The following is a 56,111-nucleotide window of genomic DNA, read 5'->3' as shown; positions in this document are numbered from 1 at the left end:
CCGTGGTCTCGGTGGCGATCGGACTGCTGGTGGCCTTTCCGCTGGCGCTGCTCGCGCGCCGCAGCCGCCGTTTCGCCGGACCGGTGCTCGGACTGACGACGATCCTCTACACCGTGCCTTCGCTGGCCATGTTCTCGCTGCTGCTGCCGCTGTTCGGGCTCTCCGCCGCGCTGGTGGTCACCGGCCTGGTGCTGTATTCGCTGACCATCCTCGTGCGGAACATCCTGGCCGGCCTCGAAGCCGTTCCCCAGGAGGCGAAGGAAGCCGCGAAGGGGATGGGGTACGGGCCGGTGCGGCTGCTCTGGGAAGTCGAACTCCCGCTGGCGATGCCCGCGTTGATGGCCGGGGTGCGGATCGCCACGGTGTCGACGATCGCGCTGACCACGGTCGGTTCGATCATCGGCAGGGGCGGCCTCGGCAATCTCATAGGCGACGCGCTCCCCAGCTTCTTCAAGGCCCAGGTGCTCACCGCCTCGGTCCTGTGCGTGCTGCTCGCGGTCGTCGCGGATCTGCTGCTGCTCGGTGTGCAGCGGCTGTTGACCCCGTGGACCCGAATACGCGCCGTGCGGACGAGCGCGGACACCGTGGCAAAGGCGGTCTGACCCATGGGAGTTCTCGGCGAGGCCTGGACCTGGCTCACCACCGGCGCCAACTGGTCGGGGGAGAGCGGGGCGGCCCACCGGCTGGCCGAGCACCTGTACGTCAGCGGCGTCTCGCTGGCCCTGGCCTGCGCGATCGCGCTGCCGGTCGCGCTGTACCTGGGGCACATCGGGAAAGGCGGCGCACTGGCCGTCAACCTCTCCAACGTGGGGCGGGCGGTCCCGGTCTTCGCGGTGCTGGCCCTCTTCATGGTCTCGCCGCTGCGCAACGCCGGATATGTGCCGACGGTCATCGCGCTGGTGCTGTTCGCCGTGCCACCGCTGCTCACCAACGCCTACGTCGGGATGACGGAGGTCGACCGGTCGGTGACGGAGGCGGCGCGGGGCATGGGGATGTCCGGACGGCAGCTCTTCGTACGGGTCGAGCTTCCGCTCGCCTACCCGATGATCATGACCGGGCTGCGTTCCGCCGCCGTCCAGGTGGTCGCCACGGCGACGATCGCCGCGATGGTCGGCCAGGGCGGCCTCGGCCGGATCATCACCGCCGGGTTCAACACGTACAACACACCGCAGGTGGTCGCGGGGGCGGTGCTGGTCGCCGTGCTCGCGCTGCTGGTGGAGGCGGTGCTGGTGGGCCTGGACCGGCTGCTGTCACCACCGCGCCGCCGCCGGACGGCCTGAGGGCGCATGACGGCCGAGCCGGACCTGATCCGTGATCCCCGGATCCCATCCCATCCCATTCCAGATCAGATTTCAGATCAGACGGTTGCTGTGGACGGAGAACAACAATGAGCAAGACCTCGCGCATAGCCGGCGCGGTCATCGGCATGGTCGCGCTGGCCGGCTCGCTCGCCGCCTGCGGCGGCGACAGCCTGGAGAAGGACAAGGGCAAGTCGGGCTCGGCGTCCGCCGGCGCCGCGGGCTCCGGCAAGAAGGGCTCGCTCGTCGTCGGCGCGGCCTCCTTCACCGAGTCCAAGGTGCTCGCGGAGCTGTACGCGCAGATCCTGGGCGACGCCGGATACAGCACCTCGATCACCACGGTGGCGAACCGGGAACTCTACGAGCCGTCGCTGGAGAAGGGCGAGATCGATGTCGTCCCGGAATACGCCGCGACGATCGCCGAATTCCTCAATGCCAAGGTGAACGGCGCGAAGAAGGCCGAGAAGGCGCCGGTCGCCTCCGGTGACACGGCGGCCACGGTCGCCGCGCTGGAGAAGCTCGCCGCCCCGCGCGGACTGAAGGTGCTCCCGGCCGGTGCGGCCGTCGACCAGAACGCCTTCGCGGTGACGAAGGAATTCGCCGCGAAGAACAAGCTCAAGACCCTTTCCGACCTCGGCAGGTCGAAGGTCGCGGTGAAGATCGCGGCGGGTGACGAGTGCGAGGTGCGGCCGTTCTGCGCACCGGGTCTGAAGAAGACGTACGGCATCGATGTCACCGGAATCGACCCCAAGGGAGTCGGTACGCCGCAGTCCAAGCAGGCGGTCAAGGACGGCAAGGACCAGTTGGTCCTCACCACCACCACGGACGCGGTGCTGGACAGCTACGGCCTGGTGTTCCTGGAGGACGACAAGAAGCTCCAGAACGCCGACAACGTGCTGCCGGTCCTCAATGCCGAGGACGCCGGTTCGCAGGACATCGCCGACGCGCTCGGCAAGCTCACCGAGGCGCTCACCACCGAAGACCTCGCGGAACTGAACCGCAAGGTCGACGCAGAGCGCGCAAAGCCCGCGGATGTGGCCAAGGAGTATCTGCGCTCGAAGGGCCTCGTGCAGAAGTAGGAATCGGGGGAAAGGGGCCGTCGGACGGGAGAAAGGGGGCCGTCAGGTAACCGGGAGGGAACAGATTGCCGGGCGGCCCCCCAAGTGCCCCGTACACACGGTAAATTTCAGGCCATGCCACGTGGACGCCATCGCCATTCGCCACCTCTGCACAGAATCCTTCCGTCGTCGGCAGTCGTCGGAGTCTCGGTTCTCTGTGCCGGAAGCACCTGGCTGCTCGCCGAGCCCCTGGTCCTGCGCGGTCTGGCGGCGGCCGCCGCGGCCGCCGCCGTGACCGGCGCGTATCTGATGCGCAGTTGGGACCGGGAGGCCGGCCACCGGGTCGCGGAGCTGACCCGGGCCCGGGCCGGCGACGAATGGCGGGCCGAGGAGCGGATCGCCGAGCTGGAGTCCGACCTGGAGGAGTCGCGGGAGCTGCGCACCCGGCTGGAGACGAAGCTGCGCCGCAAGCGCGTGGAGCTCGCCAACCTGCGCGGCGAGCACGCCGCCCTGCTGCGCCGGTACGCCACCGCCGAGACCGAGCGGGCCAGCGCGCTGGAGGGCCGCAGGCAGCTCGCGCTCGAAGCCGCCGCCACGCCCCGGGAACTGCCCGCCGCCCGCTCCACCCCGACGCCTGCCGCCTATCTGCGGGCCGCCCAGGCGCTGGAGGACCTCTCCCGCAACGGGGCGCTCCAGGAGGCGCGCCGCACCGCCGAGCAGGCCAGGACGCGGGATCTCGCGGAGCGTTCCCGGGCGGCGGAGGAGCAGCGGGGCAGGCACGCCGCGGCCGAGGACCGGACCGGCGCGCAGCACCTGCGCCCGCCGGCCGCCCTGCCCGCGCCCCGGCAGTCCGCCGCGCTGCCCCCGGCACGCACCGCACCGGCCTCCACCGCCGTCGCCCCGTACGCGGCGTCCCGCCGCCATCCGGTGCCGCAGGGCAGCTTCGACTTCTTCGGCACGCAGAAGGCGGCGCGGGCCGCGATCGAGTCCGTGCAGAACGAGGACCTCGCCGACGTGGTGGGCGAGGAGGCGCTCGCCGCGCACCGCACCGGCAAGCCCGAGAACCAGGTCGTCGGCGAGGTCATCGACCTGACCGTGCACGACGAGACCGAGCAGCTGGACGTGGCGGAGCTGCGCAGCGCGATCTCGTAGCCGACCCCGGAACCCGCCGTCCCGGGGCCCGTCGGCTACTTGTCGATGTCGCCGACGACGAAGAAGAGCGAGCCCAGGATCGCCACCATGTCGGCGACCAGCGTGCCCGGCAGCAGCTCGGTGAGCGCCTGGATGTTGTTGTACGAGGCGGAGCGGAGCTTCAGCCGGTACGGGGTCTTCTCGCCCTTGGACACCAGGTAGTAGCCGTTGACGCCGAGCGGGTTCTCGGTCCAGGCGTAGGTGTGGCCCTCGGGGGCCTTCAGCACCTTGGGCAGCCGCTGGTTGATCGGGCCGGGCGCCAGGCCGGCCATCCGGTCCAGGCAGGCGTCCGCGAGGTCCAGGGCGTTGTGCGTCTGCTCCAGCAGGCACTCGAAGCGGGCCAGGCAGTCGCCCTCGGTACGGGTGACCACCTTCAGGGTGTCCTGGAGCTCCGCGTACGCGAGGTACGGCTCGTCGCGCCGCAGATCGAAATCGACGCCCGAGGCGCGGGCGATCGGCCCGGACACCCCGTACGCGTGCACGGCCTCGGCGGAGAGCACGCCGACGCCGCGGGTGCGGCCCCGGAAGATCTCGTTGCCGAGCACCAGGTCGTCGTAGACGTCCATTCGGGACCGGACCGAGGCGACGGAGTCCCGGGCGCGGCCGAGCCACCCGGCCGGCAGGTCCTCCTTGAGGCCGCCGACCCGGTTGAACATGTAGTGCATCCGGCCGCCGGAGACCTCCTCCATCACGGCCTGGAGCTCCTCGCGCTCGCGGAAGGCGTAGAACACCGGGGTGATCCCGCCGAGTTCGAGCGGGTACGAACCGAGGAACATCAGATGGTTCAGGACCCGGTTCAGCTCGGCGAGCAGGGTGCGGGTCCAGACCGCGCGCTCCGGGACCTCCATGCCGAGCATGCGTTCCACGGCCATCACGACGCCCAGCTCGTTGGAGAACGCCGACAGCCAGTCGTGGCGGTTGGCGAGCATCACGATCTGCCGGTAGTCGCGGGCCTCGAACAGCTTCTCCGCGCCGCGGTGCATGTAGCCGATGACCGGCTCGGCGTGCCGGATGCGCTCGCCGTCCAGGACGATGCGCAGTCGGAGCACGCCGTGGGTGGAGGGGTGCTGGGGGCCGATGTTGAGCACCATGTCGGTGCTCTCCGCCGCTCCGCCGATGCCGACCGTCGTCTCCGTCATGCGGCCAGTATCGCGCGAACGCGCGGGGGCTCCGAGCCCAGGGCCGCGGGCCCCCGGTCTCAGCCCCTGCGCTGCATCAGCCAGCCGAAGTCGCCGAGGCCGCCCGGGGCCGTCAGCTCCGCCGCCTCGCCCGCCGAGGCGAGCGCCCGTACGTAGCCGGCCGGGTCGGCCGACGCCAGGGCCAGGGGCGGGCGTCCGCCGCTGACGCCGAGGCGGTGCAGCGCCTCGCGCTGGCTCAGCAGCTCGGGCTGCGCACCGGCGAAGGACCCCGCCGCGGCGCAGGCGTCCAGCGCCACGTGCGAAGTGAGGTCGCAGCTGCCGTCCGGCACCGGCCGCACCTCGCGGCCCGCCCGGAAGCCGGTCAGGGTGCCGAACGGGGGCCGGGCGTCGCGCACATGGGCGTAGTCCACCGCCACGGCCAGCCCCCCGGCCACCGTGGACACCGCCCGCGCCCAGGCCTCGTCGCGGGGGCGGCCGATCTCCGCGCGCCCGCCCGGACCGGCCGACGGCCACCAGCGGCGCAGCCACTCGGCGTCCGCCCCGGTCACCGGCTCGCCCAGCCGCTCCGTGCCGTCCTCCGCCCGCACCAGGACGTACCGGTCGACGCCGTCCGGATCGGTCTCGGCGACCTCGGTCGGGACGTTGTCCAGCCACTCGTTGGCGAACAGCAGCCCGCACGTGCGCGGCGGCGGTTCGGCGCACCACTCGATCCGGGGATCCAGGCCGGGCGGACGGCCGGCGAGTTCCACGGCGTACGCCCGCACGGCGAGGCCGTCGCCGCCCGCCGCCGGCAGGGCGGCCAGCACCCCCGTCAGCAGCTCGCCCCGGCCGGCGCCCACGTCCACCAGGTCGACCGATCCGGTGCCCAGCCCGTGTGCCGTTTCGACCAGCAGCCGGGCGACGGCGGAGGCGAAGAGCGGGGACGCGTGGACGGAGGTGCGGAAGTGGCCCGCCGGCCCTTCGGGGCTCCGGTAGAACCCCCCGTCCCCGTACAAAGCGGTCTCCGCCGCCACCTGCCACCCATGCCACTCATCCGTCACCTGTCCAAGTCTCCACCTTGGGGAGTACGGTCCCCGGAACCGGATCGGCCCTTCGGCTGACCCGGGCGCCCCTCGCCTGTCCCTACGCTGGGTTACGTGCAGCGCCTCTACGACTTCATCCGCAGACACCCGACGGGCGTCGACTGCTTCTGGGCCGTCGTCCTCCTCGGGCTCTCCGGCGTGTCCATGGTGGGTGGCCCGGCGAGCGGACTGGAGCGCGTCGCCGCCGTTCCGATCACCCTCGGCCTCTGTGTGGTCGTGGCGTTGCGCCGGCGGGCACCGGAGAAGATGCTGCTGCTCGCCATCGCGATGGGCGTGGTGCAGCTGGTCACCGGTTTCGGGCCCGGCGTCATGAACTTCGCGATGCTGGTGATCGTCTTCACCGTGGCCACCGTCGGGGAGCGCTGGGCGTCCCGGCTCGCGCTGGTCTGCAGCCTGTGCGCGGCGGGCCTGTCCAAGCTGCGCTGGCAGGCGGACCTGCCGGCCGCCAGCTGGCCGGAGCAGGTTTTCATCGTCGTCGTGCTGACCGTGCCGTTCGTGCTCGCCTGGGTGCTCGGCGACTCGATGCGGACCAGGCGCGCCTACTTCAGTCAGCTGGAGGAGCGCGCCGCCCGGCTGGAGCGGGAGCGCGAGGCGCAGTCGAAGGTGGCGGTGGCGGCCGAGCGGGCCCGGATCGCCCGCGAGCTCCACGACGTCGTCGCGCACAACGTGTCGGTGATGGTGGTACAGGCCGACGGTGCGGCGTACGTCATGGACGCCGCGCCCGACCAGGCCCGGCAGGCCCTGGAGACCATCTCCAGCACCGGCAGGCAGGCGCTCGCCGAGATGCGGCGACTGCTCGGGGTGTTGCGGACGGGCGATGCGCAGGAGAGCGGGGAGTACGTCCCGCAGCCGGACGTGAACCAGATCGAGGATCTGATCGAGCAGGTCAGGCAGACCGGCCTGGCCGTCGACTTCAAGGTCGAGGGCACCTCGCGCCCGCTGCCCAGCGGGGTCGAGCTGACCGCGTACCGCATCGTGCAGGAGGCCCTGACCAACACCCGCAAGCACGGCGGTCCCGATGCGGGGGCCAGTGTGCGTCTGGTCTACTTCGACGACGGGCTCGGGCTGCTGGTCGAGGACGACGGCCGGGGCGCGGCGCACGAACTGTACGAGGACGGCGGCGCCGACGGCGCGGGCCACGGAATGATCGGGATGCGCGAGCGGGTCGGCATGGTCGGCGGCACGCTGGACGCCGGACCGCGTCCCGGCGGCGGCTTCCGGATCAGCGCGCTGCTGCCGCTCAAGTCGGCCCACTAGGGCCTGGCTCCTCGGAATCGTCGCAGTACAGAACTTCAGACTTCAGACTTCGGACATCGGACTTCGGACTTGCAGGGCGGAACTCCGGCTCTGCGGGACAGACAGGAGACAGGACCCCTCATGGCCATCCGCGTGATGCTCGTCGACGACCAGGTGCTGCTGCGCACCGGCTTCCGGATGGTGCTCGCCGCCCAGCCGGACATGGAGGTCGTGGCCGAGGCGGGCGACGGCGCGGAGGCGATCGAGAACCTTCGTTCCACCGCCGTCGATGTGGTGCTGATGGACGTACGGATGCCGAGGCTGGACGGTGTCGAGGCCACCCGGCGGATGTGCGCGGAGCCGGACGCGCCCAAGGTGCTCATCCTGACCACGTTCGACCTCGACGAGTACGCTTTCTCCGGGCTGAAGGCCGGGGCCAGCGGCTTCATGCTCAAGGACGTGCCGCCCGCCGAGCTGCTCGCCGCGATCCGCTCCGTGCACAGCGGGGACGCCGTCGTCGCCCCGTCCACCACCCGCCGGTTGCTGGACCGTTTCTCCCCGATGCTGCCGAGCGGCAACAGCGAACCGCAGCACAAGGACATCGCCCGGCTCACCGAACGCGAGCGCGAGGTGATGCTGCTGGTGGCCCAGGGCCTGTCGAACGGCGAGATCGCGGCGCGCCTGGTGCTCTCCGAGGCGACCGTGAAGACGCACGTGGGCCGCATCCTCACCAAGCTGAGCCTGCGCGACCGGGTGCAGGTCGTGGTCCTCGCGTACGAGACGGGCATGGTCCGGGCCGGCGGCGGCTCCGTCTGACCGGGGCGGCCCGGCGGCGGGGTCGGCGCGATCCGGAGCGGCCCGGCGGCGGGGCGGTGCGGCCCGGGGCGGCCCGGGGCGGCCCGGCGGGGGTTCAGCGCAGGATGCCTTCCAGGAAGTCGCTGCCGAGCCGTGCCACCGAGGTCAGGTCCAGCTGGTGCAGTACGTACCGGCCGCGCCGCCGGGTGGTGACCAGGCCCGCCTTCTTCAGCACCGCGAGATGCCGGGAGACCTCGGGCGCCGTGATGCCGTGCGTGTCGGCGAGCTGACCGGTGGTGTGCGGGGAGCGGGCGAGGTGGCGGCAGAGCCGCATCCGCATCGGGTGGGCCAGCGCCTCCATGCGCAGCTGGAGCAGTTCCACGGAGGCGGGCGAGGGCAGCTCGGGCTGGTGCACCGGGTAGTGGATCACCGGGCGCCAGCCCGGCGCGTGCAGCAGGTTGAGGTGCGGCCAGCCGAAGGTGGACGGGATCAGGGTGAGCCCGGGGCCGACGGCGCTGGTCCGGCCCTCGCTCAGCTTGTCGGCGCTGATCCTGGTCCCGGCCTCGTCGACGGTCAGCGCCGTGGACACCGCGCCCATCGCCTCGCCGATCCCCTTGCGCCGCAGCAGGTCGTTCTTGTGCCGGGCGTCGGCGGCCAGCTGGACCTGTACCCGGCGCCAGGTGTCCGCGAAGAACGCCCGCTCGCAGTCCTCGAACAGGCGCCGCACCCAGCGGCGTACGGGGGCCGGATCGGTCAGCAGCTGCTGGGCGAACTCCACCTGCCGGGGGCCGCGCGCCGCCGCCATCTCCAGGGCGCGGGCGCGCATCGTCGGATCGGTGAGCGGGGAGGGCGCGCCGAGCCCGTAGAAGCTGGTGCAGGTGAATTCCAGGGCGGCGGCGACGAACCGCTCGTCGTCCAGCCGGTCGAGGATGTCGAGGTCCTCGGCGAGGTTGGCGCCCGTCCTGCCGTTGCCGCCGCGGACCCCGGCGAACGGCATGAAGACGTCCGAGAACGTGTGGCGCCACAGGAAATCGGCCTCGTGCAGCCGGTCGGCGAGGTCGGGCTCCAGCGCGCTGGAGGTCGCCGTCGCCCAGCCGTGCAGGCCCGGGTGGTGTCCCGGCTCGGAGAGGGCGTGCAGGGCCAGCCCCAGCTCGGCGAGGGGGGAGGTCTCGAAGACGATGCGGTCGGGACTCAGCCCGGAGATGTCGATGTGCACGCTCACCCCTCCATAGTGCGGGGTGCCCGCGAAAGGCCCGGCGCCATTTGACGGGGCTCGTCAATCGGCGGGCGGGGCCGGCCGGGACCGGCCCACGCTGAGGCCATGGACGCCATTCAGCAGCACATGATCGACAGCTATCGCGCGGTCCAGCGGGGCGAGCTGCCGCCGCCACTGCCGGGTCGGCACGACTGGGACGTGGTGCGCGAGGCCCGCGAACGGCGCCGCTTCGACGCGGTGATCGCGGGCCGCCCGGCGCGCGGCCGCCGGCGGGCGGCGCTCCGCTCCCTGCTCGGGAAGCTCCGGGAGTCCGGGAAGCCCGGGAAGTCCGAGAGGCTCGGGAAGCCCGGGAAGTGCCGCCCGTCCGGCGCCTGAGTACGGCACCGGTCGGGTCGGCCCGGTGGGGCTCCCGGCACGGGGCGGACTCTGTGCCCGGCCTTCCACGAACGGCTCTCAGCCCGGCCTTCCACGAACGGTCCTCAGCCCGGCCGTGCCACGAGCTTCCGTCCCGTGACAGCCCTCAGACCAGCCGCTCCATGAACTCCCGCACCGCTTCCCGTACATCGTCGGCGGTCCACTGCAGCCCCTCATGCCCCACCGTCACCTCGGTGAACGACGTCCCGGGCGGTCCGGCGGCCGCGGGGTACCACTTGCGGAAGAGGGAGACGCCCGTCTCCTCCGCCTGCCGCACCGCCGCCTCCGTGAGGACGTCCGCCCCGTACGGCAGCCACACCTGGAACTGGTGCGTGTGCGGCGGCTCGGGATGCACCCGGAACCACGGGGCGCCGGCCGCCGAGAAGCCCTCGGCCAGTGCCCCGGCCACCACCTTGGCCCGTGCCACGTACGAAGGCAGCTGCGGCAGCTCCTGATCGAGGCCGATCAGCGCCGCGAGCGCCGCCGGGAACTGCTGGAAGAGCTGCCCGCCGTACCGGTGGCGCCAGGTGCGCGCCTCCTCGATCAGCGAGGCGGGACCGGCCAGCGCGGCCCCGGAGATGCCGCCGAGGGTCTTGTAGAACGACACGTACACGCTGTCCGCGAGCGCCGCGATCTCCGGCAGCTCCCGTCCGAAGTGGGGGGCGCACTCCCACAGCCGCGCGCCGTCGATGTGCACCACCGCATCGCGTTCCCGGGCGGCCGCCACCACGTCCTGGAGCTCCTCCCACGTAGGCAGGACGAAACCGGCGTCGCGCAACGGCAGCTCCAGCATCAGCGTGCCGAACGGCTCCTCGAAGTCGCGGATCTCCTGTGCCGTGGGCAGCCGGGGAGCGGACGTCGGGTGGACGGTGCGCAGCCCGCTCACCGCCCCCAGCGCGCCGCGCTCGTGGACCTCGGGGTGGGCGAGCGGGTGCAGCGCCACCGTGGGGTTGCCGGTCCGCCCGGCCCAGCACCGCAGCGCGACCTGCTGTGCCATCGTCCCGGTCGGGAAGAACGCGGCGGCCTCCGTGCCCAGCAGGCCCGCGATCCGTTCCTCCAGCTCGGCGACGACGCCGTCGCCGTAGATGTCCGAGGGGCGGTCGAGATCGGTGACGGCCCCGGCCCCGGCCTCCAGCGCGGCCAGCCGCTCACGGAGCGAGAGGTTCATGGGCGCCCGGAACAGGACTCGTTCGGCCGCGGCCCAGGCGTTGATCCTGCGCAGCTGCTGCGCGTCCTCCTGATTCCCCTGCACCTCCTGATTCCCCTGTTCCTGATCTCCCCGCTCCTTCTGATCCCCCGGTGATGCCTGATCCCCCGGTGATGCCGGCTGCGACTGCCCGCCCGTGTCCGCTGTGTCTGTCATGGGACGATCATCACGCAGCGTGCGGCCCGGACCCGCACGATTTACGGGCGCTTCCGGCCCGGGGCCGCGCACCCCCGCCCGGACTTTTCCCACAGGCTGTGGACAGCCGGGGGCCCGGACGAAGCGCTGGCGTAGCATGCAGAGAAATCGTCCGGTACCCCCCGCGGACTGGAACGGAAGGCCACCGCCGCGTGAATGCAACAGCCCCCCATGACCCCCTCGAAGCGAGGGACCGCCCCGCCCGCCTCACGGTCGGCGTCGTGGGCGCGGGCCGTGTCGGCCCCGCTCTCGCCGCGTCGCTCCAGCTCGCCGGGCACCGGCCGGTCGCCGTCTCCGGCGTCTCCGACGCGTCCGTGCGCCGGGCCGCCGCCCTGCTGCCCGACGTACCGCTGGTGCCGCCCGCAGAGGTCCTCGCCCGCGCCGAGCTGGTGCTGCTGACCGTCCCGGACGACGCCCTGCCCGGCCTGGTGGAGGGCCTCGCCGAGACCGGCGCGGTGCGGCCGGGACAGCTGCTCGTCCACACCTCGGGGCGGTACGGGACACGGGTCCTGGACCCGGCGCTGCGGGCCGGCGCACTCCCGCTCGCGCTGCACCCCGCGATGACGTTCACCGGCACCTCCGTCGACGTCCAGCGGCTGGCCGGCTGCTCCTTCGGCGTGACCGCCCCCGAGGAGCTGCGGCTGGCGGCCGAGGCGCTGGTCATCGAGATGGGCGGCGAGCCCGAGTGGATCGCGGAGGAGTCCCGTCCGCTTTACCACGCGGCGCTCGCGCTGGGTGCGAACCACCTGGTCACGCTGGTCGCCCAGTCGATGGAGCTGCTGCGTACGGCCGGGGTCACCGCCCCCGACCGGATGCTCGGCCCCCTCCTCGGCGCCGCACTCGACAACGCCCTGCGCTCCGGCGACGCCGCGCTGACCGGCCCGGTGGCCCGCGGCGACGCGGGCACGGTCGCCGCGCACATCGGCGAGCTGCGCAGGCACGCCCCACAGACCGTGGCCGGATACGTCGCGATGGCCCGCGCCACCGCCGACCGCGCCCTCGCCCACGGCATGCTCAAGCCGGAGCTGGCCGAGGACCTGCTCGGGGTCCTGGCCGACGGCGCCGGCCCCGGCACCACGGACGGCACCGGATCACAGGAGCCCCGATGACCGACCCGACCGGCACCCCCCGCCCCGGTACGTCCGATGCCCTCCGCCCGGGCACGCCCGGCGCTTCCCGCCCCGGTACGTCCGACGGCACCGGCCCCGGCACGCCCGGCGCTTCCCGCCCAGGTGCATCCGATGCCCCCCGCCCGGGCACGCCCGGCACCCCCCGCCCCGCCGCCGCCTCGCCCGCGTTCCCCGCACCCCCCGCGGCCGCCCTGCTCCGTACCGGCGCCGAGCTCGGCGCGTCCGCCCCGCTCAAGGGGGCGCGGGCCGTCGTCATGACCATGGGGGCGCTGCACGAGGGCCACGCCGGCCTGATCCGCGCCGCCCGCGCGGCGGCCGGCCCCGACGGCCAGGTGGTCGTCACCGTCTTCGTCAACCCGCTCCAGTTCGGCGACGCCGCCGACCTGGACCGCTACCCCCGCACGCTCGACGCCGACCTCGCCGTGGCGGCCGCCGCCGGGGCGGACGCGGTCTTCGCGCCGTCCGTCGACGAGGTCTACCCCGGAGGCGAACCGCAGGTCCGGATCTCCGCCGGCCCCATGGGCGAGCGGCTCGAAGGGGCCTCGCGCCCCGGACACTTCGACGGCATGCTCACCGTCGTCGCCAAGCTCCTCCACCTCACCCGCCCCGACGTCGCGTTCTTCGGGCAGAAGGACGCCCAGCAGCTGGCGCTGATCCGCCGCATGGTGCGCGATCTGAACTTCCCGGTGGAGATCGCCGGAGTGGAGACGGTCCGCGAGCCGGACGGCCTCGCGCTCTCCAGCCGCAACCGTTTCCTGGACGCCGAGGAGCGGCACACCGCCCTCGCCCTGTCCAAGGCCCTGTTCGCCGCCCGCGACCGGCTCGCCGCCCAGCAGGCGCTGCACGCCCGCGCGCAGACCACCTCGGCCACCACCGGCCGGGCCGCCGCGCTCACCGCGCTCGGCGAGGCCCGTGCCGCCGCCGACACCCAGGCGGTGGCCCTGGCCCGCCCGGAGGACGGGCCCTCGGCGGTACGGGCCGCCGCGCTGCTGATCCTCGACGACGCGGTGGCCGCACAGCCCCCGCTCGTCCTCGACTACCTGGCGCTGGTGGACCCGGCCGACTTCACCGAGGTCCCCGACGACCGCACCACCGGCGCGGCGATCCTCGCCGTCGCCGCGAGAGTCGGCAGGACCCGGCTCATCGACAACATCCCGCTGACCTTCGGAGCCACCACGTGACCGGAATACGGCTGACCGCCCCCGCCCCCGGCTGGTCCATCGACGCCGACGTCGTGGTGGTCGGCTCCGGCGTGGCCGGTCTCACCACCGCACTGCGCTGCGCGGCCGCGGGCCTCGCCACCGTCGTCGTCACCAAGGCCCGCCTCGATGACGGCTCCACCCGCTGGGCGCAGGGCGGCATCGCGGCCGCCCTCGGCGAGGGCGACACCCCCGAGCAGCACCTGGACGACACCCTGGTCGCGGGCGCCGGCCTGTGCGACGAGGCGGCGGTCCGCACGCTGGTCACCGAGGGCCCCGACGCCGTACGCCGGCTGATCGGGACCGGTGCCCACTTCGACACCACGGACAGCGGCGACATCGCGCTGACCCGTGAGGGCGGCCACCACCGCCGCCGCATCGCCCACGCGGGCGGCGACGCCACGGGCGCCGAGATCTCCCGCGCCCTGGTCGAGGCGGTCCGCGAGGCCGCCCTGCACACCGTGGAGAACGCGCTCGTACTGGACCTCCTCACCGACGCCGAGGGCCGTACCGCGGGCGTCACGCTGCACGTCATGGGCGAGGGCCAGCACGACGGCGTCGGCGCGGTCCGCGCCCCCGCGGTGGTCCTGGCCACCGGCGGCATGGGCCAGGTCTTCTCCGCCACCACCAACCCGGCGGTCTCCACCGGCGACGGCGTGGCACTGGCGCTGCGGGCCGGAGCCGAGGTCTCCGACCTGGAGTTCGTCCAGTTCCACCCGACGGTCCTCTTCCTCGGCACCGGCTCCGAGGGCCAGCAGCCGCTGGTGTCGGAGGCGGTACGGGGCGAGGGCGCCCATCTCGTCGACGCGTCCGGGACCCGCTTCATGCTGGGGCAGCACGAGCTGGCCGAGCTGGCCCCGCGCGACATCGTCGCCAAGGCCATCACCCGGCAGATGCAACTGCGCGGCACCGATCACATGTACCTCGACGCCCGCCACTTCGGCGCCAAGATGTGGGAGCAGCGCTTCCCCACGATCCTGGCGGCCTGCCGCACCCACGGCATCGACCCGGTCACCGAACCGGTCCCGGTCGCCCCCGCCGCACACTACGCCTCCGGCGGCATCCGCACCGACCTGCGGGGACGTACCACGGTGCCCGGCCTGTACGCCTGCGGCGAGGTCGCCTGCACCGGTGTGCACGGTGCGAACCGGCTGGCGTCCAACTCCCTCCTGGAGGGCCTCGTCTTCGCCGAACGCATCGCGGCGGACATCGTCGAGGAGCGGCCCGGCGCGGGCCCCGCCGAAGCCGGCGACCACCGCGCGCCGTCCCCGCTGATCGCCCCGGAGGCCCGGTCCACGATCCAGCGGATCATGTCCAGGGGCGCCGGAGTGCTGCGCTCCGCGGAGAGCCTGGCCACCGCCGCCGACGAGCTGGAGGCCCTCCACAACAGCGCCGCGCTGGCCGTGGAGGCGGACGAGCCCAAGGTCGCGGTGCCCGGCGTCGAGGCGTGGGAGGTCACCAACCTGCTGCTCGTCTCGCGCGTCCTGGTCGCCGCCGCCCGGCAGCGCGAGGAGACCCGCGGCTGCCACTGGCGCGAGGACCGGCCCGAACGCGACGACGAGAACTGGCGCCGCCACCTCGTCGTCCGGCTCACCCCGGAGCGTCGGCCCGTCCTCCGTCGGACGGAGACCGAGGCATTCGGGCCCGTAGGCCCCGTCCAGGCACCAGACTGCGCAGCAGCACCCCCCACCCACCCCGCCGACGTCACCGAGGAGCCGTAACCGTGAGCACGCCCGAAGAGAATCCGCGCCCCACACCCGTGGACGTACCGCTGGTCCGGATCGGCGCGCCCGCACCGTCCGAGGGAGGCTGCGGGGACGGCTGCGGCTGCGGCGGGGACTACGAGCTCGACCAGCTGGAGTGCGGCCTCGACCCGGCACTCGCCCAGCTCCTCGCCGACGCGGGCCTGGACCCGGTCCAGGTCGAGGACGTCGCGCACGTCGCCATCGAGGAGGACCTGGACGGCGGGGTGGACGTCACCACCGTCGCGACCGTCGCCGAGGACGCCGTGGCCACCGGTGACTTCACCGCCCGCGAGGCGGGCGTCGTGGCCGGTCTGCGGATTGCCGAGGCAGTCCTGTCCATCGTCTGCACGGAGGAGTTCGCGGTCGAGCGGCACGTCGAGGACGGCGACCGGGTCGTCCCCGGCCAGAAGCTGCTGACCGTCACCACCCGCACCCGCGACCTGCTCACCGGCGAGCGCGGGGCGCTCAACCTGCTGTGCCGGCTCTCCGGCATCGCGACCGCCACCCGCGCCTGGGCCGATGTGCTCGAAGGCACCGGGGCCAAGGTCCGCGACACCCGCAAGACCACCCCGGGCCTGCGCGCCATGGAGAAGTACGCGGTGCGCTGCGGCGGCGGCGTCAACCACCGGATGTCGCTGTCGGACGCGGCACTGGTCAAGGACAACCACGTCATCGCCGCGGGCGGCGTCGCCGAGGCCTTCAAGCGGGTTCGGGACGAGTTCCCGGACGTACCGATCGAGGTCGAGGTCGACACCCTCCAGCAGGTCCGCGAGGTGCTCGACGCGGGCGCCGACCTGATCCTGCTGGACAACTTCACCCCGATCCAGACGGCCGAGGCGGTCGCGCTCGTCGGTGGCCGCGCGGTCCTGGAGTCTTCGGGCCGGCTGTCCCTGGACTCCGCCCGCGCCTACGCCGAGGCGGGCGTCGACTACCTGGCCGTCGGCGCGCTCACCCACTCCTCGCCGATCCTCGACATCGGCCTGGACTTCCGCGACACCGACGGGGCCGGCGCCTGATGCTGCTCACCATCGACGTCGGCAACACCCACACCGTCCTCGGCCTGTTCGACGGCGAGGAGATCGTCGAGCACTGGCGGATCTCCACCGACGCCCGCCGCACCGCCGACGAGCTGGCCGTGCTGCTCCAGGGCCTGATGGGCATGCACCCGCTGCTCGGCATGGAGCTGGGCGACGGCATCGAGGGCATCGCGATCTGCTCCACGGTCCCGGCCGTCCTGCACGAGCTGCGCGAGGTGACCCGCCGCTACTACGGCGACGTCCCCGCGGTCCTCGTCGAGCCCGGCATCAAGACCGGGGTGCCGATCCTGATGGACAACCCGAAGGAGGTCGGCACGGACCGCATCATCAACGCGGCCGCCGCCGCCGACCTGTACGGCGGTCCGGCGATCGTCGTCGACTTCGGCACGGCCACCACCTTCGACGCGGTGTCCGCCCGGGGCGAGTACACCGGCGGGGTCATCGCCCCCGGCATCGAGATCTCGGTCGAGGCGCTCGGCGTCAAGGGCGCCCAACTGCGCAAGATCGAGCTGGCCCGGCCGCGCAGCGTGATCGGCAAGAACACGGTCGAGGCGATGCAGTCGGGCATCATCTACGGCTTCGCCGGCCAGGTCGACGGCGTCGTGGCCCGGATGAAGAAGGAGCTGGCGGCCGACCCGGAGGACGTCACCGTCATCGCGACGGGCGGCCTTGCGCCGATGGTGTTGGGGGAGTCCTCCGTCATCGACGAGCACGAGCCCTGGCTCACCCTGATCGGCCTGCGCCTGGTGTACGAGCGGAACGTGTCCCGGATGTAGCGGACACGGGCCGTACCTGCGGGAACGGCTCGCGGTGGCGGTGGCCCGCCGCCGCGCCGCCGACGGCCAGTTAAGCGGATTTTGTCCATTTAGCACGTATTGTCGCGTTATGCCCACGCCATACGGATCACGCGGCGGCATGGCGTTCAGCGCGGACGAGCTGCGGGTGCTCCGACGTGCCCTCGCCATCGCCCTCCACCCCATGCCCCTGCCGGACGACGACGTCCAGGACTGCCTGCGGCTGGCCGGCGCCGTGGACGAGGCGGTCGGCGAGGCGGGACGGCTGCGCACGTTCCTCCTCGCCGACCTCGTCCGCTACCGCAACGCCCTCCCCGGGTCCGTCAGCGGCTACCTGGAACTGCTCCAGGACGCCCTGGCGGGCGGATACGACCCCGGCCCCGACGACCTCGCCGCACTGCGGGCGCTGCGCCACAGGCCGGTGGCCGCGGCGCTCCTGGAGCGCTGTCAGGTGCTCGCCGAGCGCTCGGTCCGCGCCCGCCTCGCCGGACGCGCCGTGGCGGCGAAGGCCCCCGCGCCGCGCAGCAGGCTGCTCGCCCTGCCCGGCGGCCGGGCCGCCGACGCCGAACCCGAACGGCCCAGGACCCCGGCGGAACCCGCCCGGCCCACCCGGCCGGCCGGACGCCCCGCGCCGAAGCCCTCGGAGGTCTTCCCGCCCCGCCGCCGCCCGGTCCCGCCGCCGCAGCAGCGCGCCGCCGGATAGCGGAGGGGCGACGCGGAAGCCCGTACCGGCCTCGCTACTCTGGACAACATGGACTACGTATCCGCGCTCGTTCCCCCCGTGGTGATGGCCGTCTTCTTCATCGGCGTCGTCGTGACGATCGTCAAGAGCCAGGGCGGTCCCAACAAGGCCAAGGAGGACGCGGCCGTGGATCTGGCGATCGGCCGCGCCGAGTCGGTCCAGCAGGCCCCGCGCGCCGACGGCGCCTGATCCGGCACCCCGCAGTACGCGAAGGGCGCACGGCTCCCGAGGAGCCGTGCGCCCTTTTGCCGGATCGATAAACCGGTCATTCCAGTCATGTGGCACTAAAGTGACATTGTGCCCCGCCAATTGGGAGATCTGGAAGACGCCGTGATGACACGGGTCTGGCAATGGAACCGTCCGGTCACCGTGCGGGAAGTCCTTGAGGACCTTCAGCAGGAACGCTCCATCGCCTACACCACCGTCATGACGGTAATGGACAATCTCCATCAGAAGGGCTGGGTGCGCAGGGAAGTCGACGGCCGCGCATATAGATATACGGCGGTCTCCACCCGCGCCGCCTACTCGGCCGCACTGATGAACGAAGCATGGTCGCGCAGCGACAACCCGGCGGCCGCTCTTGTCGCCTTCTTCGGCATGATGTCCGCCGAGCAGCGCGAAGCCCTCCAGGACGCCATGCGGATCGTTCAGCCCGGCCTCTCCGGGCCGCAGTCCGGCGAACCCGCCGGCGCGGCGAGTGATGAAGCAACCGGCGAAGCGGCCGAAGATCCGGCCGATGGGGCGGGCCCGGAGGCCGGGCGATAGCGTCGGGGGTATGTCCTCAGAGCTTCCGCATGCCGATTCCCGTACCGAACCGCCGGCCATAAACACAGCCATCACGGTCCGACGGGCCAGGACCAGCGATGTGGCATCGGTCCGCCGTCTCCTCGACGGGTACGTACGCGAAGGCATCCTGCTCGACAAAGCGACCGTGACGCTTTACGAGGACATCCAGGAGTTCTGGATCGCGGAACGCGACGAGGACGCCCGGGTCATCGGCTGCGGAGCACTGCACGTGATGTGGGAAGACCTCGCCGAAGTGCGTACTCTCGCCGTCGACCACAGCATCAGGGGCGCCGGAGTCGGCCATCAAGTGCTGGACAAGTTGTTGCAGACCGCCCGCTGGCTGGGCGTGCGACGGGTTTTCTGTCTCACCTTCGAAGTCGACTTCTTCGCGAAGCACGGCTTCGTGGAGATCGGAGAGACGCCGGTCGACGGAGATGTCTACAGCGAGCTGCTGCGTTCCTATGACGAGGGTGTAGCAGAGTTCCTGGGTCTCGAACGGGTGAAGCCGAACACCTTGGGCAACAGCCGGATGCTTCTGCATCTGTGACCGCGATCTGTGACCGCCACAAGAAACCGGAACCCTATGTCCGAATCGCGCATGTTTCCCGCGTTCCGGTGATCCTGAACCTCTCCCGGGGGTTTGTGTTTTCCGGGGAAAAGCGGTTTCCTTTCCGCGTACTGCATTTTCGATGAAAGGGAATCCAGTGGCACAGAAGGTTCAGGTCCTTCTTGTCGATGACCTCGACGGCGGCGAGGCGGACGAGACGGTCACGTTCGCTCTCGATGGCAAGACGTACGAGATTGACCTCACGACGAGCAACGCGGACAAGCTCCGTGGTCTTCTTGAGCCGTACACCAAGGGTGGCCGGCGCACGGGTGGCCGCGCAGCGTCCGGCCGTGGCAAGGGTCGCGCCGTTGCGGGTGGCAACAAGGACACTGCCGAGATCCGTAAGTGGGCCCGCGAGAACGGCCACAATGTGAATGACCGCGGCCGTGTACCCGCGGAGATCCGCGACCTTTACGAGAAGGCCAACGGCTGAGCTGTCGACCCAACCGTCGACGGCCCCGTTCGGGCACGCATCAACCGGGCCCGGTGGCATTCCGTAGCCACCGCGTCCACCAGCCGTACGAGATCGGGAGCACCCCCACCCCTGCTCCCGAGGCCGGCGAGGGCCGGGAATTCCGACCCTTCCTCGTGTCGAAGCCCGGGGGGCCGCAGCCATGCAGCGGTCCCCGGCCGGCCGGCCATCCGTCCGGGCGGCACCGGCGCGGTGATCCGGCCGCCCGTGCCGATGGCGGTCAGTGAGAGGGCGACGCCGCCCCACTCCAGCCAGTCGAGCAGTCCTGGGAGCTCGTCGGCGCTTCCCACCGCGACCAGCAGGCTCATCCGCGCTCCCGACAGCGCCACGGGTCCCGTGCGGTCCAGCCGCCGCAGCGCCGCGTGACCGGCGGCCGCGGGAACCTGGAGCACGTCGAACCGCAGCCCGGTCAGCAACCGCACAGGCGCGGTCCCCGCCGTCGCCCAGCCGAGCTCGCGTTCGTACCACTGCGCCCAGCGGGCACAGTCGCCGTTCTCCCGCTCGCCGGTGACCGATGGCGCGGGGTACGGGACGGTGATGGCCATGCCGGAAGAACGGCCCGGACGCCCCCAGGGTTACGCAGAGTCCGCGAGCGGGTGCGCGATGTGTCCGGGATGGGGGCGTAGGGACGTATTCGGGAGCGCCAATATGTTCGCCCGTAGCGGAGGGAACCGGCGCGCGCCGCATGGACTGTCTGTAATTGCGGGTAAGACATCCCTAGTGGGGAGGGGCGACACGCAGGTTCGGGCATCTCACGTTCGCCATCGGCGTACTGGCGAAAGGGGTATCTGCCTGGCCTGCGGGAACATCGTCTCGCACCATCGGGTTGGAGAAGTTGTCGGCGTTCGGGGCAGGAGGCCAAGGACGGTGTCGGCAGTTGGAATGAGCGGTCCCCGCTTGCGGGACTAAGCTGCGGAAGGACAGGGAGGGGACCGACCCCTTACTGCCTGACCGCTCTGAGGAGCGATTAACGATGTTCGAGAGGTTCACCGACCGCGCGCGGCGGGTTGTCGTCCTGGCTCAGGAAGAAGCCCGGATGCTCAACCACAACTACATCGGCACCGAGCACATCCTCCTGGGCCTTATCCATGAGGGTGAGGGTGTCGCCGCTAAGGCCCTGGAGAGCCTCGGGATTTCGCTCGAGGCGGTCCGCCAGCAGGTGGAGGAGATCATCGGCCAGGGCCAGCAGGCCCCGTCCGGGCACATCCCCTTCACGCCCCGGGCCAAGAAGGTCCTGGAGCTCTCGCTCCGCGAGGCCCTTCAGCTCGGCCACAACTACATCGGCACCGAGCACATCCTGCTCGGCCTGATCCGCGAGGGCGAGGGCGTCGCCGCCCAGGTCCTCGTGAAGCTGGGCGCCGACCTGAACCGGGTGCGGCAGCAGGTCATCCAGCTGCTCTCCGGGTACTCGGGCAGCAAGGAGGCGGCGACCGCGGGCGGCCCCGCGGAAGGCACGCCCTCCACGTCCCTGGTGCTCGACCAGTTCGGCCGGAATCTCACCCAGGCCGCTCGCGAATCCAAGCTCGACCCGGTCATCGGGCGCGAGAAGGAGATCGAGCGGGTCATGCAGGTGCTGTCCCGCCGCACCAAGAACAACCCGGTCCTCATCGGCGAGCCCGGCGTCGGCAAGACGGCGGTCGTCGAAGGACTGGCGCAGGCCATCGTCAAGGGCGAGGTGCCCGAGACCCTCAAGGACAAGCACCTCTACACCCTCGACCTCGGCGCGCTGGTCGCCGGCTCCCGCTACCGCGGTGACTTCGAGGAGCGCCTGAAGAAGGTCCTCAAGGAGATCCGCACCCGCGGCGACATCATCCTGTTCATCGACGAGCTCCACACCCTCGTGGGTGCGGGTGCCGCCGAGGGCGCGATCGACGCCGCCAGCATCCTCAAGCCGATGCTGGCCCGCGGTGAGCTCCAGACCATCGGTGCCACCACGCTCGACGAGTACCGCAAGCACCTGGAGAAGGACGCCGCGCTGGAGCGCCGCTTCCAGCCCATCCAGGTCGCGGAGCCGTCGCTGCCGCACACCATCGAGATCCTCAAGGGTCTGCGCGACCGCTACGAGGCCCACCACCGCGTCTCCATCACGGACGAGGCGCTGGTCCAGGCCGCGACGCTGGCCGACCGGTACATCTCGGACCGCTTCCTGCCGGACAAGGCGATCGACCTGATCGACGAGGCCGGTTCCCGGATGCGTATCCGCCGGATGACCGCGCCGCCGGACCTCCGCGAGTTCGACGAGAAGATCGCCGGCGTCCGCCGCGACAAGGAGTCCGCGATCGACTCGCAGGACTTCGAGAAGGCCGCTTCCCTGCGTGACAAGGAGAAGCAGCTCCTCGCCGCGAAGACCAAGCGCGAGAAGGAGTGGAAGGCCGGCGACATGGACGTCGTGGCCGAGGTCGACGGCGAGCTGATCGCCGAGGTCCTGGCCACCGCGACCGGCATCCCGGTCTTCAAGCTGACGGAGGAGGAGTCCTCCCGTCTGCTGCGCATGGAGGACGAGCTCCACAAGCGCGTCATCGGGCAGAAGGACGCCATCAAGGCCCTCTCGCAGGCGATCCGCCGTACGCGGGCCGGCCTGAAGGACCCGAAGCGCCCCGGTGGCTCGTTCATCTTCGCCGGTCCGTCCGGTGTCGGTAAGACGGAGCTCTCCAAGACGCTCGCCGAATTCCTCTTCGGCGACGAGGACGCGCTGATTTCCCTCGACATGTCGGAGTTCAGCGAGAAGCACACGGTTTCCCGCCTCTTCGGTTCTCCCCCCGGTTACGTGGGTTACGAAGAGGGCGGCCAGCTCACCGAGAAGGTGCGCCGCAAGCCGTTCTCCGTCGTCCTCTTCGACGAGGTCGAGAAGGCCCACCCCGATATCTTCAATTCCCTGCTCCAGATTCTGGAAGACGGTCGTCTGACCGACTCCCAGGGCCGGGTCGTGGACTTCAAGAACACGGTCATCATCATGACGACCAACCTCGGGACGCGGGACATCTCGAAGGGCTTCAACCTGGGCTTCGCCGCCCAGGGCGACGTCAAGACCGGCTACGAGCGGATGAAGAACAAGGTCAACGAGGAGCTCAAGCAGCACTTCCGGCCCGAGTTCCTCAACCGTGTCGACGACACGGTCGTCTTCCACCAGCTGACCGAGGAAGACATCATCCAGATCGTCGACCTGATGGTCGACAAGGTGGACGAGCGCCTCAAGGACCGCGACATGGGCATCGAGCTCAGTGCCGAGGCCAAGTCGCTGCTGGCGAAGAAGGGCTACGACCCCGTGATGGGCGCCCGGCCGCTGCGCCGGACGATCCAGCGCGAGATCGAGGACATCCTCTCCGAGAAGATCCTCTTCGGCGAGCTGCGCCCCGGTCACATCGTGGTCGTCGGCACCGAGGGCGAGGGTGAGGAGAAGGCCTTCACCTTCCGCGGCGAGGAGAAGTCGGCACTGCCCGACGTCCCGCCGATCGAGCAGGCGGCAGGCGGCGCCGGCCCGAACATGTCGAAGGACGTGTGAGGACGCCGCCGAGCGCCTGAGCAGTAATCGAAGGGGCTGCCCCGGACCGTGCGAAACGGTCCGGGGCAGCCCCTTTTACTGTCTTGAGGGGTCAGCGGGGCCGGTCGTCGCCCACGATCGCTGCGGGGCCGGCCACCACCTCGCAGTTGGGCATCGCCCGGATCGGGGAGATGTCGATGCGGTCGACATGCCTGGGCGAAACGAGCACCAAACGCTTCAGAGCGGGGAAGATCCGGGGGATCTGTTCTATTTCGAGCGCATCGGTGTCGAGGTAGAGGTCCAGGCTGCCGAGGGAAGGCACGGGCTGTTCTCCAGCGAACTCCGTCGCGGACGACAGGGGCAGGGTGAGGTGGATTACCTGCGGAGCCCGCCGGAGAGCGGCGAGCAGCGGTCGGACCGGGGTGGGGGTTCCCAGTCCGAGCTGGTGCAGGTTCGTCCAGCCGTCGAGCGAGTCGACCTCCAGCGAGACTGCCTGCTCGATGGTCAGTGAGCTCAGCTCAGGATGGTCGGGCAGCTGGGAGAGCCGTTCGGCCGTCAGGCGGTTGAGCCACAGGGAGTGCAGTTCTCTTGAAGCCGTGGCGGCCAATGCGGTGCCGGGGAGATGGCTCATGTCAAGCTCGACTGCCTTCAGCGCGGGGAGCCCGGTGAGCAGGCCGAGGTCCCGTATGCCAGGACAGTCGCTCAGCGACAGGGACTCAAGCTGCTCGGAGCAGTCCGTCAGGAACGAGAGGTCGGTCAGGCAGGGGTTCCGCAGGAAGGCCAGCCCGGTCCATGGGCCGTCGCGCAGGGCGGCGTGGAGTTCGGCGGCGGTGAGGGCCCCGGCGATCTCCAGGTTTGTGGCGGACGGCAGGTGGCGCAGTGCTGCCAGCTTCCCAGGGGCGTCGATCTGTAGGGCGTCGTGCGTCAGATCGCAGGTGGCAAGGACCTGTTGGGCGTATGCCCGTACCGGATACCTGTCCCAGTACGCCTCGAACAGGTGGCTGCATTCCGGGTGGGCGAGTGCCCAGCGGCGGGCGTGCGGTACGGCCTCCGCCCCGCCGATTTCGCTGATCAGGTCGATGAACAGGCCGGCCTGTTCCATGCCGGTTACGTGCTCGGGGTCGGGCAGATGCTCCAGAGCGGCCGGACCGAGGCGGGCGAGCAGCCGTACGTCGCCTTCGTCCCCCGGCGGGAACAGCGCCTCGACGCCCGTGCGGACCCGGTCCCGGGTCGTCTCGTCCAGCCAGGTCGCGTGCTGGGCGCAGAGGGCGGCCAGCACGACGATCTCGTCCCGGGTGACGGTGTCGGCGGGGCCGGGCCGCGTGTCCAGCAGACCGTTGACCAGTACGGGGTGCTCGCGGCGGCCGCAGTGGCCGGCCGACAGCAGGATGACGTCGTACCACTGCTGGGAGCCCGCCCGGCCCAGCAGCTCGTGCAGCTGGTCGCCCTCGACGAACTCCTTCGCGGCGAGGAAGTCCTGGAAGGTGCGGTGCGCGAACTGGTAGATGTCGTCGGCGCGTTCCTGGAGCACTCCGCTGCGGTTCAGCAGGTGGGTCAGGATCGCCTCGGGCGAGCCCTGGCCGCGCAGCCGCTCCATGCCGGGCAGGGCGCGTTCCAGCTGGCGCAGTGCCGCGGAGCGCCGCAGCTCCGTCTGGCCGCCGCGGACCAGCCAGATCGCGATCCGCTGGAGGAGCTGGGCCTGCTCCTCCACGTTCATCGTGATGCCCTCGGGGGCCTCGATCCGGCGCTGCTTGTCGCGGTCGCCGAGCAGCATCGTGAGGGCCGAGTCGTACAGGCTCCAGCGGGTCTCCGGGAGGAGGCCCTGGCGTCGGCGGTGCAGGGCGCAGATCACCGCGCAGAGCAGTGGCGTACGGGCCAGATCGCGCAGGGCCGAGTTCTGGGCGAACTGCTGGACCAGATCCCGTTCCAGCCTGCCGAGCGTCTCGTGGTCGTCGTCGTCCAGCCGGGCGGCCCGGTGCCAGGCGGCGACGAAGGCCTCGATGTCCCGGTCCCCCATCGGCAGCAGCCGCAGCTCCTCGAAGTCCTGGGAGTCCAGCCAGCCCGACTCGACGGCCAGCGGGCGCACCGTGGCCACACAGCGGATGTCGGGGTACCGGTCGAGGAGCCTGGACAGCCACTCGTGGGCCTGCTCGCGGTCGTCCCGCGGGACCTCGTCCAGGCCGTCGACCAGCAGCAGCGCCCGGCCGGACTCCAGCACCCGGCCGACCCAGCCCTCGGGGGCCGCGTCGATCACCAGCCGGGCCGCGTCGGGCAGCTGCGCGGGGGCGGGGAACGTGCCGCCCTGGGCGCGCAGGGCGCGCAGCGGCACGACGAACGGGACCAGGCCGTTGAGCGGGGCCAGCTGGGCGCCCAGCGTGCCGGCCGAGGCGTGCGCGGCCAGCCACCACAGCAGCGTGGTCTTGCCGGCGCCCGCCTCGCCCCGCAGCAGTACCCGGGGGCGGTCGGGGAGCAGCGCGTCGATCCGGGTGGACGGCAGCCCCGTGCGCGCGTGGTTCTTCTGGGCCTCCAGGCTCAGGTACGCGGTGTCCAGGTCCCATTCGGAGTCGCGCCGGCCCAGCTCGTCGAGGCCGAAGATCTTCGTGCGGCGGTACGCGGCCCCGAGCGCCGTCGCGTACTCCTCCTCGTACCGCGCGTCCCTGGGGAAGCGGCCGTGCACCCGCTCGTGGCGCAGTGCCGTGCCGGTCTGCCGGTAGACCAGCTCGAACGGCTGCGAGGCGACGAGCGGGGCGAGCGGTACGCACTCCACGCGCCGGCCACCGCGCTGCCGGGGGATCTGCCGGGCGATGCCGATGAGGATGTTCCCGGCGAAGACCGGGCCGCCGGACATGCCGCGCAGCGACGGGGGCTCCGAGTCGCTTCCCGGCGGTGGCGGGCCGTCCAGCTCGCAGACCAGCAGTCCGCGCAGGTGCCCGGCCATCGGCAAGGCGGTGGCCATGTACTGGTCGGCCTCCAGATGCTGCTCGGGGCCGTACCGCTGGATGTCCGGGAAGCCGGTGATCTCGCAGCCGGAGAGTGCCTGCTCGGCGTGGAGGACGCCGAGCCGTACCGGGGTGAACGGGAGCACCGGGGCGGCGGTCAGCAGGAGGGCGGCGTCGAGGGTGTGGTCGATCCAGGCGACCGTCGCCGCCCGGTGGTCCGGCAGGCGCGGGTGGGCGACGGTGGCCCGGCCGCCGCCCTTGACCACATGGGCGCAGGTCAGCACGAGCCGGTCGGTGAGCAGGGTGCCGCTGCCCTGGACCGTTCCGGCGCCGAGGACGACGACCGTGCGTGCCGCGGGTGCGGCGGGCGGCGCGGTGCTCACGGCCGGGGCGCCCCGCCGCCGAAGTGCGCGGTGCTGCCCGGGTCTCCGTGGCCGATCTGCCAGGGTCCGCCGGTCGCGGCGTCGCGCGGTTTCAGGGTGAACGCGACCTTGTGGGTGCGGCCGGTCGCGCGGGAGGCGTCGGCGCCCGCCTCGATCACCCAGGCCTTGACCTTGCCGCCGCCCTTGATCTCCTTGCGGAGTTCGAGGGCGAACTCCATCTGGATGTCACCGACCTCGAAGGCCACGGGGCGGCCGGTGGCGCGGCCCGCGGCGTCGATGAGCTGGTTGCGGATCGACTCGACGGCATCGGCGAGCTCGATGCCGTCCATGTCGCTGGTGTCTGCGCCGTCAGTGGCCATGGCCTGCCCCCCCGGAGTGGTCGTCGGATCAGCCTAGCCAGCGCCCAGGCCGAAGGTCCCGAAACGGACGGCCTTCGGGCCCACCGGCGGTGACAAGGCGCACAGCCCGTTCCGGGCCCACTAGGGGCGGTAGGAGAGGGTGTCGTGATCGTGGCGGGGACCTTCGTCCCCGTCGTCGAGGGGCTTTCGGTGCGGGAGACGGGAGTGCCCGGATCGCCGGGATCTGTCCGGTTCGAGCGGTTTGGAACTGGGGTTAAACCTGGCCGGAAGAAGAGTTTCGACGGGTTCGGAGGCGGGGCGAGGTAAACCCGTCGCGGCGAATTCCCGAGGTGTCGGCTACGGCTTTTGTTCGTAGATGGGGTGTTTGAGCAATGGCTGGGGTGCGGGTTACCAAGGGATGGCCAGCCCGGTCGAAGTGCCGGGTCCAGTCATCTCCGGAGGTTCTCCGCATATGTCGAAGCGCGTTTCGTTCCAGCACTCCCGCCGCCCGTCCCTGTCCCGTGTCCGTGGCGCCGTCGTGGCGGCCGGTCTGGGGACGTCGATGGTTCTCGGTGTGGGCGCTGCGTTCGCGGCCGGCACCGCGGGCGCCCCGGATTCGGTGAACCTGATCGACGCCGGCACGGCCGACTCGGTCGCCCGGCAGGCGGCCGTACAGGGCAAGGCCGCCGAGAAGGCCGCGGTCAAGAAGGCGGCGGCGGTCAAGAAGGCGGCCGCGGCGAAGAAGGCCGCTCTGAAGAAGGCGCACGGCTGGGAGGCCCCGGTCAACCGCTACGAGCTGAGCGCGAGCTTCGGCAACGACGGCAGCCGCTGGGCCCACAAGCACTCCGGCCAGGACTTCGCCGTGCCGATCGGCACCAAGGTCGAGGCCGCGCACGGCGGCACCGTGGTGAAGGCCGGCCCCAACGGCGGCGGCGACGGTCCCGCGTACGGCAACGCCGTGGTGATCAAGCATGCCAACGGCACGTACTCGCAGTACGCCCACCTGTCGAAGATCGAGGTGCGGATCGGCGAGGCCGTGAAGACGGGCGAGAAGATCGCGCTCTCCGGCAACACCGGCAACTCCAGCGGCCCGCACCTGCACTTCGAGATCCGGCACACCGCCGACTACGGCTCCGCGGTCAACCCGGTCGGCTTCCTGCACAAGAAGGGCGTCTCGGTCTGACCCGGCCCTGACGGCCCCGCTACCCGGCGGATTCCCCGCCGTGTGCCCGGGTGACCAGTTCGAAGGCGACTTCGAGGACGGCCTTGCGCTTCTCCTCGGGGTCGCCTTCGAGGTCCTTGATGGCGAACATGCCGGTGTGCATCGTGAAGAGCGCGGTGGAGCAGCGCACCTGATCGACCAGCGAGGCGTCGGGCTCCATGAACAGGTCGACCAGACCCAGGACGCGTTCCTTGACGGTCTTCCCGATGCTGAGGTCGCGTACCGCCGCCTGGTTCTCCTGCATGAAGCGGAACAGCGGGGCGGCGGCGACCAGGGCGTCGCCGTAGCGGTTGAGGATCTCCTTCTTCGTCTCCAGGGTGCGCGGCTGCTCCCTGCCCCAGGCGAGCAGCTCCTCGACCGGGCGGTTGAGGTCCTCGAAGATGCCGACCAGGATGTCTTCCTTGGTCTTGAAGTGGTAGTACAGCGCCGCCTTGGTGACTTCCAGCCGCTCGGCGATCTCGCGGAGCGAGGTCTTCTCGTAGCCCTGCTCGGCGAAGAGCTCCAGAGCGACGTCCTGAATGCGCTGGCGCGTATTTCCGCGGCGCTGATGCGGCGTGCTCCCCATGAAGCTCTCCTTTGCTACAAACTTACTTGACGCCCGGCTAGTTGGGGGTCTACTTTCCCCAGTGTAGTTACTAGCCGGGCGGCAAGTAAGTGTCCGGCCCGCACAGGGGATCAGGGGAGTGGGGACCAATGTCCGATCTGAAGAAGGCGGCCGGCGGGAAGACGGCCGTCGCCGACCGTCCGGTGGGGAAACCCGAGGCACCGCAGCGCAGCGTCAGGGTGGTGATGTTCGCGCTGATGATCACGATGCTGCTGGCCATGCTGGACAACCTGATCGTCGGTACGGCCATGCCGACCATCGTCGGAGACCTCGGCGGCCTGGAGCACCTGTCCTGGGTCGTCACCGCGTACACCCTGGCCACCGCGGCCTCCACCCCCATCTGGGGCAAGCTCGGCGACATGTACGGGCGCAAGGGCATCTTCCTCACGTCCATCGTGATCTTCCTGATCGGCTCGGTGCTGAGCGGAATGGCCCAGGACATGGGCCAGCTGATCGGCTTCCGGGCGGTCCAGGGACTCGGCGCGGGCGGCCTGATGGTCGGCGTCATGGCGATCATCGGCGACCTCGTACCACCCCGCGAGCGCGGTAAGTACCAGGGCATGATGGCCGGCGTCATGGCCGTCGCCATGATCGGCGGACCGCTGGTCGGCGGCACCATCACCGACCACCTCGGCTGGCGCTGGAGCTTCTACATAAACCTGCCGCTGGGCGCGGTCGCCCTCGCCATGGTCACCATCGTGCTGCACCTGCCGAAGCAGAAGGCCGCGAAGGCCAAGGTCGACTACCTCGGCGCCGGGCTGCTGACCCTCGGCATCACCGCGATCGTGCTGGTGACCACCTGGGGCGGTACGGAGTACGACTGGAACTCCGCCATGATCATGGAGCTCTCCGCGATCGGTATCGCCTCGCTCGTCGGCTTCCTCTTCGTCGAGACGAAGGCAGCAGAACCGATCATTCCGCTGCACATCTTCCGGAACCGCAACTTCACCCTGATGTCCGTCGTCGGCTTCATGTCCGGCTTCGTGATGTTCGGCGCGGTGCTCTTCCTGCCCCTGTACCAGCAGTCCGTCCAGGGCGCCTCGGCGACCAACTCGGGGCTGCTGCTCCTGCCGATGCTGCTGTCGATGATGGTTGTCTCGCTCGTCGCGGGCCGGGTCACCACCAGCACCGGCAAGTACAAGGCATTCCCCGTGGCGGGCTCCGTACTGATGGCGACCGGGCTGTTCCTGCTCTCGCAGATGGACGTGGACACCACGCGGTTCACCTCCGGCATCTACATGGCGGTGCTCGGCGCGGGCATGGGCTTCCTGATGCAGATCACGATGCTCGTCGCGCAGAACAGCGTCGAGATGAAGGACATGGGCGTCGCCTCCTCCGCGACGACCCTCTTCCGTACGCTCGGCAGTTCCTTCGGCGTCGCGATCATGGGCGCGCTGTTCACCGGGCGGGTGCAGGACGAGATGGCGGCCCGCGGCGGCGGCGCGGCCACCGAGAAGTCCGCGCAGCTGGACGCGGCGAGCCTGGCGAAGCTGCCGGACGCGGCGCGTGAGGCGTACCAGTTCGCGGTGTCGTCCGGCACGCACATCGCGTTCCTGGTGGGCGTCGTGGCCGGGCTGCTCGCCCTGTTCGCCTCGGTCTTCGTCAAGGAGGTGCCGCTGCGCGGCGCGGGCCCGGCCACCAAGCAGGCCGAGTCCGTCTGATCCACGGCGGTGTACGAAGGAGGCTCCCGGGGCGCGCCCCGGGAGCCTCCCGTCGTATCCGGCTCAGGCGCCGGTCCGCCCGTGGCCGGACTTCGCGCCCTTCGCACCCTCGTCGTCGTCCGGGCTCCGCTGCTCGGACACCTGGAGCATCGGGAAGCTGCCGGTGTTCGTCGGCGCGTGCTCGGGCAGCCACAGCACCGCGATCGCCCCGTTCGTCCCCGGCGCCGCCCCTTCCGGCGCAGCGTTGCGGAAGGTCAGCCGGGCCCCGAGGACCCGCGCCTGACCGGCGGCGATGGTCAGCCCGAGACCGTGCCCGCGCCCGGCCCGGTCACTGCTCCCAGTACGGAACCGGCTCGGCCCCTCCCGCAGCAGCGCCGCCGGGAACCCGGAGCCGTGGTCGCGGATCCGCACCACCCGGCCCTCGACCGTGACCTCGACCGGGGTGGAGCCGTGCTTGGCGGCGTTGCCCAGCAGATTGCCGAGGATGCGTTCCAGCCGGCGCGGATCGGTGTTGACCCAGGACTCGTGGACGACCCGCACCCGCACATCAGGGTCCAGCAGCGCGATCCGACGGCTGACGAACTCGCCCAGCGCGATCTCCTGGAGCTCGGCCCGCTCCGAGGCACTGTCCAGCCGGGCCACCTCCAGCACGTCCTCGACGAGCGTACGCATCGCCTGCGCCCGGTCCCGTACCAGCTCGGTGGGGCGGCCGTCCGGCAGCAGCTCGGCCGCCGTCAGCAGACCGGTCACCGGCGTACGCAGCTCGTGCGCGATGTCCGCGGTGACCCGGCGCTCCGCCTCGATCCGCGCGTTCAGCGCGTCCGTCAGCGCGTCCACCGCACCGGCCAGCTCATCGGTCTCGTCCTGGACGACACCGCCGACGGCCTCCCGGACCCGTACATCGGTGTTGCCCTGCGCGACCCGGCCCGCCGCGGCCGCCGCCTTGCGCAGCCGGCGCGACAGCTGGCCGCCGATCAGCACGCCCAGCGCACAGCCGCCGAACACCACCGAGACCGAGCCGATGATCAGCGCCCGGTCGAGATCACGCATGATCGTGGAGTTGCGGCCCGTGAAGCGGGTGTGCAGCGAGAGCACGTCGCCCTTGCCGACCGGCACGGCCGCCCACACGTCGGGCACTCCCTTGGCGGACACCTCGACATGGGTGGCGCGCCGGTTGCGGCCGGTCTCCGTGCGCAGGCTGCGCGGCATCGTCGGATCGTTGAGCTTGGCGCCGAACCGGGGGTCGGCCTTCTTCGTCTTCGTCGCCTCGTACAGCAGCTGCGCGTATGTCAGCCGCTCCAGCTGGACCTCGCGGGCGTTCTCCAGCATCGAGACCCGGGCCGCGTTGTGGACGACGAAGCTGAGCGCGACCGCGGTCAGCGCGCCGACCGCCGCGATCGCGATGCTGATCTTCCAGCGGACTCCGGTCCGCAGGGCGGGCCGCTTCATGGCCTGAGTTTGTAGCCGAAGCCGCGGACCGTCTCGATCCGGTCCTGGCCGATCTTGGTGCGCAGCCGCTGCACATGGACATCCACGACCCGGGTGTCGCCACCCCATCCGTAGTCCCAGACCCGCTCCAGGAGCTTGTCGCGGGAGAGCACCGTGCCGGGCGCCGCGGAGAACTCCAGCAGCAGCCGCATCTCGGTAGGGGTCAGCGCCACCTGCTCGCCGGCCCGGTGGACCGCCATGCCCTCGGTGTCGACCTCCAGATCACCGAAGACCAGCACCCCGCCGACCGGCTGCGGCTCCGGCTCCCCGATGCCCGGCCGGCCGCCCGTGGCATGGCCGAAGCGGCGCAGCACGGCACGGATCCGGGCGACCAGGACCGCCCCGTCGAAGGGCTTGGTGACGTAGTCGTCCGCTCCGGCCTCCAGGCCGAGCACCACGTCGATCGAGTCCGCGCGGGCCGACAGCATGATCACGGGCACGGTCGACTCGTCGCGGATCCGCCGGCAGAGGCTGACCCCGTCCAGCCCCGGCACCATCACGTCGAGCAGGGCGATGTCGGGGCGGTCGGCCCGGAACGCCTCCAGCCCCGACAGCCCGTCGGGCATGGCGGTGACCGCGAAGCCGTCGCGCTCCAGCGCCAGCTGGGTCGCCTCGCGGATGACATCGTCGTCCTCGACGAACAGGACGTGGGTCTCGGCCATCAGACTGCTCTCAGTTCTCCGCCGGTTCGGCGTCTCCCGGCAGAGCCGCTCCGCCGCTGCCGACGGCTCGGTTGAAGTCGTTGTGCACCCGGTCGTGCTCGTTGAACCGGTTGCCCGCCCAGCGGTAGGTGATCACTTCCTCGCCGGAGGGGTACGCGACCGAGTCCTTCTTCTCGTACACCTGGGTCGTCACCACCAGATCACCGCGGTCGATGGTGCCGTAGACCGCGGGCTGCTCGATGGCGAACACGTTCTCGTACGAGCCGTTGTTCCGCGGGCGGTACACATAGGTGCCCACGCCCACCGAATCGCCGCAGGTCATCACGTTCACCACGACATCGGGGGAGGGACCGCCGGTCACGGTGCCGTACGAGGTGTCCACCGGGTACTCGGAGCCGGTGCAGGGCTTGAGATCCGTCCGGACCCGCTCGCTGACCTTGGGGTCCCGCTTGAGCAGCGCCACCGGGTCGATCCGCGAGGAGGGCCGGGCGGAGGAGGACGGCTCGCCGCTGGGCGTGACCTGGGCGACGGGCTGGGTGCCGGCCGGGCCCTCGTCCCGGGTGCCGGTACCGCCGGTCGAGCAGCTGACGGTGAGCAGCCCGAAGGCGGCGAGGCCGACCAGGGTCGTGGCGCTCGCCGCCCAGCCGGTCAGGATCCGGCCACGTCGGACGGTGGCCGCACGGCCACCGTCGTCTCTTCCACCGCCACGGTCGCCGTCGCCCCCGTCGCCGCTGGCTGTCAGGCCGCGCAACGCTCCCGCCCCCGTTCGTCCATATGCCTGCCCGCCCGCGTCCGCGCACGTGCCGGAGCACGGTCGGCGGCCGGGCGCCGCTCCTCGGCGAGCACGGTCTCCCGGTTCGCCGCCTCACGGCTCTCCAACTCCTGGCGCAGCCGTGCCAGCGCACGGTGCAGCGTGCTCTTCACCGTACCGGCCGACATGCCGAGCGCGGCAGCCGTCTCCTCCGTGCTCATCTGCTCCCAGTGTCGCAGCACGACGACGCTGCGCTGCTTCGGAGCCAGTACGCCGAGCACGTCCATCAGCAGGGCGCGGTCGGCGCGCTGCTCGGTGCCGTCCTCGACGCTCGCGTCGGGAAGCTGCTCGGTGGGAACCTCGTCCAGCTTGCGGGCCCGCCACCACTCGGTACGGGTGTTGATCATGACGCGGCGCAGATAGGCGTCGGCCAGGGACTTGTCGGCGATGCCGTCCCAGCGGCCGTACGTACGGACCAGGGCGGTCTGGAGCAGGTCCTGCGCGTCCACCGGGTCGGGGACCAGCCGTCGCGCGCTGCGCAGCAGCGCGTCGTGCCGAGTGCGTACGTAGTCCTCGAATTCGAGCACCTCGCCGTGCGCCATTCCAACCGCCTCCGTCCCCGTGGATCCCCGTAGAACCGCCGCCGCCGTCGTTCGGTCGGGCTGACGGAGAAGACGCTACGGAGCTGTTGTCACGGGGTTGTGCGGAGCAGCCATACGCCGACGCACGGCTGTCCATCGGTTGTGTAACAGCGGAGGGGAGCGGGGCGGGTATGGAGCGGGTACGGAGCTCAGCTCAGCGGCAGCCGGTACTGCCCGCCGGCCAGCGGTTCGACCAGGCCGTCGGCGACCAGGCCGTCCAGTGCGCGGGCGCGCTGCACCGGTTCGTCCCACACCGCGTCCAGCGCCGACTGCGGCACCGGTGTCATGGCGTCCCGCAACACGGCGAGCAGCCGTCCGCGCACCTGCCGGTCGGTGCCGGCGTAGGTCTGGCCGCGGCGCGGGGGCCCCTGGTGGGCGGGCTTCCCGGCCAGCCGCCAGGCGCACTGTCCGGAGATCGGGCACCGGTTGCAGTCCTCGTTCTTCGCGGTGCAGACGAGGGCGCCGAGCTCCATCGTCGCGGCGGCCCAGCGGGCCGCCCGTTCGTCCTCCTCGGGCAGGAGCGCGCGGGCGAGCTTGCGCTCGGCGGCGGTGGTCGCGTTCGGCGGGTACTGGATCCCGGACGCGGCCCGGGCGAACACCCGGCGGACGTTGGTGTCGAGCACGGCATGCCGCTGTCCGTACGCGAACGAGGCCACGGCCGCCGCGGTGTACTCACCGATCCCGGGCAGTGCGAGCAGCTGACCGTGCTCGCTCGGTACGTCGCCGCCGTGCCGCTCCGTTATGGCCTGCGCGGCCCCGTGCAGGCGGAGCGCCCGGCGGGGGTAGCCGAGCCGGCCCCAGGCACGGACCGCCTCGCCGGGCGGCTCGGCGGCCAGGTCGGCGGGGCGGGGCCAGCGGGCCAGCCACTGTTCGTACACCGGGAGGACCCGGCTCACGGGGGTCTGCTGCAGCATGAACTCGCTCACCATCACACCCCAGGCGCCCGCTTCGGGGCGGCGCCAGGGCAGATCGCGGGCGTGCTGGTCGAACCACCCGATGACGGGGGAGTGGAGGGAGGCGGGGGGCGTCTGTGTCGCAGTCATGGCAGTCATCGCACCGCCGATCCTGGCACGGAAGAGCGGACGACGGTCGAGCGCACGGTGGTGTCGCGTCGCCTGGGGGCCCTTGGGGTGATAATGCCACCCGTCCGAGCCCCGGGGGTCCGGCAACCGGCCCAAGCGGGTTCCGCCGGGCCGTCAGTGCCGCTTGCCGCGTCGCCGGGAGCGTCCGGTCCGCACCGCGCCCGGTCCGGACGCCCAGGCCGCCACCGGCGCCCCGCTGCTCCGTACCGTCCTGGCGAGCGACTGCGCGGGGCGGCGCAGTACGGCGACCGCCAGGGCGGAGACGGCGGCGCCCAGCAGCAGCCCGACCGCCACGTCATGCGGATAGTGCACGCCGACGAAGACCCGGGAGAAGGCCATCAGCAGGGCCATCGGCACGGTGAGCCAGGCCAGCCGGGGGCGGGAGATCGCGAGGGCGACCGCCGCCGCGCCGGCGATCGCGGAGTGGTTGCTGGGGAAGGACCAGTCGCCCGTCGGCGGGCAGGTCACCAGGGAGGCCGCCGCCCCGGCGACCGACCGGCACGGGCGCTCCTCGTCCACCACCGACTTGAGCACCTCGCTGACCACATAGCCGAAGGCCGTCCCGACGGGTGCGAGCACCGCCAGTGCCAGGGCGCCGTCGCCCAGGCGCCGGGCACGCCACCACCCGGTGATGAACAGGACACCGAAGAGGAGGAGCCCGAGCTCCGTCCATATCTCGGCCAGATGCTGCACCCATGACGGCATGTCATGTGCGAAGTCGGTGATGTCCCGGTAGAGCGGTGCGGTGACTGAACTATCCATGTGACAGAGGGTAGTCAATGAAACCTGGTGTTCATCCAGGCGTCGCCCGGCGGCCAACCCGGCGAGGGGCGGGACGACCGCCCGGCAGGCCAACTGGGCGTTCGTGCGGGGCCGGACGGACGGTCGTACGGGGCCGGAACGGGCCGTCCGTGATGATGATCCGTAAAACTTCCGGCCCCGGGCGGCGGGTGGGGCGGGAGTTGGTGCCGATCTCTCGTACAGTTTGAGCCGTGGGATCTTTGCGTAATCCGATCGGTCCGCTTCCCTCCACCATCTACTGGCGACGGAGGGCCGTAGCGGCGACGCTCGTTGCGCTGCTCGCGCTGCTGATCGTATGGGTCGTCACCTCGGGCGGGGACAAGAAGAGCAAGGACGACGCCCGCCCCGCCGGTTCGGGCCCCGCGCAGGAGATCACGCCGGGCCCCGGCGGATCGGGCCCGGCCATCAGCCAACAGCCCGGCGGGCGCGACGAGTCGGACGACTCGGGCGGTGGCGGCTCGGGCGGCGGCGGTACGGACGCGGGCTCCGGCGGCGGTCCGGGCGACGGCGGCACGGGCTCGGGCGGCGGCTCCGACGCCGGGTCCGGCGGCACGGGCGGCGGCGGTACGGCGGGCCAGCAGGTGCCGGCCTCCTCCTCGCTCCCCGACTGCACCCCCGCGGCGCTCCGGTTGAGCCTGAGCACCGAACTCGAATACGCCCCCGGCGAGAAGCCGAAGTTCGAACTGGTCGTCAAGAACACCTCGGCCACCACCTGCAAGGCCGACCTCGGGCCGAAGAACGCGGTGCTCACCATCACCGAGGCCGGCGGCGACGACGACCAGGTGTGGTCCTCCAAGGACTGCCCGCGCAACGCGGCCGGGCTGCTGCTGAAGGTCCCGGCGGGCGCGACCGTGGTCCACACCGTGGAGTGGGACCGCAGGAAGAGCTCCCCGCAGTGCGCGACGCCGCCCGCGGGGACGGCGGGCCCCGGTACGTATCTGGTCGAGGCGAAGGCGCCGGGCGAGCCGGTGCAGCGCGCCTCGTTCGTCCTCGCGAAGGACTGAGCGGCGCGGGGCCGTGTGCGGACACGGCCCCGATCGTCCTGGCGGGGCCCGGTCCCCCGGGCCCCGGTCGTGCTGTCCGCGCCTGCTTCTACACGTAGCGTTCGAGGATCGACGACTCGGCCAGCCGGGACAGCCCCTCGCGCACGCTGCGCGCCCGTGCCTCGCCGACGCCGTCCACCGTCTGGAGGTCGTCCACACTGGCGGCGAGCAGCTTCTGCAGACCGCCGAAGTGCTCCACCAGCCGGTCGATGATCGCCCCGGGCAGCCGCGGCACCTTGGCCAGCAGCCGGAAGCCGCGCGGCGAGACCGCCGAATCCAGCGTCTCGGGCGAGCCGCTGTAGCCCAGGGCCCGCGCCACGACCGCGAGTTCGAGCAGCTCGGTGTGGGAGAGCGCGTCCAGCTCGGTCAGCGCCTCGGCGACCGTGCGGGACCGCTTGGCGGTCGGCTCCGGCACGTAGTCGCGCACCACCAGCTCGCGCTCCGGCTCGACGCCCGCGATCAACTCGTCCAGCTGGAGCGAGAGAAGCCGGCCGTCGGTGCCCAGCTCGACCACGTACTCCGCGATCTCGGTCGCGATCCGGCGGACCATCTCCAGCCGCTGCGCGACGGCCGTCACGTCCCGGACCGTCACCAGGTCCTCGATCTCCAGCGCGGAGAGCGTGCCCGCGACCTCGTCCAGCCGGAGCTTGTAGCGCTCCAGGGTGGCGAGGGCCTGGTTGGCGCGGGAGAGGATCGCGGCGGACTCCTCCAGGACCCGGCGCTCCCCGTCCACGTACAGCGCGATCAGGCGCATCGACTGGGAGACCGAGACGACCGGGAAATTGCACTGCTTGGAGACCCGGTCCGCGGTGCGGTGCCGGGTGCCGGTCTCCTCGGTGGGGATGGAGGCGTCCGGCACCAGTTGCACGCCGGCGCGCAGGATCTTCGTCATGTCCTTGTCGAGGATCAGCGCGCCGTCGAGCTTGGCCAGCTCGCGCAGGCGGGTCGCGGTGAACTCCACGTCCAGCACGAATCCGCCGGTGCACATCGATTCGACGGTCTTATCCATGCCGAGCACGATCAGCCCGCCGGTGTTGCCGCGGAGGATGCGCTCCAGGCCGTCCCGCAGCGCCATTCCGGGCGCCACGGCGCTCAGGGAGGCGCGCATGAGCGCCTCAATACCGGTGCCTTGGCCGGACTTTCCGGGCGATGCTGCCCGGTCGTTGGCTGCCACTGCACTCCTCCGGTCACAGGTTTGCGGTGCCCTTACGTCCCTCGTACCGTTCGTACGGACGGGCGAGACCAGGGCAAAGTCTACCGGCGTGCGCTCTCCTCCTGGGGGGCCTGTGCACGAGACCGGCGCGGGAGGACTCTCAGCGCATCGCCCATGTTGGCGACTTCTGTGACCTTCATACCGGCCGGGACCTTGCCCGGATCGGTCGGAACCAGGGCGTGCGTGAAGCCCAGGCGGTACGCCTCGGCCAGCCTGCGCTGGACCCCCGTGACCCTTCTGACCTCGCCCGCGAGGCCCACCTCGCCGATCGCCACCAGGTTCTTCGGCAGGGGGGTGTCGCTCGCGGCACTGGCCAGTGCCAGCGCGACCGCGAGGTCTGCGGCGGGCTCGGAGAGCTTCACACCGCCGACCGTCGCGCTGTAGATGTCCCGCTTGCCCAGCGAGCTGATCCGGCCGCGCTGCTCCAGGACCGCGAGCATCATCGAGACCCGGGACGTCTCCAGGCCGGAGGTGGTGCGCCGGGGCGAAGGGATCTGGGAATCGACCGTCAGCGCCTGCACCTCGGCGACGAGCGGCCGCTTGCCCTCCAGGGTGACGGTCAGGCAGGTGCCGGGCACGGGCTCGTCGCGCCGGGTGAGGAACAGCCCGGAGGGGTCGGCGAGGCCGGTGATGCCCTCGTCGTGCAGCTCGAAGCAGCCCACCTCGTCGGTCGCGCCGTACCTGTTCTTGACACCCCGTACGAGCCGCAGGCGGGCATGGCGGTCGCCCTCGAAGGAGAGCACCACATCGACGAGGTGCTCCAGCAGCCGGGGGCCCGCGATCGCCCCGTCCTTGGTGACATGGCCGACCAGGAGCGTCGACATGCCGCGCTCCTTGGAGGCCCGGATCAGCGCGCCGGCGACCTCCCGGACCTGCGCCATGCCGCCCGGCGCCCCGTCGATCTCGGGCGAGGCGACGGTCTGTACGGAGTCGAGGATGAGTAGCGAGGGCTTGACGGCGTCGAGATGGCCGAGGACCGCGGACAGGTCGGTCTCGGCGGCCAGGTACAGATGGTCGTTGATCGCCCGGATCCGGTCGGCGCGCAGCCGCACCTGGCTCGCGGACTCCTCGGCGGTGACGTAGAGCGTGCGGTGCTCGTCGCTCGCGGCCTTGGCGGCGACGTCCAGCAGCAGCGTCGACTTGCCGACGCCGGGCTCGCCCGCGACGAGCACCACGGCACCCGGCACGAGGCCGCCGCCGAGCACCCGGTCCAGCTCACCGACGCCGGTGGACCGGGCGGTGGCCTGCCGGCTGTCGACCTGGCCGATGGGGAGCGCGGCGGTACTGACCCGGCCGGCCGCGGTGGTCCGCACGGCGGGGGCGCCGCCGAACTCCTCGACCGTCCCCCACGCCTGGCATTCGGGGCAGCGGCCGAGCCACTTGGCGGTCGTCCAGCCGCATTCGGTGCAGCGGTAGGACGGCCGGTCCTTCGCGGATTTCGTACGGGCAGCCATGGCGCAACCGTATAGGTGAGGTACGACAATGCCGCCGGGCACGGCCGGAAGGCGGGCGTGCGCCCGCGCCAGAGGCGTGGCGCTACCGGCGGAATAGGTAATTCCTGTCCCCTTTTGAGGGATACGTTCACCCGTAAGGATTAAAAGTGCTCAAGGGGCGCGAAAGGTGTGCCCTGTGCTGCCTACGGTCGCAAGGTGACGAGCAGCGGTCTGGAGCCCCCCACGCAAGCCACCGGCGCACACCGGACGCGGCACGGTGCGCCCCGTCTCTCGACGCACTCTTCGCCGCGTCGCCCGCCCGCCCGGTACGAGCCGCATCTCGACGGCCTGTTCACCTACTGCCTCTCCGTGCTCTGCGACCACGATGCCGCCACCGAGGCGCTCGGCGGCGTGCTCGCGATCGCGGAACGGCAGGACGGCCGGTGCCCGACGGGCGAGGAGGAACGTAAATCCTGGCTGTACGCGCTGGCCAGATGGATGTGTCTGCGCAGGCTCGCCGAGCAGAAGGCCGAGCAGGGGAAGGGCCGCCAGGCGCACCGGCACAAGGCCGGGAAGCAGCCGGGCAGGCTCTCCGCGAAGCAGATGGAACAGGCGAAGCAGGCATCGCAGTCCAAGCAGTCCAAACAGGAGACGAAGCGGGCGGGCGGGCCGCCGGGCAAGCAGCCGTCGGGCGGATCGACGGCCCAGGGGGCGCGTGCCGTACGCCGTACGCCCCCGGGCGTCGCCGCGAAGACCCCCGCTTCCGCCCCCGCCGCGGTCGTGCCGGGCGGCGCCCCCGCCGGCCCCGCCCGCGCCCCCGAGACCGAGGCCGCCGCCGAGGCGCACCGCCGCGAACTGGCCAAGCTGGCCTGGCCCGAGGCCGCGGGCACCACCCCCGAGCAGCGCGAGGCGCTCGAACTCGCCGTACGCCACCGCCTCGCCCCGCGCGCCGTCGCCTCCGTCCTGGGCCTCGAACCGGCGACCGCCCGGGAGCTGCTGGCCGCGGCCGCCTGCGAGGTGGAGCGCACCCGCGCCGCCCTCGCCGTCGTGGAGACCGGCAACTGCCCCACCGTCGCCCGGCTCACCGGCGGACGCGCCCTGCTCTCCGCCGCCCTGCGCCGCGAACTCGTCCGCCACGTCGACGACTGTCCCCGCTGCCGCAGGGCCGCCGAACGGGCCGGCGCCGAGGGCCCCTGGCCCGGCGCCGCGGTCACCGCGGCCGCCGCGCTGCCGGTGGTCGAGGCACCCCGGCCGTCGGCGTACGTCGCGATGGTCCACGCCCGGCGGAACCGCTCCGGCGGCCCGCGCTTCGACCGGGCGGGCTTCCCCATGGACCCGAAGGACCACGCCGCGCGCCGGGACCGGCTGCGGGCCAGGGTCGTGACGACGACGGTGGTGGCGACGGTCGTGGCAGCCCCGGTGATCGCGCTGTGGACCGCGTACCGGGGCGCGCCGCAGACCGGCGAGGGCCATGAGGGCTCGTCGGTCACCGCCACCGAGAGCGACGCCCGGCACGAGCTCGACGGTGGAGCGGACGGACACTACGAGAACGCGGGCAACGCCCGGCCCCAGCCCGGTGCCCGCTTCGACGACGGCCGCGCTCCGGACGTCTCGGCGGAGGTGATCGGCTCGGGTCCGGGCCGGGACGGCGTCGGCGGGCTCACCGTCGAGGCTCGCTCGTCCGGCGGCCGGACCCTGATCCGGCTGACCGCGTCGGGCGGCGCGCCGGTCGCCTGGTCGGCCCGCGCGGACGCGTCGTGGGTGCGGCTGAGCCGCTACTCGGGCACCCTCGCCGCGGGCGAGAGCGTCACGGTCCAGGTCCTCGTCGACCACCGGAGGGAGCCGGCCGGCCCGTGGAGCGCGCGCATCGCCCTCGCCCCGTCGGGTTCGGCGGTGGCGATCCGGGGGCACGGCGCGACGCGGCCCTCGCCCGGCGGCCCGGGGCACCCGACCGCCACCCCCGGGCCTTCGCAGCCGCCCACGTCCTCGCCGGCCCCCTCGCCGTCGCCCGACCCGAGCGACCCCACACCGACCCCGACGGACTCGGGCCCGCCCGACCCGTCCCCGGACCCGACCGACCCCACACCCACCACCGACCCGGGACCGGGCACACCGCCCCCGGCCGGCTGAGGCTCACGTACGCCGCTGCTCTCTGACGTGCGTGCGCCGCCCCGGCCGGCCGAGGCTCACGTACGCCGCTGCTTCCTCACGTATGTCCCTGCTTCGTCACGCCGGGTCGGCCGGGTCGGCCGGAGGGGCCGGATCCGCGGGGTGCGGTGCCATCGGGAGCAGCGCGGAGAGCCGCTCCTCGCACAGCTCGACGAGGCGGTCGTACGCCTCCTTGCCCATCATCTCGATGAGCTCGGGCCGGTACGAGACGTACACCGGCTCCCCGGCCCCGTGCGCCGAGGTTGCCGAGGTGCACCACCAGTGCAGATCGTGGCCGCCCGGACCCCAGCCCCGGCGGTCGTACTCACCGATCGACACCTGGAGGATCCGGGTGTCGTCGGGCCGGTCGATCCAGTCGTACGTGCGCCGGACCGGCAGCTGCCAGCAGACGTCCGGCTTGGTCTCCAGGGGCTCCTTGCCCTCCCGCAGCGCCAGGATGTGCAGGGAGCAGCCCGCGCCTCCCGCGAATCCGGGCCGGTTCTGGAAGATGCACGAGCCCTTCCAGCGCCGGGTCTGGCGTTCCCCGTCGTCGTCGACCTGGACCCAGCCCGTCTCCGTACCGACGTCGTGGAACTGCCACAGGTCGGGGGTCAGCCGTTCGACGTGGCCCGCCACCCGCTTCTCGTCGTCCTCGTCCGAGAAGTGCGCACCCAGCGTGCAGCAGCCGTCGTCCGCACGGCCCGCCTGGATGCCCTGGCAGCCGCTGCCGAAGATGCAGGTCCACCTGGAGGTCAGCCAGGTCAGGTCGCAGCGGAAGATCTGTTCGTCGTCCCCCGGGTCCGGGAACTCGACCCAGGCGCGCGCGAAATCGATCCCCGTCTCGTCGTCGGACCGGTCCGGTCCGTTCGCTTCCGGTGCTTCCTGTTGCCGCATCTCCTGCTTCGTTCTCTGCTTCTTCGTGTTTTTGCCCGGCTTCGCCTTTTTCGTCTTTGGCACGCGCCAAGGGTAAGTCCGAGGTCCCGGTAGCGTTCGCTGCATGAGACTCGGAGTCCTCGACGTGGGTTCGAACACGGTGCATCTGCTGGTGGTGGACGCGCACCCCGGCGCACGCCCGTTGCCCGCGCACTCGCACAAGGCGGAGCTGCGCCTGGCCGAGCTGCTCGACGAGGACGGGGCGATCGGCCCCGAGGGTGTGGACCGGCTGGTGGCCACGGTGGCCGACGCGCTCCAGGCCGCAGAGGACAAGGGGTGCGAGGACGTCCTGCCGTTCGCCACGTCCGCGGTGCGGGAGGCGAGCAACGCCGATCAGGTGCTGGCCCGGGTACGGGAGGAGACCGGGGTCGACCTCGCCGTCCTCAGCGGCGCGGAGGAGGCCCGGCTCACCTTCCTCGCCGCGCGCCGCTGGTTCGGCTGGTCGTCGGGGCGGCTGCTGGTCCTGGACATCGGGGGCGGTTCGCTGGAGATCGCTTACGGCATGGACGAGGAGCCGGACGCCGCGGTCTCGCTGCCGCTCGGGGCCGGCCGGCTCACCGCCGGATGGCTGCCGGGCGATCCGCCGGACCCGGCCGAGGTGAAGGCGCTGCGCCGCCATGTCCGGGCCAGGATCGCCCGCAGCGTCGGGGAGTTCACCCGGCTCGGACGCCCGGACCATGTCGTGGCCACGTCCAAGACCTTCAAGCAGCTCGCCAGGATCGCCGGCGCCGCACGCTCCACCGACGGCCTGTACGTGCAGCGCGCCCTCACCCGCAAGTCGCTGGAGGAGTGGGTGCCGAAGCTGGCGGCGATGACGACCGAGCAGCGCGGCGGTCTGCCCGGCGTCTCCGAGGGCCGGGCCGCGCAGCTGCTCGCCGGGGCGCTGGTCGCGGAGGGGGCCATGGATCTGTTCGGGGTCGAGGAGCTGGAGATCTGCCCCTGGGCGCTGCGCGAGGGCGTCATCCTGCGCCGCCTGGACCATCTGCCGACGGAGGAGAAGGCCGCGTTCGGCGGCTGAACGCGCCGGTCCGGGCGAGGGGGGCCGCGGCGCAGGGCCGGGCACGGCGGCCTGCGGCGCAGGGCCCCGGCGCGCACCACCGCGTGCGCCGCCATGGGGCATCTCACTTTCCGACCGGACCCCCTCGGCGGGGCGTACCACTGCCCGTACGCTGTCCCAGTGGCAGAACCAGTGGTGCGCATCCCGGATGCGAAGGTCGCCCTGTCGACGGCTTCCGTCTACCCGGAGTCGACGGCGACGGCCTTCGAGATCGCCGCGCGCCTCGGTTACGACGGTGTCGAGGTCATGGTGTGGACCGACCCCGTCAGCCAGGACATCGAGGCACTGCGGCGGCTCTCCGACTACCACCAGGTGCCGATCCTCGCCGTCCACGCGCCCTGTCTGCTGATCACCCAGCGCGTCTGGTCCACCGATCCGTGGGTGAAGCTCCAGCGGGCCCGTGCCGCGGCGGAGAAGCTCGGGGCGACGACCGTGGTCGTCCACCCGCCGTTCCGTTGGCAGCGCAATTACGCGCGCGACTTCGTCACCGGGATCTGGCGGATGGCGGACGAGACCGATGTGCGGTTCGCCGTGGAGAACATGTACCCCTGGCGCTACCGGGACCGCGAGATGCTCGCGTACGCCCCCGACTGGGACGTCACCAACGACGACTACCGCCACTTCACCGTCGACCTCTCGCACACCGCGACGGCCCGTACGGACGGCATGGCGATGGTCGAGCGGATGGGCGACCGGCTCGCCCATGTCCACCTCGCCGACGGCAAGGGCTCCAACAAGGACGAGCACCTGGTGCCCGGCCGGGGCGACCAGCCCTGTGCCGAACTCCTGGAGCACCTGGCCCGCACCGGCTTCGACGGCCATGTCGTCATCGAGGTCAACACCCGCCGCGCCATGTCCACCGCCGAACGCGAGGCCGATCTGGCGGAGGCGCTGGCCTTCACCCGGCTCCACCTGGCGTCGTCACCGACCCGAGCACCGCGGCCATGACGGACGGTCCCCCGGACGGTCCCGGCTCTACCGGTCCCTCGGACGGCCCCGGCCCCACCCGTCCCTCCAGCCCCTCCAGTCCCAAGCGCCGGGGCCGCCCCTCCCGTACCGCCGACACCACCGGCCCCGACGCGCGCACCCGCATCCTGGAGGCGGCCCGCACCGAATTCGCGGAGCGCGGGTACGACAAGACGTCGGTCCGGGGCATCGCCAAGGCGGCGGGCGTCGACTCCGCCCTGGTCCACCACTACTTCGGTACGAAGGACGAGGTCTTCGCGGCCGCCATCGAGCTGTCCTTCGAGCCGGCCCTGGTGATCCCGGACGTCCTCGGCGACGGCACGGACGGCCTGGGGGAGCGGCTGGCCCGCTACTTCATCGCCGTATGGGAGAACCCGGCGTCCAGGGCCCCGCTGCTGGCGATCATGCGATCCGCGCTGACGCACGAGGCGGCGGCGAAGGTCCTCCGGGGCTTCGTGCTGCGCCGGCTCCTGGAGCGCGTCGCGGAGGCGCTCGACGTACCGGACGCCACCTTCCGCGCGGAGCTGGCGGCTTCGCACATGGTCGGGATCGCGATGCTCCGCTATGTGATCCGGGCGGAACCGCTCGCCTCGGCGGACCCCGAGAAGATCATCGAGATGGTCGCCCCGACGCTCCAGCGCTACCTGACGGAGTCCTGAGCCCGCACGGTCGCCCCGACCACTCACCGAGCATTTCATCCCGCATTTCGGACACTGTGTCCAGATCTTGGAGCCGGAGGCGTACGCTCGGAGACAGTCTTTAACGTCGAAGGAGCGAGAGACGATGCCCCAGCTGAGGTCCCGCACTGTCACCCACGGCCGCAACATGGCGGGCGCCCGCGCCCTTATGCGGGCCTCGGGCGTAGCGAGCGAGGACATCGGCAAGCCGATCATCGCGGTCGCCAACTCCTTCACCGAGTTCGTCCCCGGCCACACCCACCTGGCCCCGGTCGGCCGGATCGTCTCCGACGCCATCAAGGCCGCGGGCGCCGTTCCGCGCGAGTTCAACACCATCGCCGTCGACGACGGCATCGCGATGGGCCACGGCGGGATGCTCTACAGCCTCCCCTCCCGCGACCTGATCGCCGACTCCGTCGAGTACATGGTCGAGGCGCACTGCGCGGACGCGCTGATCTGCATCTCCAACTGCGACAAGATCACCCCCGGCATGCTGATGGCGGCGATGCGCCTCAACATCCCGACGGTCTTCGTCTCCGGCGGCCCGATGGAGGCCGGCAAGGCCACCCTGGTCGACGGCACGGTCCGCAAGCTCGACCTGGTCAACGCGATCAGCGACGCCGTCGACGAGAGCATCTCGGACGAGGACATCCTCCGTATCGAGGAGAACGCCTGCCCCACCTGCGGCAGCTGTTCCGGCATGTTCACCGCCAACTCGATGAACTGCCTGACCGAGGTCCTCGGCCTCTCCCTCCCCGGCAACGGCTCCGTCCTCGCCACGCACACCGCCCGCAAGGCGCTGTACGAGGACGCCGGCCGCACGGTCGTCGAGATCACCAAGCGCTACTACGAGCAGGACGACGAGACGGTCCTGCCCCGCGCCATCGGCACCCGCGCCGCGTTCGACAACGCGATGGCGCTGGACATCGCCATGGGCGGCTCGACCAACACGATCCTGCACCTGCTGGCCGCGGCCGAGGAGGCCGAGCTGGCGTACAACCTCGATGACATCAACGAGGTCTCCCGCCGGGTCCCGTGCCTCTCCAAGGTCGCCCCCAACGTGGCCCCCGGCGGTACGTACTACATGGAGGACGTCCACCGGGCCGGCGGCATCCCCGCCCTCCTCGGTGAGCTCCACCGCGGCGGTCTGCTGAACGAGGACGTGCACTCGGTGCACTCCGACACGCTCGCCGAGTGGCTCAAGAACTGGGACATCCGCGGCGGCTCGCCGTCCCCCGAGGCCGTCGAGCTGTGGCACGCGGCCCCGGGCTGTGTCCGTTCCGCGACCGCGTTCTCGCAGTCGGAGCGCTGGGACACCCTCGACCTGGACGCGGCCGGCGGCTGCATCCGCGACGTGGCGCACGCGTACTCCAAGGACGGCGGCCTCGCCGTCCTCAAGGGGAACATCGCCGTGGACGGCTGCGTCGTGAAGACGGCGGGCGTCGACGAGTCGATCTGGACCTTCGAGGGCCCGGCGGTCGTCTGCGAGTCCCAGGAGGACGCCGTCGACAAGATCCTCCGCAAGGAGATCACGCACGGCGACGTCGTCGTCATCCGTTACGAGGGCCCGCGCGGCGGCCCCGGCATGCAGGAGATGCTCTACCCCACCTCCTTCCTCAAGGGCCGCGGCCTCGGCAAAACCTGCGCGCTGATCACCGACGGCCGCTTCTCCGGCGGTACGTCGGGCCTGTCCATCGGCCACGCCTCGCCGGAGGCCGCTTCGGGCGGCACCATCGCGCTGGTCGAGGACGGCGACCGGATCAGGATCGACATCCCGAACCGTTCCATCGAGCTCCTCGTCCCCGAGACCGAGCTGGCCACCCGCCGCGCGGCGCTGAACGGCGTCTACGCGCCGAAGAACCGCGAGCGCAAGGTCTCGGCGGCGCTGCGCGCGTACGCGGCGATGGCGACGAGCGCGGACCGGGGCGCGGTGCGCGACGTGTCCAGGCTGGGCTGACCGGCCCGCCGGCCGACGGACCACCGGACCCCGCCCGCTCTCACCAGCGGGCGGGGTCCTGCCCGTCCACGGCGAACACGGACCCGTCGGGCGCGGTCCCGAAGACGGTCCGGCCGGCGGCGACCGGGGCGGGCAGCGCCGAGGAGTACGTGAGCCTCCCGTTGCGCAGCCGGGGTGCCGTCTGGCCCAGCAGCTTTCCGTGCCCGGTGTCCACGGCCAGTAGCCGCCCGTCGGCCGCCGAGAAGTACAGCCGGTTCCCGGCGGCGAGTACCGGCGCGGACGTCCGCCCGGCGGCGGTCTCCAGCTGCCAGCGGACCGCCTCGCCGCCGGCCGGGCGGGTGTCCACGGCGACCAGCGTCCCGCCGTGTGCCAGCAGATAGGCGGTGTCCCCGCCCATCACGACCTCCGGCTCGTTCATCCGGAACGGCAGCGCCGTCCGTACGGCCCGTCCCCGCGCCGGGTCGTAGCGGACCAGCCCGACGGTCTGGGCGTCCCCGTTCATGGACGTCAGGACGAGTGCGCCGTCCGAGGCCCCCACCGGGGTCAGCATCCCGTCCAGCCGCCGCTGCCAGGCCGTGTGCCCCGTCGTGGCGTCGACGGCCGTGACCAGCGTGGAGGACCCGTACGCCGAGTGCTCGAAGGCGTAGGCCAGCCCGGTGCCCGCGTCGTACAGCGCGTAGTCCGGGCGCTGGTGCCCGGCGAGCGCGTGGCGCCAGAGGGACACCCCGGTCGCGGAGTCCAGCGCCTCGGTCGTGCCGTCCTCGGCCACCAGCAGCAGCGTGTCACCCGCGCCGAAGGGGGTGCCCAGATACGGGGAGAGATCCGCGTCCCAGACCTGCTCGCCCTTGGCGGGGTCGTACGCCCGGAGCTTCCCGCCCGGCACCGCCGTGTGCACCAGACCGCCGGAGACCGACACCACGCCGACCGCCGGAGCGTCCGCCTCGGCGCGACGGGACCACAGCACCCGGCCGCCCGCCGGGTCCAGCCGGGAGACACCGATGCCGCCGGTCGCGCAGTACAGCGCTGCGGGCGGGCCGCCCGTCTCCGCTCCGGAGCCGCCTTCCGGGGAGCAGACCGGCGTCGATCTGCCGGTGGTCCGCAGCGCGGTGCGCCACGGCGCGAACTCCTCCGCCGAGCCCTTCGACCCACCCTGACCGCCGGAGCCGCCCGGTCCGTCGGAGCCGGTCCCGGCACCGACGGCCCACACCCCGCCGGCCCCCATGACCAGCAGCGCCGCGGTGGCCGCCAGCCACCGCCGTTTGTTGCCGCCGCCGACCGCGGCCGCCTTCCCGTCCCGCGTCGCCGCCCCGCCCACATGGGTGTCCGCTTCAGCGCCGGCGCGCGCCCCGGCCTCCGGGACGAGGGCCACCGCGACTCCGGCATCGGTTCCCGCCCCGGTGGCGGCCGGCCGCCGCTGCGACGGTATGAACGCGGCGGCCTCGTACGAGGGCGGCCGCAGCGTCGTCATGATCTCGTCCGGGGTGGGCCGCCCGGCGGGGTCCTTGGTCAGGCACTGCCCGATCAGCGGAGCCAGGTCCGCCGGCACCCCCGCCAGATCGGCCTCGTCGTGCACCACCTGGTAGGCCACGATGTACGGGCTGTCCGAGTCGAAGGGGCCCCGGCCGGTCGCCGCGTGGACGAGCACCGCCCCCAGGGCGAACACATCGGCGGCGGGCCCGACCTCGCGCGGCCGCTGGAACTGCTCGGGCGCCATGTACGGCGGCGAGCCGATCAGCTTGCCGGTCTCGGTGCGCAGATCGCTGTCGTACGGCCGGGAGATCCCGAAGTCGATGACCTTGGGCCCGGAGTCGGACAGCAGCACGTTGCTCGGCTTGAGGTCGCGGTGGATGACACCGGCCCGGTGGATGTCCCGCAGCGCCTCGGCGAGCCCCGCCGTCAGCCTGCGCAGTTGGGCCGGGGACATCGGCCCGTTCCGCTTCACCTGGTCGGCGAGGGTGGGGCCGGGTACGTACAGGGTGGCCATCCACGGCCGTGCGGCATCCGGGTCGGCGTCGACGACCGGTGCGGTGAAGGCGCCGCTGACCCGCCGGGCCGCCCCGACCTCCTGCCGGAAACGTGCCCTGAACTCCGGGTTCGCCGCGTACTGCTGGTGCACCACCTTGACGGCGAGTTGCAGCCCGGAGGCGGAGCGCGCCAGGTGCACGACTCCCATGCCGCCCGCGCCGAGACGTGCCTCAAGACGGTACTGCCCGGCGTACTCCGGATGCTCCGCTTCCGGATTGGCTCCGGTACCTCGCAGCGGCGGCATCGCCCACCCCCGTGTGTTCGTCCGCAAGCGCGACGCACGGAGCCTAGTCGATGGTGCGTGCGATCCGGATGGGGCTTGTAGCCTGCGCGTCGTACACACCGTCTCTCAACGGGGGAGGGCCTCATGGCCATGGACGAGCACACCGACATCGCGACCGATGTCACGACCGACGCCGCGACCGACGTCTCCGAGGACGTGGCGGCGCTCGCCGGTTCCGACGACGTCACCCGGTACCCGATCGCGCCCGGCTACCGCGTCAACGTCCGCACCGGACCGGGCACCAAGTACGGGATCGTCAGGACCCTCCCGTACGGAATGAAGGTTCCGGTCTACTGCCAGAAGCCGGGGGAGCGGGTCACCGGCCCGTACGGCACCTCGAACGTCTGGGACAACATCGCCAACGGCCAGTTCGTGGCGGACGCCTACGTCCACACGGGCAGCGACGGCTACATCGCACCGCGCTGCGACTGACCGCAACGGCGTCGGGATCGCGACCGGAACGGTGACCGGCGCGTCCGGGCCCGCGACCGCCCGGGGATAATCGACTTCGTGAGCGAGAACAGCGAAGCACCCGGCTCCGGCACGCCCGGCCCGCAGCCCGAGCCCCTGCGCTTCTTCGGTACGACCTGGGTCGACCACAGCGGGGGCTACGGGCTGCGACGTGCCGGGGCGGCGGCCGGCTCGCTGGCCGCCGCGATCGTCGCCTGTTTCGTGCTCCGGTTCGCCTACCAGGGACTCCAGATCGCCGACGTCGGCAGCTTCGTCGGCGTCCTGGTGGTGCTGATGTTCGCCATCTGCAGCGCCATCGCCTTCCGCAAGACCTGGGAAGGGTTCAGCCGCCGCCCCGCCGACCCGGCGCGCGAGGCCAATCTGCGCGGTCTCAAGACGATCGGCTTCGTCGGCTCGCTGATCGCGTACTTCCTCCGTACGTTCCGGGAGGCGCCGGGCGAGCAGCTGCATCGCACGGAGTACGAGACGGCCCTGGCCCGCTACGAGAAGCGCCGCTCGTCCCGCACCGGAAACCCGGCAGCCCGAAAGACCACCAAGGGCAAGCGTCCCAAGCGCAAGTAGCGCGCCCGGGGCGGTTCGCCCCACCCGACCGCGCCCCGCGTTCACGCGCGAGCCCGCGATCGCGTCTCACGTCTCACGTCTCGCGCTCCGCGCCCCGCGACCGCGCCCCGTGACCGCGTCTCGCACTCCGCGACCGCGTCGCGTCTCGCGCTCCGCACCTCGCACCTCGCACCTCGCACGCGAGCCCGCGTCCGTTCCCCGCTCGCGTCGCGCCGGTGCGCTCCCCGCGCTCGCCCCGTGCCCTGGCTCGCCCTGCCCCGTGCTGGTACGCGCCCCGCCTTCGCCAGCCTGGCGCCCGCCTCGCTCCCCGCCCGGCGCCCGCGCTCGCCCGGCGAAAGCACCGGCGCACACCCCCGCCGCGAGTCACGATGAACCCATGGTTCCCGATGACTCCCACCTGCCCACCCCCGTCCCGGCCCCGGTCCCCGCCTCGGCCCCCGCCCCCGTCCCGGCCCCGGTCCCCGCCTCGGCCCCCGCCCCCGTCCCGGCCCCGGTCCCCGCCTCGGCCCCCACCCCCGTCCCGGCCCCGGCCCCCGCCTCGGCCCCCGCCCTGGCCCCCGCCTCCTCGCTCGCCCCCGCCGCCCCGGAGCCGCCCCGCGCGCTCTCCTTCGACCGCGCGGCAGCCCAGTACGCCGCAGCCCGCCCCGGCTACCCGCCCGCGCTCTTCGACGCGGTCGAGGAACTGGCCCACCACCCCCTGCGCGGCGCCCGCACCATCGACGTAGGCGCCGGCACGGGCATCTCCACCCGGCTCCTCCACGAGCGCGGCGCCCTGGTCACCGCCGTGGAACCGGGTGCAGGCATGGCGCAGGAGCTCCACCGCTCGCACCCCGCACTGCCCGTCGTACGCGGCGACGGCAACCGCCTCCCCCTCGCCACCGCATCCGCCGACCTGATCACGTACGCCCAGTCCTGGCACTGGACGGACCGGACCCTCGCCACCGCCGAGGCGCTACGGGTCCTTCGCCCCGGCGGCGCCCTCGCCCTCTGGTGGAACGTCTCCGACCACTCCGTCCCCTGGATCGCCGAGCAGGACGCCCGCCTCCGCCGCTTCTTCGGCGCCGGTGACTCCGCCCACGGGTCGCCCGTCCGCTCCCGCGACCTCCCGTCCGGGCTCGACTTCACGCACCGCCGGCTGCCCTGGACCCGCCGGGTGCCCCTCGACACCCACCTCGCCAACCTCGGCAGCCACTCCGCCTTCCTCGTCCTCGGTGCGGAACCCACGCAACGCTTCCTCGCCGAGGAGCGGGCCCGGCTCGCGGAACTCTTCCCGGACGGCACGGTCGAGGAGAGCTACGCGGTCGACCTGAGCGTGGCCGTCAGCCCCGCCGCGCCGCCGCTGCCCACCCCTTGACGGGCAGGCACCCCGGGATGATTATTCATCACATGATGAATAATCCGGGTGCCGCCATCGAGGCCCACGGCCTCACGGTCGTACGAGGCGACCGCACGGTCCTGCGCGGCATCGACTTCACCGTCGAACCCGGCAGGATCACCGGCCTCCTAGGCCCCTCCGGTTGCGGGAAATCGACCCTGATGCGGGCCGTCGTGGGCACCCAGGCCAAGGCCACCGGTGCCCTCGACGTGCTCGGCAGCCCCGCGGGTCACCCCACGCTCCGTCCACGCATCGGGTACGTCACCCAGGACCCGTCCGTCTACACCGACCTGACGGTCCGGCAGAACCTCGACTACTTCGCGGCGATCCTCCGGCCCGGCCGCCGACAGCGCGACGCCCGCCGCGCCGCCGTCACCCGCGCCATCACCGAGGTCGACCTGACCGGCCACACCGACGCCCTCGCCGGCACCCTCTCCGGCGGTCAGCTCGCCCGCGCCTCCCTCGCCGTGGCCCTGCTCGGCACCCCGGAACTCCTGGTCCTCGACGAACCCACCGTGGGCCTGGACCCGGTGCTCCGCCGTGACCTGTGGAACCTCTTCCACCGCCTCGCCGCCGAGCACGGCACCACGCTCCTCGTCTCCTCCCATGTCATGGACGAGGCCGAGCGCTGCCACCGCCTGCTCCTCATGCGCGAGGGCGAGATCCTCGCCGACGGCACCCCCGACGCACTGCGCACCGCCGCCCGCGCGGCCACCGTCGAAGAGGCCTTCCTCCACCTGGTCGACCAGGCCGCCACCCGTCAGGAGCCCACCCGATGAGCACGCCCCCGACCCCGGCACCCACCCCGGCACCCGCACCCACCCCGACCCCGCCCCCGGCGACCGGCACCCCGCTCCTGAGCCCGGCCCGCACCCTCGCCACCGCCGCCCGTCAGGAGCCCACCCGATGAGCACGCCCCCGACCCCGGCACCCACCCCGGCACCCGCCCCCACCCCGACCCCGCCCCCGGCGACCGGCACCCCGCTCCTGAGCCCGGCCCGCACCCTCGCCACCGCCGCCCGGGTCCTGCGCCAGCTCAGCCACGACGCCCGCACCGTCGCCCTGCTGCTCCTGGTCCCGGTCGTCCTGATCACGCTGCTCCGGTACGTGTTCGACGGCACCCCCCGCACCTTCGACGCCATCGGCGCCTCACTGCTCGGCATCTTCCCGCTGATCACGATGTTCCTGGTGACCTCGATCGCCACCCTGCGCGAACGCACCTCGGGCACCCTCGAACGCCTCCTCGCGATGCCGCTCGGCAAGGGCGACCTGATCGCCGGCTACGCCCTCGCGTTCGGCGCCGTGGCGATCGTCCAGTCCCTCCTGGCCACCGCGGTCTCGGTCTGGGCACTGGGCCTGGACGTCATCGGCTCCCCGTGGCTGCTGCTCCTGGTCGCCCTGCTCGACGCGCTGCTCGGCACGGCACTGGGCCTGTTCGTCTCCGCCTTCGCCGCGTCCGAGTTCCAGGCCGTCCAGTTCATGCCCGCGGTGATCTTCCCGCAGCTCCTGCTCTGCGGACTGTTCATCGCCCGCGACCGGATGGCCCCCGCCCTCGAAGCGATCTCGAACGTGCTGCCCATGTCGTACGCCGTCGACGGCATGAACGAGGTCCTCGGCCACACCGACATCACCGGCGACTTCGTCCGCGACGTACTGATCGTGGCGGGCTGCGCCGTCCTCGTACTCGCCCTCGGTGCCGCCACCCTCCGCCGCCGCACCGCCTGACACGGCCGGTGCGAGGATGGCGGACACGAGCACCGAGCACCGAGAACCGTCAGCACAGCCCGGAGGGTGAACCACATGACCCAGACAGTCGCAGTCCTCGGCACCGGCAAGATCGGCGAGGCACTGCTCAGCGGCATGATCCGGGCGGGCTGGCGCCCGGCGAACCTGCTGGTCACCACCCGCCGCTCCGAGCGCGCCGAGGAACTCCACAACCGCTACGGCGTCGACTCCGTCACCAACGCCGAGGCCGCCGGGCGCGCCGACATCCTCATCCTCGCGGTCAAGCCGCAGGACATGGGCCGGCTCCTGGACGAGCTCGCCGGGCACATCACCCCCGACCGACTGGTCATCAGCGCGGCCGCGGGCATCACGACCGCCTTCATCGAGGACCGCCTCGCCGCGAGCACCCCGGTCGTACGCGTCATGCCGAACACCCCCGTCCTCGTCGACGAGGGCATGTCCGTCATCTCGGCCGGCAGCCACGCCACCACCGGCCACCTCGCCGCCGCCGAGGCGATCTTCAAGGGCGTCGGCAAGACCCTCCGCGTCCCCGAGTCCCAGCAGGACGCGGCGACCGCCCTGTCCGGATCGGGCCCCGCGTACTTCTACTTCCTCGTCGAGGCCATGACCGACGCGGGCATCCTGCTCGGCCTGCCCCGCGCCCAGGCCCACGAGCTGATCGTCCAGGCCGCCATCGGCGCCGCCGTGATGCTCCGCGACAGCGGCGAACACCCCGTCAAGCTGCGCGAAGCCGTCACCAGCCCGGCCGGCACCACCATCAGCGCCATCCGCGAGCTGGAGAACCACGGCGTACGGGCCGCCCTCATCGCAGCCCTCGAAGCCGCCCGCGACCGCAGCCGCGAACTCGCCTCCGGCAACGGCTGACCTACCCCGCGGCAGCGATCAGCTCCGCGCTGGTGACCACCTTCGCGAATCCACCGCCGTGCAACGACACGGCGGTGGCCCGCGCCAGCTCGTCCGCGCCCAGCGTCCACCCCCACGGCCCGGCCAGGTCGAAGGTGTACGTCGCATCCAGCGGGACGAACACCTCGTACCCCAGGTTCCCGCCCATCCGCGCCGTCGTCTCGACGCACATATTGGTCTGGATCCCGACCACCACGAGCTGCCGGATCCCGCTCCGGTCCAGCCACTCCTTGAGGTCGGGCGTCCCGTAGAAGGCGGAGTTCACGCACTTCGTCAGCAACAGCCCGGACCCACCGCCCTTCCCGCGCCGCTCCTCCACGTACCCCTTGAAGTCGTTCCCCGGCTGCCCCACCCGCAACGGCGAATCCGGCTTGGTCGAGTCGTGCCGTACGAACACCACCGGCCGCCCGCTCGACTGCCAGGCATCGATCAGCCCCGCGATGTTCCGATCCGCCTCCGGATTGTTCCGCGCCCCCCAGTACGCCTCCTCCCCGAAGCCTTCCTGCACGTCCACCACGATCAGCGCCGCGTTCTCTGCGATCTCCATCTCCATGCGAACGATCCTGCCGCCCGGCGGAGCCACGCCCCAGAGGGCAAGAAGCCATCGACCGATGCTTTACTGCCACGATGGCGACCACCCCGGATCCCACCCGCATCGCGCTCGTCGCCCTCCCCGGCGTACGCGCCTTCGACGTCTCGGTCATCACGGAGGTCTGGGGCGTCGACCGCACCGACCGAGGCGTCCCGCCCTTCGAGCTGTGCCGCACCGCCGCCGAACCCACCCCCATAGCGCTGCGCGGCGGCCTCTCCCTCACCCCGGACCGCACCCTCACCTGGCTCGCCCACGCCGACCTCGTCGTCGTCCCCGGCCTCGACGACCACCTGACCCCGGCCCCCGCCCCGGTCCTGGCGGCCCTCCGCCGAGCCCACACCCGGGGCACCCCGATCGCCTCCCTGTGCGCAGGTGCCTTCACGCTCGCCCAGGCCGGCCTCCTGGACGGCCGCCGGGCAATCACCCACTGGCGCCTCACCGACGACCTCCGCGCCACCCACCCCCATGTGAAGGTGACCCAGGACGCCCTCTTCCTGCACGACGGCAATATCTGGACGTCGGCGGGCACCGCGGCCGGCATCGACCTCTGCCTCCACCTCGTGCGCACGATGCACGGGGCCGAGACCGCGGCCACGATCGCCCGTTCGATGGTCACGGCTCCATTCCGCACCGGCACCCAGGCCCAGTTCATCGAGCACCCCACCCCCCGCGCCGATCGCGACGCCGACACCCTCGCCGCGGTACGCGCCTTCGCCCTGGCCCATCTGGCCGAACCGCACACGGTCGCCGCGCTCGCCGCCCGCGCCGGAATGTCCCCCCGCTCCTTCGCCCGCCACTTCCAGGCCACCACCGGCACGACCCCGCTCCGCTGGCTGATCACCCAACGCATCGCCGCAGCTCAGAAGCTCCTCGAACGCACCGACCTCCCTCTGCCGGAGGTCGCCCGCCGTACCGGCTTCGGCAGCGAGATCACCATGCGCCAGCACTTCGCCACCCACCTGTCCACCAGCCCCCGCGACTACCGCCTGGCCTTCCACCGTCAATCGGACCCCGACCGGGGTTGACACGCCAGTCCCGCATCCGTAGTGTGCTCCGAGTTGTCCGACGTGAGCGCCGACCCCGGTCGGTCCCCGGACAGCCAATCCGCAGTAACCACAACTGACCAGCGGCATCTGCCGCCGGACTTTCTGTGCGCATTTGCGGAATGAGGAATCCGCGTTCGAAGGAACGCGACCCCGATTAGCGTCGGGGCCCAGGATTCCGCTAAAGTCTCACTCGTCGGAACGGCCCAACAGCCGGGAAGGCAAACCCCGCTGACTGGGAATCAGGCCCGAAAGGATCTGATAGAGTCGGACTCGCCGGAAAGGGAAA

At 72.1% G+C, this 56,111-nt stretch carries 53 protein-coding genes (1 of these 53 running past the window's edge); 34 read left to right on the top strand and 19 right to left on the bottom strand.

The annotated features are described in order from the left end of the window. The 4 genes from ABZ622_RS32385 to ABZ622_RS32370 form a co-directional block, all read left to right on the top strand. Positions 1-602, top strand: the 3' portion of a protein-coding gene (locus ABZ622_RS32385; RefSeq protein ID WP_360549309.1) for an ABC transporter permease. 109 nt of this gene lie to the left of the window's left edge; 602 of the gene's 711 nt are visible here — the last part of the coding sequence; the start codon falls outside the window, past its left edge; its stop codon occupies positions 600-602. A gap of 3 nt (positions 603-605) precedes the next feature. Then, positions 606-1,280 carry an ABC transporter permease gene (locus ABZ622_RS32380; RefSeq protein ID WP_360549307.1) on the top strand — a complete coding sequence of 225 codons (675 nt, stop codon included), beginning with the start codon at positions 606-608 and terminating at the stop codon, positions 1,278-1,280. 107 nt (positions 1,281-1,387) lie between these two features. Next, positions 1,388-2,377 (top strand): ABC transporter substrate-binding protein, encoded by a 990-nt coding sequence (locus ABZ622_RS32375; RefSeq protein WP_360549305.1) that lies wholly within the window; start codon positions 1,388-1,390, stop codon positions 2,375-2,377. 114 nt (positions 2,378-2,491) lie between these two features. Continuing rightward, positions 2,492-3,508: a hypothetical protein gene (locus ABZ622_RS32370; protein WP_360549303.1), complete on the top strand. Its 1,017-nt coding sequence runs from the start codon at positions 2,492-2,494 to the stop codon at positions 3,506-3,508. 35 nt (positions 3,509-3,543) lie between these two features. Here ABZ622_RS32370 and ABZ622_RS32365 read toward each other — a convergent pair whose 3' ends face one another. Beyond that, positions 3,544-4,686, bottom strand: coding sequence for an NADH-quinone oxidoreductase subunit D (locus ABZ622_RS32365; protein ID WP_360549301.1), 1,143 nt, complete (start codon positions 4,684-4,686; stop codon positions 3,544-3,546). A gap of 59 nt (positions 4,687-4,745) precedes the next feature. Then, the gene (locus tag ABZ622_RS32360; protein ID WP_360549299.1) at positions 4,746-5,726 is read right to left on the bottom strand and encodes an SAM-dependent methyltransferase; all 981 of its coding nucleotides are present in this window, start codon (positions 5,724-5,726) and stop codon (positions 4,746-4,748) included. Between the two features lie 96 nt (positions 5,727-5,822). Between ABZ622_RS32360 and ABZ622_RS32355 the strand changes: the two genes are divergently transcribed. Continuing rightward, positions 5,823-7,025: a sensor histidine kinase gene (locus ABZ622_RS32355; RefSeq protein ID WP_360549297.1), complete on the top strand. Its 1,203-nt coding sequence runs from the start codon at positions 5,823-5,825 to the stop codon at positions 7,023-7,025. 120 nt (positions 7,026-7,145) lie between these two features. Next, positions 7,146-7,820: a response regulator transcription factor gene (locus tag ABZ622_RS32350; protein WP_124719483.1), complete on the top strand. Its 675-nt coding sequence runs from the start codon at positions 7,146-7,148 to the stop codon at positions 7,818-7,820. 94 nt (positions 7,821-7,914) lie between these two features. Here ABZ622_RS32350 and ABZ622_RS32345 read toward each other — a convergent pair whose 3' ends face one another. Further along, entirely contained in the window at positions 7,915-9,015 is a 1,101-nt protein-coding gene (locus tag ABZ622_RS32345; RefSeq protein WP_360549348.1) for a DUF5937 family protein, read from the bottom strand. A gap of 105 nt (positions 9,016-9,120) precedes the next feature. Here ABZ622_RS32345 and ABZ622_RS32340 point away from each other — a divergent pair, with 105 nt between their 5' ends. Next, positions 9,121-9,390 (top strand): hypothetical protein, encoded by a 270-nt coding sequence (locus ABZ622_RS32340; RefSeq protein WP_360549295.1) that lies wholly within the window; start codon positions 9,121-9,123, stop codon positions 9,388-9,390. A gap of 145 nt (positions 9,391-9,535) precedes the next feature. Here the strand turns inward: ABZ622_RS32340 and ABZ622_RS32335 are convergent, their stop codons facing one another. Next, positions 9,536-10,681 carry a beta-eliminating lyase-related protein gene (locus tag ABZ622_RS32335; protein WP_360549293.1) on the bottom strand — a complete coding sequence of 382 codons (1,146 nt, stop codon included), beginning with the start codon at positions 10,679-10,681 and terminating at the stop codon, positions 9,536-9,538. A gap of 302 nt (positions 10,682-10,983) precedes the next feature. On the opposite strand from ABZ622_RS32335, the gene ABZ622_RS32330 reads away from it, so the two are divergent. The 10 genes from ABZ622_RS32330 (at position 10,984) to ABZ622_RS32285 (ending at position 19,304) form a co-directional block, all read left to right on the top strand. After that, positions 10,984-11,940, top strand: coding sequence for a DUF2520 domain-containing protein (locus ABZ622_RS32330; RefSeq protein WP_360549291.1), 957 nt, complete (start codon positions 10,984-10,986; stop codon positions 11,938-11,940). Continuing rightward, positions 11,937-13,142 (top strand): pantoate--beta-alanine ligase, encoded by a 1,206-nt coding sequence (panC, locus tag ABZ622_RS32325; protein WP_360549289.1) that lies wholly within the window; start codon positions 11,937-11,939, stop codon positions 13,140-13,142. Before ABZ622_RS32330 ends, panC begins: the two co-directional genes overlap by 4 nt. After that, the gene (locus ABZ622_RS32320) at positions 13,139-14,881 is read left to right on the top strand and encodes an L-aspartate oxidase (protein WP_360549287.1); all 1,743 of its coding nucleotides are present in this window, start codon (positions 13,139-13,141) and stop codon (positions 14,879-14,881) included. Before panC ends, ABZ622_RS32320 begins: the two co-directional genes overlap by 4 nt. 2 nt (positions 14,882-14,883) lie before the next feature. Continuing rightward, the gene (gene nadC, locus ABZ622_RS32315) at positions 14,884-15,921 is read left to right on the top strand and encodes a carboxylating nicotinate-nucleotide diphosphorylase (protein ID WP_360549285.1); all 1,038 of its coding nucleotides are present in this window, start codon (positions 14,884-14,886) and stop codon (positions 15,919-15,921) included. Further along, complete coding sequence (locus ABZ622_RS32310) at positions 15,921-16,718, top strand: type III pantothenate kinase (RefSeq protein ID WP_124719476.1); 798 nt, start codon at positions 15,921-15,923, stop codon at positions 16,716-16,718. The genes nadC and ABZ622_RS32310 overlap by 1 nt, the downstream gene beginning before the upstream one ends. A gap of 139 nt (positions 16,719-16,857) precedes the next feature. Next, positions 16,858-17,439 (top strand): hypothetical protein, encoded by a 582-nt coding sequence (locus ABZ622_RS32305; RefSeq protein ID WP_360549346.1) that lies wholly within the window; start codon positions 16,858-16,860, stop codon positions 17,437-17,439. 48 nt (positions 17,440-17,487) lie between these two features. Then, the gene (locus ABZ622_RS32300) at positions 17,488-17,667 is read left to right on the top strand and encodes a hypothetical protein (RefSeq protein ID WP_360549283.1); all 180 of its coding nucleotides are present in this window, start codon (positions 17,488-17,490) and stop codon (positions 17,665-17,667) included. A gap of 108 nt (positions 17,668-17,775) precedes the next feature. Then, the gene (locus tag ABZ622_RS32295) at positions 17,776-18,243 is read left to right on the top strand and encodes a BlaI/MecI/CopY family transcriptional regulator (RefSeq protein WP_360549281.1); all 468 of its coding nucleotides are present in this window, start codon (positions 17,776-17,778) and stop codon (positions 18,241-18,243) included. A 10-nt stretch (positions 18,244-18,253) separates the two neighbouring features. Continuing rightward, positions 18,254-18,811 carry an amino-acid N-acetyltransferase gene (locus tag ABZ622_RS32290; protein WP_329591325.1) on the top strand — a complete coding sequence of 186 codons (558 nt, stop codon included), beginning with the start codon at positions 18,254-18,256 and terminating at the stop codon, positions 18,809-18,811. Positions 18,812-18,968: 157 nt separating this feature from the next. After that, positions 18,969-19,304, top strand: a complete 336-nt coding sequence (locus tag ABZ622_RS32285) for an Lsr2 family protein (protein ID WP_124719472.1) — start codon at positions 18,969-18,971, stop codon at positions 19,302-19,304. Here ABZ622_RS32285 and ABZ622_RS32280 read toward each other — a convergent pair. Next, entirely contained in the window at positions 19,283-19,888 is a 606-nt protein-coding gene (locus ABZ622_RS32280; RefSeq protein WP_360549278.1) for an SCO3374 family protein, read from the bottom strand. The genes ABZ622_RS32285 and ABZ622_RS32280 overlap by 22 nt on opposite strands. 428 nt (positions 19,889-20,316) lie before the next feature. Between ABZ622_RS32280 and ABZ622_RS32275 the strand changes: the two genes are divergently transcribed. After that, positions 20,317-22,845: an ATP-dependent Clp protease ATP-binding subunit gene (locus ABZ622_RS32275; protein WP_360549276.1), complete on the top strand. Its 2,529-nt coding sequence runs from the start codon at positions 20,317-20,319 to the stop codon at positions 22,843-22,845. Positions 22,846-22,936: 91 nt separating this feature from the next. Here ABZ622_RS32275 and ABZ622_RS32270 read toward each other — a convergent pair whose 3' ends face one another. Continuing rightward, positions 22,937-26,146, bottom strand: coding sequence for an NACHT domain-containing protein (locus ABZ622_RS32270; RefSeq protein ID WP_360549274.1), 3,210 nt, complete (start codon positions 26,144-26,146; stop codon positions 22,937-22,939). After that, positions 26,143-26,505 (bottom strand): trypco2 family protein, encoded by a 363-nt coding sequence (locus ABZ622_RS32265; protein WP_360549272.1) that lies wholly within the window; start codon positions 26,503-26,505, stop codon positions 26,143-26,145. Before ABZ622_RS32265 ends, ABZ622_RS32270 begins: the two co-directional genes overlap by 4 nt. Before the next feature lie 451 nt (positions 26,506-26,956). On the opposite strand from ABZ622_RS32265, the gene ABZ622_RS32260 reads away from it, so the two are divergent. Continuing rightward, complete coding sequence (locus ABZ622_RS32260; protein WP_360549270.1) at positions 26,957-27,667, top strand: M23 family metallopeptidase; 711 nt, start codon at positions 26,957-26,959, stop codon at positions 27,665-27,667. 19 nt (positions 27,668-27,686) lie between these two features. Here the strand turns inward: ABZ622_RS32260 and ABZ622_RS32255 are convergent, their stop codons facing one another. Continuing rightward, entirely contained in the window at positions 27,687-28,271 is a 585-nt protein-coding gene (locus tag ABZ622_RS32255) for a helix-turn-helix domain-containing protein (RefSeq protein ID WP_360549268.1), read from the bottom strand. A gap of 128 nt (positions 28,272-28,399) precedes the next feature. Here ABZ622_RS32255 and ABZ622_RS32250 point away from each other — a divergent pair, with 128 nt between their 5' ends. After that, positions 28,400-29,971, top strand: coding sequence for an MDR family MFS transporter (locus ABZ622_RS32250; protein WP_360549266.1), 1,572 nt, complete (start codon positions 28,400-28,402; stop codon positions 29,969-29,971). A 63-nt stretch (positions 29,972-30,034) separates the two neighbouring features. On the opposite strand, the gene cseC is transcribed toward ABZ622_RS32250, so the two are convergent. The 6 genes from cseC to ABZ622_RS32220 all read right to left on the bottom strand — a co-directional run bounded on the left by cseC (position 30,035) and on the right by ABZ622_RS32220 (position 35,357). Then, positions 30,035-31,420 (bottom strand): two-component system sensor histidine kinase CseC, encoded by a 1,386-nt coding sequence (gene cseC / locus ABZ622_RS32245; RefSeq protein ID WP_360549264.1) that lies wholly within the window; start codon positions 31,418-31,420, stop codon positions 30,035-30,037. Further along, complete coding sequence (cseB, locus tag ABZ622_RS32240; protein ID WP_124719464.1) at positions 31,417-32,121, bottom strand: two-component system response regulator CseB; 705 nt, start codon at positions 32,119-32,121, stop codon at positions 31,417-31,419. The genes cseC and cseB overlap by 4 nt, the downstream gene beginning before the upstream one ends. Before the next feature lie 10 nt (positions 32,122-32,131). Beyond that, positions 32,132-32,776, bottom strand: a complete 645-nt coding sequence (locus ABZ622_RS32235) for a hypothetical protein (protein ID WP_360549344.1) — start codon at positions 32,774-32,776, stop codon at positions 32,132-32,134. 83 nt (positions 32,777-32,859) lie between these two features. After that, positions 32,860-33,474 (bottom strand): SigE family RNA polymerase sigma factor, encoded by a 615-nt coding sequence (locus ABZ622_RS32230; RefSeq protein ID WP_124719463.1) that lies wholly within the window; start codon positions 33,472-33,474, stop codon positions 32,860-32,862. A gap of 188 nt (positions 33,475-33,662) precedes the next feature. Continuing rightward, positions 33,663-34,565: an A/G-specific adenine glycosylase gene (locus ABZ622_RS32225; protein WP_259934116.1), complete on the bottom strand. Its 903-nt coding sequence runs from the start codon at positions 34,563-34,565 to the stop codon at positions 33,663-33,665. 144 nt (positions 34,566-34,709) lie between these two features. Then, positions 34,710-35,357, bottom strand: coding sequence for a phosphatase PAP2 family protein (locus tag ABZ622_RS32220; RefSeq protein WP_360549261.1), 648 nt, complete (start codon positions 35,355-35,357; stop codon positions 34,710-34,712). A gap of 272 nt (positions 35,358-35,629) precedes the next feature. Here ABZ622_RS32220 and ABZ622_RS32215 point away from each other — a divergent pair, with 272 nt between their 5' ends. Then, positions 35,630-36,400, top strand: coding sequence for a hypothetical protein (locus tag ABZ622_RS32215; RefSeq protein ID WP_360549342.1), 771 nt, complete (start codon positions 35,630-35,632; stop codon positions 36,398-36,400). Positions 36,401-36,488: 88 nt separating this feature from the next. Here the strand turns inward: ABZ622_RS32215 and disA are convergent, their stop codons facing one another. Then, the gene (gene disA / locus ABZ622_RS32210; protein WP_266690186.1) at positions 36,489-37,613 is read right to left on the bottom strand and encodes a DNA integrity scanning diadenylate cyclase DisA; all 1,125 of its coding nucleotides are present in this window, start codon (positions 37,611-37,613) and stop codon (positions 36,489-36,491) included. An 80-nt stretch (positions 37,614-37,693) separates the two neighbouring features. Further along, a complete protein-coding gene (gene radA / locus ABZ622_RS32205) occupies positions 37,694-39,106 on the bottom strand; it encodes a DNA repair protein RadA (RefSeq protein ID WP_360549258.1) in 1,413 nt (470 codons plus the stop codon). Between the two features lie 195 nt (positions 39,107-39,301). Between radA and ABZ622_RS32200 the strand changes: the two genes are divergently transcribed. Further along, positions 39,302-41,215: a hypothetical protein gene (locus ABZ622_RS32200; protein WP_360549256.1), complete on the top strand. Its 1,914-nt coding sequence runs from the start codon at positions 39,302-39,304 to the stop codon at positions 41,213-41,215. A 96-nt stretch (positions 41,216-41,311) separates the two neighbouring features. Here the strand turns inward: ABZ622_RS32200 and ABZ622_RS32195 are convergent, their stop codons facing one another. Further along, positions 41,312-42,190, bottom strand: a complete 879-nt coding sequence (locus ABZ622_RS32195) for a hypothetical protein (RefSeq protein ID WP_360549254.1) — start codon at positions 42,188-42,190, stop codon at positions 41,312-41,314. A gap of 40 nt (positions 42,191-42,230) precedes the next feature. Here ABZ622_RS32195 and ABZ622_RS32190 point away from each other — a divergent pair, with 40 nt between their 5' ends. The 4 genes from ABZ622_RS32190 to ilvD all read left to right on the top strand — a co-directional run bounded on the left by ABZ622_RS32190 (position 42,231) and on the right by ilvD (position 46,823). Continuing rightward, positions 42,231-43,184: a Ppx/GppA phosphatase family protein gene (locus ABZ622_RS32190; protein ID WP_360549252.1), complete on the top strand. Its 954-nt coding sequence runs from the start codon at positions 42,231-42,233 to the stop codon at positions 43,182-43,184. A gap of 159 nt (positions 43,185-43,343) precedes the next feature. Next, positions 43,344-44,171: a sugar phosphate isomerase/epimerase gene (locus ABZ622_RS32185; protein ID WP_360549250.1), complete on the top strand. Its 828-nt coding sequence runs from the start codon at positions 43,344-43,346 to the stop codon at positions 44,169-44,171. Beyond that, positions 44,168-44,848: a TetR family transcriptional regulator gene (locus tag ABZ622_RS32180; protein ID WP_360549248.1), complete on the top strand. Its 681-nt coding sequence runs from the start codon at positions 44,168-44,170 to the stop codon at positions 44,846-44,848. The genes ABZ622_RS32185 and ABZ622_RS32180 overlap by 4 nt, the downstream gene beginning before the upstream one ends. A gap of 124 nt (positions 44,849-44,972) precedes the next feature. After that, a complete protein-coding gene (ilvD, locus tag ABZ622_RS32175; protein WP_360549246.1) occupies positions 44,973-46,823 on the top strand; it encodes a dihydroxy-acid dehydratase in 1,851 nt (616 codons plus the stop codon). 40 nt (positions 46,824-46,863) lie between these two features. Here ilvD and ABZ622_RS32170 read toward each other — a convergent pair whose 3' ends face one another. Further along, entirely contained in the window at positions 46,864-49,092 is a 2,229-nt protein-coding gene (locus ABZ622_RS32170) for a serine/threonine-protein kinase (RefSeq protein ID WP_360549244.1), read from the bottom strand. A gap of 123 nt (positions 49,093-49,215) precedes the next feature. Here ABZ622_RS32170 and ABZ622_RS32165 point away from each other — a divergent pair, with 123 nt between their 5' ends. The 7 genes from ABZ622_RS32165 to proC all read left to right on the top strand — a co-directional run bounded on the left by ABZ622_RS32165 (position 49,216) and on the right by proC (position 54,148). Continuing rightward, on the top strand, positions 49,216-49,563 hold the full coding sequence (locus ABZ622_RS32165) for an SH3 domain-containing protein (RefSeq protein ID WP_360549242.1): 348 nt from the start codon (positions 49,216-49,218) through the stop codon (positions 49,561-49,563). A gap of 78 nt (positions 49,564-49,641) precedes the next feature. Beyond that, entirely contained in the window at positions 49,642-50,163 is a 522-nt protein-coding gene (locus tag ABZ622_RS32160) for a hypothetical protein (protein WP_360549240.1), read from the top strand. Between the two features lie 376 nt (positions 50,164-50,539). Then, on the top strand, positions 50,540-51,517 hold the full coding sequence (locus ABZ622_RS32155; RefSeq protein ID WP_360549238.1) for a methyltransferase domain-containing protein: 978 nt from the start codon (positions 50,540-50,542) through the stop codon (positions 51,515-51,517). 32 nt (positions 51,518-51,549) lie between these two features. Continuing rightward, entirely contained in the window at positions 51,550-52,317 is a 768-nt protein-coding gene (locus ABZ622_RS32150) for an ABC transporter ATP-binding protein (protein ID WP_360549236.1), read from the top strand. Further along, positions 52,314-52,448: a hypothetical protein gene (locus ABZ622_RS32145; protein ID WP_360549234.1), complete on the top strand. Its 135-nt coding sequence runs from the start codon at positions 52,314-52,316 to the stop codon at positions 52,446-52,448. Before ABZ622_RS32150 ends, ABZ622_RS32145 begins: the two co-directional genes overlap by 4 nt. Further along, complete coding sequence (locus ABZ622_RS32140; protein ID WP_360549232.1) at positions 52,445-53,263, top strand: ABC transporter permease; 819 nt, start codon at positions 52,445-52,447, stop codon at positions 53,261-53,263. The genes ABZ622_RS32145 and ABZ622_RS32140 overlap by 4 nt, the downstream gene beginning before the upstream one ends. Positions 53,264-53,338: 75 nt before the next feature. Then, the gene (gene proC / locus ABZ622_RS32135) at positions 53,339-54,148 is read left to right on the top strand and encodes a pyrroline-5-carboxylate reductase (RefSeq protein WP_360549230.1); all 810 of its coding nucleotides are present in this window, start codon (positions 53,339-53,341) and stop codon (positions 54,146-54,148) included. Position 54,149: 1 nt separating this feature from the next. Here proC and ABZ622_RS32130 read toward each other — a convergent pair whose 3' ends face one another. After that, complete coding sequence (locus ABZ622_RS32130; protein ID WP_360549340.1) at positions 54,150-54,734, bottom strand: cysteine hydrolase family protein; 585 nt, start codon at positions 54,732-54,734, stop codon at positions 54,150-54,152. An 80-nt stretch (positions 54,735-54,814) separates the two neighbouring features. On the opposite strand from ABZ622_RS32130, the gene ABZ622_RS32125 reads away from it, so the two are divergent. Further along, positions 54,815-55,804, top strand: a complete 990-nt coding sequence (locus ABZ622_RS32125; RefSeq protein WP_360549228.1) for a helix-turn-helix domain-containing protein — start codon at positions 54,815-54,817, stop codon at positions 55,802-55,804. Positions 55,805-56,111: the final 307 nt, after the last annotated feature.

Source organism: Streptomyces sp. NPDC007164, assembly GCF_040634135.1.
Taxonomy (GTDB): domain Bacteria; phylum Actinomycetota; class Actinomycetes; order Streptomycetales; family Streptomycetaceae; genus Streptomyces; species Streptomyces sanglieri.
Note: the sequence above shows the minus strand (reverse complement) of the source record. Positions and strands in the feature narration are given on the sequence as shown.

Bases quoted from the DNA above. Each gene is read 5' to 3' on its own strand.
- ABZ622_RS32145 (WP_360549234.1), top strand. From the start codon at position 52,314: ATGAGCACGCCCCCGACCCCGGCACCCACCCCGGCACCCGCACCCACC.
- ABZ622_RS32255 (WP_360549268.1), bottom strand. From the start codon at position 28,271: ATGGGGAGCACGCCGCATCAGCGCCGCGGAAATACGCGCCAGCGCATT.
- cseB (WP_124719464.1), bottom strand. From the start codon at position 32,121: ATGGCCGAGACCCACGTCCTGTTCGTCGAGGACGACGATGTCATCCGC.
- cseC (WP_360549264.1), bottom strand. From the start codon at position 31,420: ATGAAGCGGCCCGCCCTGCGGACCGGAGTCCGCTGGAAGATCAGCATC.
- ABZ622_RS32165 (WP_360549242.1), top strand. From the start codon at position 49,216: ATGGCCATGGACGAGCACACCGACATCGCGACCGATGTCACGACCGAC.
- ABZ622_RS32190 (WP_360549252.1), top strand. From the start codon at position 42,231: ATGAGACTCGGAGTCCTCGACGTGGGTTCGAACACGGTGCATCTGCTG.
- ABZ622_RS32220 (WP_360549261.1), bottom strand. From the start codon at position 35,357: ATGGATAGTTCAGTCACCGCACCGCTCTACCGGGACATCACCGACTTC.
- ABZ622_RS32125 (WP_360549228.1), top strand. From the start codon at position 54,815: ATGGCGACCACCCCGGATCCCACCCGCATCGCGCTCGTCGCCCTCCCC.
- ABZ622_RS32350 (WP_124719483.1), top strand. From the start codon at position 7,146: ATGGCCATCCGCGTGATGCTCGTCGACGACCAGGTGCTGCTGCGCACC.
- ABZ622_RS32230 (WP_124719463.1), bottom strand. From the start codon at position 33,474: ATGGCGCACGGCGAGGTGCTCGAATTCGAGGACTACGTACGCACTCGG.
- ABZ622_RS32250 (WP_360549266.1), top strand. From the start codon at position 28,400: ATGTCCGATCTGAAGAAGGCGGCCGGCGGGAAGACGGCCGTCGCCGAC.
- ABZ622_RS32260 (WP_360549270.1), top strand. From the start codon at position 26,957: ATGTCGAAGCGCGTTTCGTTCCAGCACTCCCGCCGCCCGTCCCTGTCC.
- ABZ622_RS32180 (WP_360549248.1), top strand. From the start codon at position 44,168: ATGACGGACGGTCCCCCGGACGGTCCCGGCTCTACCGGTCCCTCGGAC.
- ABZ622_RS32290 (WP_329591325.1), top strand. From the start codon at position 18,254: ATGTCCTCAGAGCTTCCGCATGCCGATTCCCGTACCGAACCGCCGGCC.
- ABZ622_RS32370 (WP_360549303.1), top strand. From the start codon at position 2,492: ATGCCACGTGGACGCCATCGCCATTCGCCACCTCTGCACAGAATCCTT.
- ABZ622_RS32155 (WP_360549238.1), top strand. From the start codon at position 50,540: ATGGTTCCCGATGACTCCCACCTGCCCACCCCCGTCCCGGCCCCGGTC.
- panC (WP_360549289.1), top strand. From the start codon at position 11,937: ATGACCGACCCGACCGGCACCCCCCGCCCCGGTACGTCCGATGCCCTC.
- ABZ622_RS32170 (WP_360549244.1), bottom strand. From the start codon at position 49,092: ATGCCGCCGCTGCGAGGTACCGGAGCCAATCCGGAAGCGGAGCATCCG.
- ABZ622_RS32130 (WP_360549340.1), bottom strand. From the start codon at position 54,734: ATGGAGATCGCAGAGAACGCGGCGCTGATCGTGGTGGACGTGCAGGAA.
- proC (WP_360549230.1), top strand. From the start codon at position 53,339: ATGACCCAGACAGTCGCAGTCCTCGGCACCGGCAAGATCGGCGAGGCA.
- radA (WP_360549258.1), bottom strand. From the start codon at position 39,106: ATGGCTGCCCGTACGAAATCCGCGAAGGACCGGCCGTCCTACCGCTGC.
- ABZ622_RS32380 (WP_360549307.1), top strand. From the start codon at position 606: ATGGGAGTTCTCGGCGAGGCCTGGACCTGGCTCACCACCGGCGCCAAC.
- ABZ622_RS32300 (WP_360549283.1), top strand. From the start codon at position 17,488: ATGGACTACGTATCCGCGCTCGTTCCCCCCGTGGTGATGGCCGTCTTC.
- ABZ622_RS32365 (WP_360549301.1), bottom strand. From the start codon at position 4,686: ATGACGGAGACGACGGTCGGCATCGGCGGAGCGGCGGAGAGCACCGAC.
- ABZ622_RS32305 (WP_360549346.1), top strand. From the start codon at position 16,858: ATGGCGTTCAGCGCGGACGAGCTGCGGGTGCTCCGACGTGCCCTCGCC.
- ABZ622_RS32280 (WP_360549278.1), bottom strand. From the start codon at position 19,888: ATGGCCATCACCGTCCCGTACCCCGCGCCATCGGTCACCGGCGAGCGG.
- ABZ622_RS32225 (WP_259934116.1), bottom strand. From the start codon at position 34,565: ATGACTGCCATGACTGCGACACAGACGCCCCCCGCCTCCCTCCACTCC.
- ABZ622_RS32275 (WP_360549276.1), top strand. From the start codon at position 20,317: ATGTTCGAGAGGTTCACCGACCGCGCGCGGCGGGTTGTCGTCCTGGCT.
- ABZ622_RS32375 (WP_360549305.1), top strand. From the start codon at position 1,388: ATGAGCAAGACCTCGCGCATAGCCGGCGCGGTCATCGGCATGGTCGCG.
- ABZ622_RS32150 (WP_360549236.1), top strand. From the start codon at position 51,550: ATGATGAATAATCCGGGTGCCGCCATCGAGGCCCACGGCCTCACGGTC.
- ABZ622_RS32310 (WP_124719476.1), top strand. From the start codon at position 15,921: ATGCTGCTCACCATCGACGTCGGCAACACCCACACCGTCCTCGGCCTG.
- ilvD (WP_360549246.1), top strand. From the start codon at position 44,973: ATGCCCCAGCTGAGGTCCCGCACTGTCACCCACGGCCGCAACATGGCG.
- ABZ622_RS32265 (WP_360549272.1), bottom strand. From the start codon at position 26,505: ATGGCCACTGACGGCGCAGACACCAGCGACATGGACGGCATCGAGCTC.
- ABZ622_RS32340 (WP_360549295.1), top strand. From the start codon at position 9,121: ATGGACGCCATTCAGCAGCACATGATCGACAGCTATCGCGCGGTCCAG.
- ABZ622_RS32140 (WP_360549232.1), top strand. From the start codon at position 52,445: ATGAGCACGCCCCCGACCCCGGCACCCACCCCGGCACCCGCCCCCACC.